Source organism: Neisseria sp. WLZKY-1 (assembly GCF_046546535.1).
Classification (GTDB): Bacteria; Pseudomonadota; Gammaproteobacteria; order Burkholderiales; family Neisseriaceae; genus Neisseria.
Window position 1 is genome coordinate 1 of sequence record NZ_JBKGTW010000004.1, and the last position, 54854, is coordinate 54854.

Below are 54854 nucleotides of genomic sequence, written 5' to 3' on the forward strand. Positions count from 1 at the left end.
GACGAAATCAGAACAGCAAAGCGAACAACAACCCGCACCGCAGTGCGCGTAATCACCGAGTTTGGTTACCCTGCCCGACGGGGTGGGGGAACACAGTTGCTACGACCATTGTTTTCAGGCTGCTGTTTGAGACCGTCTGAAAACGGTGTTGCTTCTACTGCCGTCATTCCCGCGCAGGCGGGAATCTTATTTCCGCTCCAACAATGGCGGCTTGAACCTGCATTCGTTCAATTCCACCGAGATTCCCGCCTGCGCGGGAATGACGGCAGTGGTGGGGCGGCTGTTTGCAGGATTTCAGACGGCCTTTTTGCTTTTCAGACGGCCTGTTTATTTTCAGGCTGCCTTGTCCTTCTAACGTATCAGACCGGCGAACAAATCCAGCCACTCGGGATTCTGTTCTTCTATCAGTCTGATTTCCCATTCTCGCCGCCATTTTTTCAGGGCTTTTTCTTTGGCGATGGCAGCGGGCATATGCTCGAACAGTTCGTACCACACCAGATCGTGCACATTGTAACGGGCGGTAAAGCTGTCGAAATCAAGGCTGTTTTTATGTTGCCATACCCGCTCGGGCAGATTCATGGTAACGCCGATATACAGCACGCCGTTTCTGCCGCTGGCCATAATATACACGGCAGGCTGTCCGGCTAAGGGATGGCGGTGCATATCGCTTCCTATTTTGGGTTTTGCAGAAGCCTGCAAACCCGCTTTCAGACGGCCTTTCGTTTTTCAGGCTGCTTTCAAGGCCGTCTGAAAACGGCTGTTTCTTTCTGTTTCGTCATTCCCGCGCAGGCGGGAATCTTTTTTCGGCTTCAATGATTGGCAGTTGAAACACGGGGTTGCTGCATCTGCGCCAAGATTCCCGCCTGCGCGGGAATGACGGCAGTGGGTGGGCGTCTGCTTGCAGGGTTTCACGCGGTGTTCTGTTTTTCAGACGGCCTTTTTGCTTTCAGGCTGCCCCGCAACCCAAAGGCCGTCTGAAATATCAATTACCCGAACCAAAGCCCCCAGAAAAACGCCACGATCAGCACCAGTACGCCGGTTACCATGAAGGCGGCGTAGGTGTAGATGAAGCCGGTTTGCATTTTGCGTACTTGGGCGGAGACGGCGCCGACGAGTTTGGCGCTGCCGTTGACGAGGCCGTTGTCGATGATGGCGGTGTCGATGGCTTTCCAGAAGAAGGTGCCCAATGCGCGGCTGCCTTTGGCGAAGACGTTGTAGTAAATCGTATCGAGGTAGTATTTGTTTTCAAACAATACGTACACGGGGCGGAAGGCGGCGGCGATTTTGGCGGGCAGACCCGGGGCTTTGATGTACAAGACCCAGGCGCTTACCACGCCTGCAACCGCGAGATACAGCACGGGCGAGTGCAGGCTGTGCGACACCATCGCCAGTGCGCCGTGGAATTCTTCTTTCATCAGGTGCATAGTGGGGTGGGCTTCGTGGTTGACGAAAATCACGCCTTTGAAGAAGTCGCCGTAGAGCATGGGTTCGATGGCGATGTAGCCGATAATCACGGACGGAATCGCCAGCAATACCAGCGGCAGGGTGACGACCCACGGGCTTTCGTGCGGGTTATCGTGTTTGCCCAGGCCGTGATGGTGGCCGTCTGAATGATGATCGTCGTGGTGCTCGGGCAGCTCGCGCCATTTTTCTTTACCGTGAAAGACCATAAAGTATTGGCGGAAGGCGTAAAAGGCGGTTACGAACACGCTGGCGAGTACGGCAAAGTAGGCAAAGCCGCTGCCGGGCAGGTTGCTGAGTTTGGCCGCTTCGATAATGGAATCTTTGGAGTAGAAACCGGAAAAGAAGGGCGTGCCGATAAGCGCCAGATTGCCCAGCAGCATGGTGAGCCAGGTGACGGGCATGTATTTTTTCAGGTTGCCCATGTGGCGCATGTCTTGGTCGTGATGCATGCCGATAATCGCGCTACCGGCGGCAAGGAACAGCAGGGCTTTAAAGAAGGCGTGGGTCATCACATGGAACATGGCCACGGAGTAGGCCGACGCGCCGAGCGCCACGGTCATATAGCCGAGCTGCGACAGGGTGGAATAGGCCACCACGCGTTTGATGTCGTTTTGAATCGTGCCGAGAAAGCCCATAAACAGCGCGGTAATCGCGCCGATGACCATGATTACGCTCAAGGCGGTGCTGCTCAATTCGTAAATCGGCGACATACGCGACACCATAAACAGGCCGGCAGTAACCATGGTGGCCGCGTGAATCAGCGCGGAAATCGGTGTCGGGCCTTCCATCGAGTCGGGCAGCCACACGTGCAGCGGGAATTGGGCGGATTTACCCATTGCGCCGACAAACAGCAGCAGGCAGGTTACGGTAACCAGCGACCATTGCACGCCCGGAACCAGCTCGATGGTGGCGTTTTGCACCTGCGGCAGATAGGCGAACACGTCGGCATAGCGCAGGCTGCCGCCGAAATAGGCCAGCACCAGCGCGATGCCCAGCACAAAGCCGAAGTCGCCGACGCGGTTGACCAGAAACGCTTTCAAATTGGCAAAGGTGGCCGACGGTTTTTTGAAATAAAAACCGATCAACAGATACGACACCAAGCCCACCGCTTCCCAGCCGAAGAAAAGCTGGATGAAGTTGTTGGACATAATCAGCATCAGCATGCTGAAAGTAAACAATGAGATATAGCTGAAAAAGCGTTGGTAGCCTACTGCTTCGTCGTGCATATAGCCGATGGTGTAGATATGCACCATCAGCGACACGCCGGTAACCACCGCCATCATCATCGCCGTCATCGAATCGACCAGAAAGCCGACCGAGAAATCAATGCCGCCCATTGTCAGCCAGGTATAGACGTTTTCGTCAAACTTGGCGCGCGAGCCGTCGATAAAGCCCCACAACACCCAGCCGGACAACACGGCCGACACCGCCACGCCGAGTATCGTTACCGAATGCGCCCCTGCGCGGCCGATTTTATTGCCGAACAGCCCCGCCAGCAGCGAGCCCGCCAGCGGCAGAAGGGCGATGGTGAGGTATAAAGTCATATCAGTCATGTTGTGAACCTTAGGGGTTGAACTTTTAATCTTTTGGCTAACGGGGCTGGTGGGCTGTCTGGTTTCAGACGGCCTTTCACATTTTCAGGTAGCCTTTTGGCGTTTCAGGCTGCCTTGGTATTTGTCCGCGTGCGTGGCAGAGCTACACACCCTACATTGTTTGGGTTTTCAGGCTGCTTTACAGGCCGTCTGAAACCGTCGGACTTCTGCCATCTGCTCCCTCCCCCGTCTTGCGGGGGAGGGTTGGGGTGGGGGTGTGCGTTTCTGCGGAAACGCTTTTTCGCCGACGTAGTAGCAAAGGTTTCTGCTGCCCTACCGCCCCCACCCTAGCCCTCCCCCGCGAGCGGGAGAGGGAATTAGTTTGCTGTCGGGCTATCGGTTTCAGGCTGCTTTTCAGACGGCCTTTTCGTAGGTCGGATTCTCGAATCCGACGTTTCCCGCAAGGGAAAATGGTGTTTTAGCTCCGCAACTCCGCTACGCTACGCAAGCTGCCTATTCTGCCGCGCCAACCCACGCCAGAAATTCTTGTTCGGTCATTTTCGGGGTGTCGTCGGACAGGTGGTAATACGGTGCTTGGCAGTCGGTAAATATTTGCAGTTTCAAAGCAAAGTCGGCGTTGTCGGCAAACAGTCCGGCATTAACATACCACGCTTCATCCATGCCGCTTTCGGGCAGCAGGTGGAAATACAGATCGTTGCCGCATTCTTTGCAGAAAGTACGCTCGCCCCAGTCGGAAGAACGGTAGCGGCCGATGTTTTCTTCACCGCTGATTTGCGGTGCGCCTTCGGCGGTCAGGGTAAACGATGCGCCGCCGGTGCGTTGGCGGCATTTGCTGCAATGGCAGGCGTGAACTTCGTGATTATGCCTGACTTCGAGCGTTACGCTGCCGCACTGGCATTGGGCTTTCATGGCTTTTCCTTATTTTGTGTGCACGGTTTTCAGGCTGCCTTTAAGGCCGTCTGAAAACAAGGTTTCTTTCACTTTCGTCATTCCCGCGCAGGCGGGAATCTTTTTGGCATTACAGCGGCTGCAGGTTTCAATCAGGTTTCCCGTTGCCCCGCCAAGATTCCCGCCTGCGCGGGAATGACGCCGGTGGGCGGCTGCGGGCTTTCAGGCTGCCTGTTTTAAAACGCCATCATCTTACGCAAGGTATTGCCGTTGCGCGTGGTCAGGCTCAGGCCGAGCTGTTTTTCCAAAAACGCATTGCCCAGCTTGCTGCGGGAAGCGTCCTGCGGGATGTAGAGATACGCGGCGCACGGGCGGATATGCAGTTTTTCACTGCCGAAGTCCTGCGCCTCCAAACCGGCGGTATCGGCCAGCGGTGTGTTGCACAGCGTAAAAAATACGCGCTTGGGGTCGTATGCCTCATCGGCAAACGGATTGCCGTCCAATATTTCACGCAACTGGGCAGGCGTTTTGACAATAACGGCCAAATCTACATTCAGATGCGTATGCAGCAAATCATGTATCCGCACGGCGGCTTCGTCCGCAGCCAATCCGCTTTCCAGTGCAATATTGCCGCTCTGTATCCATGTCCGCACATTGTCGAAACCGTTACCGCCCAATACGGCACGGACATCTGCCATTTTGACGGCGTTTTTCCCGCTCGGCATCACACCGCGCAGAAATGCGATCAGGGTTTGTCTGCTCATGGTTTGGTCTTTCAAACGGGTTTTCAGGCTGCTTTAAGGCCTTGCAGCTTGAGTCTCATCCCAATATGGTTTTCGGTTTGGCAGATTGTTGGGTTTACAACCCAACCTACCTGCTGACACCACCCTACCCTTTCAAACTGTCCAAATCGCTGATGTTGATGCTCTGGCGGTTGCGGAACACCAAAACCATAATCGCCAAACCAATCGCGGATTCGGCGGCGGCTACGGTTAAGACGAAAAAGACGAAAATCTGGCCGGCGGTGTCGCCCAGGTATTGCGAAAAGGCGATGAAGTTGAAGTTGACGGCCAAGAGCATCAATTCGATGGACATCAGCAAAACGAGTACGTTTTTGCGGTTCATAAAGATGCCCATGGCGCTGATGCCGAACAGCAGGGCGGCGAGTACCAGATAGTGTGTCAGCGTAATCATGCTTTGTTCTCCGAATCGGCGGTATCGTCGGTTTCTCCGCTTGCGGGGGCGGACGGGGTCTGCACCACGGCGGCCATTTTCACCATGCGCAGGCGGCCTTGTTTGGCATCGACTTTGACCTGGTCGGCGGGGTCGATGCGTTTGGGGTTGGCAGATTTGCGGTGTACTAGGGCGATGGCGGCGACCATGCCGAGCACCAAGAGCACGGCGGCGAGCTCAAAGGGCAGCAGGTAGGTAGTGTAAATCTGGCTGCCGAGATCGCGCACATTGCTGTAATCGGCGGGGATGTCGTTCATCGGGCCGAAGGCGGCAAGATTGGTTTTGGGCGACACCAGTATCAGAATCAGGGCGACGGCCATCAGCACGCCGACGGTGAGCGCGGCGGGGGCGTTGCGCCAGAAGCCTTTGCGCATTTCTTCGATGTCGATGTTGAGCATCATCACCACAAACAGGAACAACACCATCACCGCGCCGACATACACCACCACCAGCGTGATGCCGAGAAACTCGGCCTGCATCAGCATCCACATCATCGCGCTCATGCAGAAGGTGAGCACCAGATACAGCGCGGCATGCACGGGGTTTTTGGCGGTGACGGTTTTCAGCGCGCCGAACAGGATGATGGCGGCCAACAGGTAAAACAGAATAAGTTGAAAGTTCATATTTTTGTACTTTCCGTTTCGGGATATTTCAATCGGTTTTGCTTTGCGTTCCGGCTTGGCCGGACGCGGTTTATTGCTTGCGCCAATAGTTTAAGAATTCATCTGCCAGGCCTTCGGGGTTGGCGCGTTCCGTCCACGACAAGGGGGCATCGTAATACTCCAATTCGTGTACCAATTATTTATAGATTAACTATATTACCCTACGCTAAATTTCTCTTTGGCATATTTTTCTCTTTGGCATATTTTTTAATCTTATTTACTTCACTAAAATACCATTTAGCTTCATAAACTTTATTATCCTTATATAACTCCTTTGCCAATTCAAAAAAGCCCTCACCTGGTATTTTATGATCTTTTGATACAACTAATGCACTTAACATAAATCCATGTGCAAAATATGTTTTTTCACTAATCTGTCCCAAAAGATGGCTCATTGCTGCACCATGTGCATCTATTTGTATTGTTTTAATTGCCGATGCTAACGTGCTATAAAAAATATATTCTCCCGATCCTAATATCGCTGCTTGTTTAATTAAATACTGCTCTGCTTCTAATTTAGCATTTTCCCAGTCATTCAAATCATAGCCAAAATATTCTTCCATAAAATTCAACCTTCAACTTTTTAGCTTGTTATACAGGCTACTTCTAGCGATTTCAGGATACTTAAAATTTTACTAACACGGGTGCTCCCGTTCTTTAACGGTACGGCGCATCCGCCGCTTTGCGTTTGGCGATTTCTTCTTCGTATTTGTCGCCAATGGCCAAGAGCATGGGTTTGGTGAAGTGCAGGTCGCCCTTTTTCTCGCCGTGGTATTCGAAGATGTGGGTTTCGACGATGGCGTCGGTGGGGCAGGCTTCTTCGCAGAAGCCGCAGAAGATGCACTTGGTCAGGTCGATGTCGTAGCGGGTGGTGCGGCGGGTGCCGTCTTCGCGCTCTTCGGATTCGATGTTGATCGCCATCGCGGGGCAGACGGCTTCACACAGTTTGCAGGCGATGCAGCGCTCTTCGCCGTTGGGGTAGCGGCGTTGGGCGTGCAGGCCGCGAAAGCGCACGGACTGCGGGGTTTTTTCTTCGGGGAAGTAGATGGTTTCCTTGCGGGCGAAGAAGTTTTTCAGGGTCAGCCCCATGCCTTTGACCAGCTCGCCGAGCAGGAAGGTTTTGACTAGGTTTGCCATTGGGTTCGTATCCTCCGTTTTAGGGGATTTTGGTGTTTGGTTTTGGTTTTAAACTTTGCCGAAACTTGCGTTGTGCGTTTTCAGGCTGCCTTGCCGTGTCAGGCGGTACGCTTGACGATAAAGGCGTTTTCGGCTTTTTCAAAGCCAATTTTCGGGTAGTAGTCCATCGCGGCGGGGGCGGAAAGCAGAATCAGGGCGACTTTTTCGCCGATTTGCGCCTGTGTGCGGCGGACAAGTTCGCGGCCGATGCCCTGATGCTGGCAGGCGGTATCGACGGCAAGATCAGACAGATAGCAAGCGTAGGCGAAGTCGGTAAGAGAGCGGGCAACGCCGACAAGGTTCGCACCGTCCCATGCCGTCCACAGGATGTCGGCCTGATCGAGCATGGTTTGCAGGCGCGGCAGGTCGGTAGTGGGACGGCGGATGCCGGAACGCTCGAGTACGCCCGCAAACTGTTCGGCGGTAATGGTTTTGCTGTTGCTGTATTCGATCATTTGCTTGTCCTTTTTTTCAGGCTACCTTATTCAGGCTGCTTTTGCTTTTCAGACGGCCTATTTCCACAAGCTCAGCGGCGAGACCATCCACAGCGCCAGCACGACGATAAACACGAAGCTGATCGGGATCAGCACTTTCCAGCCCAGGCGCATGATTTGGTCGTAGCGGTAGCGCGGGAAGGTGGCGCGTATCCACAGATAGCCGTATAGCACCATCGCCATTTTGACAAACATCCAGAAGGCCGACGGCGTGCCGACAGCGCCCCAGCTTTGCGGGAAGGGCGAGAGCCAGCCGCCGAGAAACATCAGCGATGTCAGCGCGGCAATCAGGATCATGAAAATGTATTCGGCCAAAAAGAACAGGGCAAAGGCGAAACCGGAGTATTCGACGTGGAAACCGGCGACGATTTCGCTCTCGCCCTCGGCCACGTCAAAGGGCGCGCGGTTGGTTTCGGCAACGGCGGAAATCAGATAAATGATAAACACCGGAAACAGCGGCAGCCAGTTCCACGAGAATACCGAACCGCCGGCGATGCCCTGCGCTTGGGCGGCAACGATTTCGGAAAAATTCAGGCTGCCTGAAACCATCACCACGCACAGCAAGGCCGCGCCCATGGCGATTTCGTAGGAAATGGTTTGCGCGGAAGAGCGCATGGCGCCGAGAAATGAGTATTTGGAATTGGACGCCCAGCCGGCGATGATCACGCCGTACACCGACAGCGAAGTAATCATCAAAATATAGAGCAGGCCGACGTTGATATTGGTCAGCAGCCATTTTTCGGAAAAGGGAATCACCGCCCAGGCGGCAAACGACGGCGCCAGCGACATAATCGGGCCGATGTAGAACAGCGCCTTGTTCGACAGCTTGGGGCGGGTTACTTCTTTAAACAGCAGCTTGAACACGTCGGCAAACGGCTGGATCAGACCCCACGGGCCGGTTACGTTGGGGCCGACGCGCAGCTGCATAAAGCCGATAACTTTGCGCTCGAAGTAAGTCAGGTAGGCAACGGTGAGAATCAGCGGAATCAGGATGATGACGATTTTGACGACAATCGACACAATCAGGCCGATGTCGCTGCCGATGGGGCCGAGCCAGCCTGAAAACAGGGTTTGGAACCATTCTTGCATTGCTTAAGCCCTTTCCAGTTCGATGGCGTTCATCATGCCGCCCAATTCGGCGTTGGCGCTGTGCAGCGGCAGGTGGACGATGTTTTCCGGCAGCGTTTTATCGGCCGAGACGCTGACGGTAACACTGTGCTCGCCGTGTTTGGCGCGCACGCTGTCGCCGTCGATCAGGCCGAGCGCGGCCAGCGTCAGCGGGTGGACGCGGGCGGCGGGCACTTGGGCGTGGCCGGTTTGCTGCAGCGATTCGGCGCGGCGTACGATGGCGTCGGTGTGGTAGATGCCGGTGCCGCCGACGCGGGTCAGCCCGCTGCCGGCCGGCGCGGCTTCGCCCTGCCAGCTGCTGCGGTTGTCGAGTTTGCCGGCCAGCGCGTCTTTGTCGATTGCTTCTTGCAGCACTTCTTCGCTGCTGTCGAACTCAAAGCCGTCCACTTCAAAAATATTGCCCAGCACGCGCAGGATTTTCCACAGCGGGCGGCTGTCGCCGTAGCCTTTGGATACGCCGTGGAAGGACTGCAAGCGGCCTTCCATATTGATCAGGCTGCCGGAAGTTTCGGTAAAGGGCGCGATCGGCAGCAGTAGGTCGCACACGTCTAGCAGAGTGTCGCTGACATAGGGGGTGAACGCCATCACGGTTTGCGCTTCGCGCAGCGCGGCCACGGCACGGCCGCCGTTGGCCACGTCGATTTCGGGTTCGACGTTCAACAGCAGCACGGCTTTTTTCGGCTGGGCGATCATTTCGGCAATGGTCTGTCCGTTATTGACTGCCAGCACATCGGCGCCGACGCTGTTGGCCGCCTGCGGCAGGATGCCGAGTTTGGCACCGGCGGCATCGGCCAGCTCCTGCGCGGCGGCATAGATGGCGGCGTAATCGGGATGGTTCTGCGCTTCGGCGCCCAGCACGATGGCGGCCTGCTCGGCGGCTTTCAGGCTGCCGCCGATACCGTTTTCCAAGTCCTGCGCCAGGGTTTTCAGGCAGCCTGCCCATTGGTTCGGATGCAGGATTTGCTGCGCGGCAAGCGGCATATGCAGCGCTTCTTTGCTGCTGGCGAGCACGCTGATCTGGCTGCCGTTGTTGGCGGCGCGGCGCAGGCGGGCGGTCAGGAGCGGCTGCTCTTTGCGCAGGTTGGCGCCGAGCACCAGAATGGCGCCGGCATTGCCCAAGTCTTCAATGCTCTGGCCGAGCCATTGCGCGCCTTTCAGGCTGCCTGCCAAACGGGCATCCTGCGCCTGCAGGCGGGTGTCGAAATGTTTGATGCCGAGACCCTGCGCCAGTTTTTTCGCCAGATACAGCTCTTCGACGGTATTCATCGGGTTGGCCCAGATGCCGATTTGATCCTGCTGTCCGTCTTTGCCGACGCAGTCCAGCGAAGTGCGCACGTATTCGAGCGCGGTTTTCCAATCAACATCGATCCACTCGCCGCCCTGCTTGATTTTCGGGTTTTTCAGGCGGCTGTCGTGGTACAGGCCTTCGTAGGCGAAGCGGTCGCGGTCGGACAGCCAGCATTCGTTGATGGCTTCGTTTTCCAGCGGCAGCACGCGGCGCACGGTGTGTTCTTTCACCTGCACAATCAGGTTGCTGCCCAAAGAGTCGTGGGCGGAAACGGATTTGCGCCGGCTCAATTCCCAAGTGCGGGCGTTGAAGCGGAAGGGCTTGCTGGTCAGCGCGCCGACGGGGCACAGGTCGATAACGTTGCCCGACAATTCGGTTTCCACCACTTTGCCGACAAAGGGCATGATTTCGGAGAACTCGCCGCGGTAGGCCATGGCAATTTCCTGCTCGCCGGCGATTTCTTCGGTAAAGCGCACGCAGCGGGTGCAGTGGATGCAGCGGCTCATTTCGGCGGCGGAAATCAGCGGGCCCATGTCTTTGCCGACAACGGCGCGTTTGGCTTCGGTGTAGCGGCTGGTGGTTTTGCCGTAGCCCATCGCCAAGTCCTGCAGCTGGCACTCGCCGCCCTTGTCGCATACCGGACAATCGAGCGGGTGGTTGATCAGCAGAAACTCCATCACCCCTTCCTGCGCCTGACGCGCTTTTTCGGAATGGGTGCGCACCACCATGCCGTCGGTTACCGGCGTGGCGCAAGCGGGCAGCGGCTTGGGCGCTTTTTCCACTTCCACCAGGCACATGCGGCAGTTGGCGGCAATGGAAAGTTTCTTGTGGTAGCAGAAGTGCGGGATGTAGGTGCCGAGCTTCTGCGCGGCTTCGATTACCGTCGCGCCCTGCTCTACCGACACTTGTTTGCCGTCGATTTCGATTTGTAACATGGTGGTTTCCTAGTTACGGGGTTTTATTTGAATGGGTAATGGTTTGGGGCGGCCTGAAAACGCGGTTTGCGGCGTTCAGACGGCCTTGGGGTGTTTTTTCACTTCGCTGAAACTTGCGTTGCCGGTTTTCAGGCTGCCTTACAGCCGCTTGGAGCGGCTTATCGGATACGAGTATCCGAACTACGGGTTTCGGGTGGCTTTTTTACGTTTCAGGCTGCCTTGGCGGCCGTCTGAAAACAGTGTTGCTTCTGTCTCCCTCCCCTGCCCTGCGGGGGAGGGGCGGGGTGGGAGTGGCGTTTCTGCGGAAACGCTTTTTTTGTTTGCGGGCGTGGCGGAAATTGCTGTTGCCCTACTACCCCCACCCTAGCCCTCCCCCGCAAGCTGGAGAGGGGATTCGGTTGCTGTCGGTTGTTCGGTTTCAGACGGCCTTTTTACTTTCAGGCTGCCTTTAACACCACTTATGCTCTTTCATCGGCCGGCCGTGTTCGATGTAGTGGACGAACTCGTCGCGGAAGTGTTTGGTGAAGCTGCGCACGGGGAAGACGGCGGCGTCGGCCAGGGCGCAGATGGTGCGTCCGGCCATATTGTTGCCGACGGAATCGAGCAGATCCAAATCTTCCATGCGCCCCTGGCCGTTGGCGATGCGGTGGACGATGCGGTACAGCCAGCCGGTGCCTTCGCGGCAGGGGGTGCATTGGCCGCAAGATTCTTCGTGGTAGAAATAGCTCAGGCGCTCGAGCGCTTTGACCATGCACACGTCTTCGTCCATGACGATAATCGCGCCCGAACCGAGCATCGAGCCGGCTTTGGCGATGGAATCGTAGTCCATGTTCAATTCCATCATGATGTCGGCGGGCAGCACCGGTGCGGACGAACCGCCGGGGATAACGGCTTTGAGTTTTTTGCCGTTTTTCATACCGCCGGCCATTTCAAGGATTTTGGCGAACGGGGTGCCCAGCGGCACTTCGTAGTTGCCCGGGCGTTCGATGTGGCCGGAGATGGAAAACAGCTTGGTGCCGCCGGCGTTTTCGATGCCTTTGTCGGCAAAGGTCTGGCCGCCGTCGCGGATGATAAAGGGGACGGATGAAAAGGTTTCGGTGTTGTTGATGGTGGTGGGCTTGCCGTATAGGCCGAAGGATGCGGGGAACGGCGGCTTGAAGCGCGGTTGGCCTTTTTTGCCTTCCAGCGATTCGAGCAAGGCGGTTTCTTCGCCGCAGATATAGGCGCCGTAGCCGTGGGCGGCATAGAGTTCAAAGGAGAACTCGCTGCCGAGAATGTTCTGGCCGAGATAGCCGGCCGCGCGCGCCTGCGCCAGCGCGGCTTCAAAGCGCTGGTAGCCTTCGAAGATTTCGCCGTGGATATAGTTGTAACCGGCGGGCGCGCCCATGGCGTAGCCGGCGATAATCATGCCTTCGATCAGGGCGTGGGGATTAAAGAAGATGATGTCGCGGTCTTTGAAAGTGCCGGGTTCGCCTTCGTCGGTGTTGCAGACGACGTATTTGGTGCCGGGGAAGGAGCGGGGCATAAAGCTCCATTTGAGACCGGTGGGAAAGCCTGCGCCGCCACGGCCGCGCAGGCCGGAGGCTTTGACTTCGGCGATCACGTCGTCTTGGCTCAGGTTTTCGGACAGGATTTTTTTCAGCGCCTGGTAGCCGCCGCGTTTGAGGTAGGCTTCCAGCGTCCAGCATTCGGGATCGCGGGTGTCCACGTTGTCGAAAATCACGCCTGTTTGGTAAATAGCCATGGTGCTTGCTCGGTTTGTTTGGTTTGTTTGGTTTGTTCGGTTCGGGCGGCCTTTCAGACGGCCTGTTTGGTTTTCAGGCTGCTTTTAAGGCCGTCTGAAAACAGGTTTTCCTACTTCAATCATTCCCGCGTAGGCGGGAATCTTGTTTGGGTTTCGACGGCGGGCAGGCTTGGCAGTTATTGTTGCGCTACCAAGATTCCCGTCTGCGCGGGGGGAGCGTAACGGACTTGCGTAAGCTGATAACGTCCGTCAGGTGGTTTAGGGTTTCAGGCTGCTTTGCCGGCGCGCGGTGCGCACCCTACGGGTTTTCAGGCTGCTTTACTGCCGCCTTGGGGCGGTTGTCGGATACAAGTATCCGACCTACGGGTTTCAGACAGCCTTTGGGACTTTCAGGCTGCTTGTTCAGGCTGCCTATTGCAGCTCGGCGAGTTTCTCTTCGATGGCTTCTTCGGTCATAAAGCTGCACATTTTGTGGTTGTTGAGCAGCATCACGGGGGCATCGCCGCATGCACCCATGCATTCGCCTTCGACTAAGGTGAATTTGCCGTCGGGCGTGGTTTCACCATAGCCGATGCCGAGTTTTTTCTTCAGATATTCGCCGGCATCGACGCCGCCGCGCAGGGCGCAAGGGAGGTTGGTGCAGACGGTGAGTTTGTATTTGCCCACCGGTTTGATGTCGTACATATTGTAGAAAGTAGCGACTTCGTAGGCCTGCGCGGGGCTGATGCCGACGTATTCGGCGACAAACTCGATGGTTTCGGGGGCGAGCCAGCCTTTTTCGGTTTGGGCGATGCGCAGCGCGCCCATAATGGCGGATCGGCGGCGGTCGGCGGGGTATTTGGCCAGCTCGGTGTCGATTTGTTTCAGGGATTCTGCGGATAACATTATCTGTCCACCTCTCCGAATACGATGTCCTGGGTGCCGATGATGGCGACGACGTCGGCCAGCATATGGCCTTTGGCCATTTCGTCCATACCTTGCAGGTGGGCGAAGCCGGGGGCGCGGATTTTCAGGCGGTAAGGTTTGTTGGCGCCGTCGGAAATCAGGTAGATGCCGAATTCGCCTTTGGGATGTTCGACGGCGGTATAGGTTTCGCCCTCGGGTACGTGCATGCCTTCGGTGAAGAGTTTGAAGTGGTGGATCAAATCTTCCATGCCGAGTTTCATTTCGGTGCGCTTGGGCGGGGCGACTTTGTGGTCGTCGGTAATCACCGGGCCGGGATTGACGCGCAGCCAGTCGGCGCATTGTTTGATGATGCGGGTGGACTGGCGCATTTCGTTGATGCGGCACAGGTAGCGGTCGTAGCAGTCGCCGTTGACGCCGACGGGAATGTCGAAGTCCATTTGGTCGTAGACTTCGTAGGGCTGGGTTTTGCGCACGTCCCATTCGACGCCGGAGCCGCGCAGCATCACGCCGGTAAAGCCTTTTTGCATGGCGCGCTCGGGCGAGACGACGCCGATGCCGACGGTACGCTGCTTCCAGATGCGGTTGTCGGTAAGCAAGGTTTCCAAGTCGTCGATGCGCGACGGGAAGCGCTCGCAGAAGGCGTCGATAAAGTCGAGCATGCTGCCTTCGCGCCAGGCGTTGAGTTCTTTCAATACTTTGGCGCTGCGGTATTTGCTCGGTTCGTATTTGGGCATAAAGTCGGGCAGGTCGCGGTAAACGCCGCCGGGGCGGAAGTAGGCGGCGTGCATGCGCGCGCCGGAGACGGCTTCGTACAAGTCCATCAGGTCTTCGCGGTCGCGGAAGGCGTAGAGAATGGCGGTCATGGCGCCGATATCGAGCGCGTGCGAGCCGACACCCATCAGGTGGTTCAGGATGCGCGTTACCTCGGCAAACATGGTGCGGATGTATTTGGCGCGGATGGGGATGTCGATGCCGAGCAGTTTTTCCACCGCCAGGCAGTAGGCCTGCTCGTTGACCATCATGGAAACGTAGTCCAGGCGGTCCATATAGGGCAGTGTTTGCAGGAAGGTGCGGGTTTCGGCGAGTTTTTCGGTGCCGCGGTGCAGCAGGCCGATATGGGGGTCGGCGCGGACGATGGTTTCGCCGTCCAATTCCAAAATCATGCGCAATACGCCGTGGGCGGCGGGGTGCTGCGGGCCGAAGTTGATGGTGTAGTTTCTGAGTTTAGTGGCCACCGTAGTTCTCCTCGCGGACAACGCGCGGGGTAATCTCGCGCGGCTCGATGGTAACCGGCTGGTAGATCACGCGTTTTTCTTTTTCGTCGTAACGCATTTCCACATAGCCGGAAATGGGGAAATCCTTGCGGAAAGGATGGCCGACAAAGCCGTAGTCGGTCAGGATGCGGCGCAGGTCGGGGTGATCGTTGAAGATGATGCCGTAGAGATCGAAGGCTTCGCGCTCGTACCAGTCAGCACTGTTGTAAATCGGGGTAACGGTTTGGACAACCGGAAAATCGTCGTTGTCCGCCCACACGCGCACGCGGATGCGCTGGTTGTTTTTAACCGACAGCAGCTGGCTGACCACTGCAAAGCGCTTGCCCTGCCATGCTTCGTTTTTATAGGTGCTGTAATCGACGCCGCACAAATCCACCAAGAGCTCGAAATGCAGCTCTTCGTGGTCGCGCAGGGTAGTCATAATGTCGATGTAGTGCTCGGGGCGGCATTCAACAGTTACTTCGCCGAAAGCCAGCAGCACGGCGCTGGCCTTGTCGCCCAACAGCCGCTGCACGGCGGCGTGCAAATCGTTTACATGCATGGCGTGCTCCTAGTTGCGGGCGATGGTATAGGTGCGCTTGATTTTGCCCTGAAGCTGAATCAGGCCGTAAAGCAGCGCTTCGGCGGTGGGCGGGCAGCCGGGAACGTACACGTCCACCGGCACGATGCGGTCGCAGCCGCGCACCACGGAATAGGAATAATGGTAGTAGCCGCCGCCGTTGGCGCAGGAGCCCATAGACAGCACCCAGCGCGGCTCGGCCATCTGGTCGTACACGCGGCGCAGCGCCGGCGCCATTTTGTTGCACAGCGTGCCGGCAACAATCATCAGGTCAGACTGGCGCGGCGAGGGCCTAAAGATAATGCCGAAGCGGTCAAGGTCGTAGCGCGCCATACCGGCGTGCATCATCTCCACCGCGCAGCAGGCCAAGCCGAAAGTCACCGGCCACAGCGAGCCGGTGCGCATGTAGTTGAGCACGGTATCCGCGCTGGTGGTGATGAAACCTTTATTCAAAACGCCTTCTATTCCCATTCCAGCGCACCTTTTTTCCATTCGTAAACAAAGCCTATGCCCAAAACGGCGATAAACACCAGCATCGGCCAGAATCCGACCATGCCCAAGTCTTTAAACACCACCGCCCACGGGATCATAAAAGCCACTTCCAAATCAAAGAGAATGAAGAGTATCGCCACCAAATAGTAGCGCACGTCGAACTTCATCCTTGCGTTTTCAAAAGCCTCGAAGCCGCACTCAAACGGCGCGTCTTTCTCGGCGTAATGGCGCTTGGGCCCCAGCAGCGTGCCCAAAGCCAGAAACAGAATGCCGGCGGCCAGGCCGATCAGCATAAAAACCAAGACGGGCAGGTAATTTGCCAACATAGCGTCACACTCGAATCATTAACAGATAACGTAATCAAACGGCTGCCATTTTAGCCAAATCAGACGGCAATTTAAAGAGCGCGATTTCAAAATCGCACAAAAAAATCCAATAATTTCAATAACTAAATGATAATAGTTACTATTAAATTATGTTAAGAAGATTTTGTCTCTCCTCTCCAACCAACTGCCGCACAGCCACATTTTTTTTCCGTTTTATCAGAACACCTCACAGCTTTGCCCGACACAAACAAAGGCCGTCTGAAAAATTTTCAGACGGCCTCCAAGCAAACGCCACGTACATTAATGAAGGTTGATATTGCTCTTCACATTAGTTGAGTTATGTTCGTCGTCATGCGAATCTTGCGGAACATTCGGCTCGTAACGGCCATCATCCGACATATTGTCCAAATCGTGACCCGGCTCGGAAGCAGTGTCACCCACGCTGATGCTGGTAGTGTTTTCCAAAATAATGGCCGACGCAAGGTGCTTACTGGTGCGGTATACCATCGCCAAACCTACTTCTTCGGCAGGAATGGAGAGGTATTTCACCACGCTGCGACTGCCATCCTTACCCTTTTGCAAATCGGTCTTGATTTGGCGGCTGCGTTTGTAAAGACTCAACACCGTACCTTTATCCAAGCCGTCGTCTTCACCCTTGTTCAGCGTAATGGTTTGGAACTGGGCGGCTTCGCTGATACCGTCAAAAATCGAAACCACGCGGGCATCGATATGTTGGCTAGGCGCATGAGGCATCATATTGAAACTGTCGCCACTCTCGTCCATTTTCAGCAGGAAATCGCCTTTGCGGATTTCGGATACGGCCTCTTCAACTACCATCGGCTGCGCAGTCTGCGTCGGCAGTTTTACCAACGGATGAACGCGTGTGTAGTACTCGTTGTCCGGCAACACCTCGGCATCCGCCTTGCTGCGGCCGTCCAACGCGCTGTTCGTACCGGCCAACGTGCTGACTACGCCGCTGAACACCACTTCCTGACCCAAATATTTCTTGGTTTCGGGATCGGTAATGTCTTTGCGCGCACGGTAAACCAAATAGCGGCCGGGCTCGGTAATCTCATAGGCGTACACACGGTCGCCTTTCGAATACAGCATACGGCCGTCAGGACCTTCAACCAAGCGCGGCGCATGCTGCGTCTGCATCTGGTCGATAATCTGCGGATGCTGCATAAACATGCGGTAGAAATTCACATTGATGGCTTGGATGCCGTAACCGGAGCTGACCTCGCGCACACGCGGCGACAGCTTGATGGTCGGAATACCGTCCGAACCGGCGCGGTGCTCTACCGAAAGGCGAGGACGGCCGTTAACGTAGCGTAAAACCAACACTTGACCCGGATAAATGCGGTCGGGATTGCGGATTTTGCTGCGGTTCGCACCCCAAAGGCGGTTCCACTGCCAAGGACGGTACAGATATTTGCCCGAAATTCCCCACAAAGTATCGCCCTGTTTCACAACATAGCGGGTCGGCGCATCGGGGCGAACCTTCAGCGCGGCAGACATTGCCGGGGCGGAAATAGCCAAACCGGCGGCACAAAGCAGGGTTATAATACGTTTTTGCATGACACTCCCCTTGAAATTCATTCACGCAGTCATCATTAAAAAATACAAGTAGCAACACAAAACAAAATTGCCTTGCCGATTTATCGCATGATTTTACCACTCTTTACGGCAAACCACATAGCGTTAAAATTATTCTGCATAAACACCCGCAAAACCCATCGAGAACGAAATGGCTTTACTGAACATCCTCCAATATCCCGACGAGCGGCTACACACGGTAGCCAAACCCGTTGAAAAGATTGACGAACGCATTCAAACGCTGATTGCCGATATGTTTGAAACCATGTACGAGGCGCGCGGCATCGGGTTGGCGGCCACGCAGGTTGACGTGCACGAGCGTGTGGTGGTGATGGATTTGAGCGAAGACCGCAGCGAGCCGCGCGTGTTCATCAACCCCGTGATTGTGGAAAAAGACGGCCAAACCACTTACGAAGAAGGCTGCCTCTCCGTACCCGGCATTTACGACACGGTAACCCGCGCCGAGCGTGTAAAGGTAGAAGCACTTGACGAAAAAGGCGAAAAATTCACTCTCGAAGCCGATGGCCTATTGGCCATCTGCGTACAGCACGAACTCGACCACCTGATGGGCATCGTGTTTGTCGAACACCTCTCGCAGCTCAAACAAGGCCGCATCAAAACCAAGCTGAAAAAACGCCAAAAACACAATATGTAAACGCACACAGGCCATCTGAAACCGCACCGCCGCTTTTCAGACGGCCTGAACTTCTTTCAAGCCGCCACCATTGTCCGCCCTGCCCGCGCGAAAGCGGCTTCACGCCGAAATCCGACACAAAGGCCGTCTGAAACGGCCGCTGCAGACTTTGCAAAAATTCTTATCCGCCCAACCCATTCAGACGGCCTCTATACCACGGACAAGGCCGTCTGAAAATTTCCACAAGGCCACACCCATGAAAATCATCTTCGCAGGCACGCCCGATTTTGCCGCCGCCGCCCTCAAAGCCATCGCCGATGCGGGTTTCGACATCCCGCTTGTGCTCACCCAGCCCGACCGCCCCAAAGGGCGCGGGATGCAGCTTCAGGCTTCGCCCGTGAAACAGGCCGCACTGGAACTCGGTTTGCGCGTCGAACAGCCCGAAAAACTGCGCGGCAACGCCGATGCGCTCGCCCTGTTGCAAAGCGTCGGCGCAGACGTGATGGTCGTCGCCGCCTACGGCCTGATACTGCCGCAGGAAGTATTGGACGCGCCGCGCCACGGCTGCCTCAACATCCACGCTTCGCTGCTACCGCGCTGGCGCGGCGCTGCGCCCATCCAACGCGCCATCGAAGCGGGCGACGCCGAAACCGGCGTGTGCATCATGCAGATGGACACGGGCTTGGACACCGGCGCAGTCGTCAGCGAACACCGCTACGCCATCCGCAACACCGACACCGCCAACGAAGTGCACGACGCACTAATGGCCATCGGCGCGACCGCCATTGTCGCCGATTTGCAACAACTTGAGCGCGAAGGCCGTCTGAACGCCGCCGCCCAGTCCGAAAACGGCGTTACCTACGCACAAAAATTAAGCAAAGAAGAAGCACGTATCAACTGGCGCGAACCGGCCGCCGCCATCGAGCGCAAAATCCGCGCCTTCAACCCCGTCCCCGCCGCATGGACGCAATATCAAGGCAAGCCGCTGAAAATCTGGCGCGTCGAAACAGTCAACCAACAAGGCCGCGCGGGCGAAGTGTTGTCCTGCACTTCAGACGGCCTCGTCATCGCCTGCGGCGAAGGCGCGTTAAGCATCAAAGAATTGCAACCCGCAGGCAGCAAGCGCATGGACATTGCCGCCTTCGCCGCCGGCCGCCATATCGAAACGGGCACGGTATTGGAATAACGGTTCAACACGAACCAACATCGGCAAAGGCCGTCTGAAACGCCGTTTCCCGTTTCAGACGGCCTTTTGCTTCCCCGAACAAATTGCGTAATTACAAATCTGCACTTACAATGTCGTCAGTACAAAACGTAATGACAGGAGCGCATCATGGACAGCACCCTGACCATCCGCATCGACAACGACATCAAACAAAAAGCTGCTGCCAACGCCAAAGCCTTGGGTTTGGACTTGTCGGCCATTACCCGAATGCTGCTGACCCAGCTTGCCGCCAAAGCCGAGCTGCCCGAAGGCTTGGCGCGGCCGAATGCCGAAACGCTGGCCGCCGTCGCTGATTTGGAGCGCAACGGCGGCACGCGCTATGAAACCGTCGAAGATTTGATGCGCGATTTGGGGTGGTAATGTACACGCTGGAAATTTCCAACAAATTCAAGCAAGACAGCAAACGCTACCAACACGACAAGGCCGCGCAACAGGCCGTCAAAACCGTTTTGGATTTGCTCGTATCGGGCGAACCTCTGCCCGCCAAATACAAAGAGCACCCGCTTATCGGCCATTACGTCGGCTATCTCGAATGCCACGGCAAACCCGATTTGCTGCTGGTTTACAGCCGCGACGAAGCACGCAAAACCATTTTGCTCTATCGTTTGGGTTCGCACGCCGAATTGTTTGGCTGAATATCGTGTTCAGACGGCCTTGGGCAATTTGCCGTTAACACACATCTTTAACCGTTTTGCACATAACACAATGAAAAAACTTATTTTTATCATCGCCATATCGGCAGGAATTTGGCACTTTTACAGCCACGAAATCCAAGCTCTTTGGCAAAAAAACAAACCTGCCACGCTTTCCGCCATCGAAAACAAAGCCAAACCCAAGCTGAAGAAAAGCAATACGTCTGCCCAAAAATTCCGCTGCGACGGTCGTATGCACTGCTCGCAAATGACTTCTTGCGAAGAGGCCGAATTTTTCCTGCACAACTGCCCCAACACCAAAATGGACGGCAATCACGACGGTGTACCGTGCGAACGCCAATGGTGCGGCAGGTAGGTTGGGTTAAAAACCCAACAAACAGATGATTTAAGAATTGTGTCGGGTCTCGACCCGACCTACACCTGCTTCGCCACATTTGACCGCAAAGCAGCGAAACTGCCGGAACAACAAGGCGGGTAACCTCAAAAAGGCCGTCTGAAAACAAAAAATCATCATGAAATTGACCCATACCTTTACCCTCGACCAAAAAACCTTCCGCGTTTACGTGCCCGAAAACGCCGCGTCCGACACGCCGCTGGTGCTGACTTTTTTACAGCCGCACGAGGCCGACGCGCTCGCGGCGCTGTTTTCAGACGGCCTGATGCTGCTTGCGCTCGACGAGGCGGATTGGGAACGCTCGTTCACGCCCTGGCCTGCGCCGCGCGTGTTTAAAAAGGCGGCCGATTTTAGCGGCGGCGCGGCGGATTATCTGGTTTGGCTGACAGACGCGCTGTCCGACATCGAAGGCCGTCTGAACCTGCGCCCCCAATGGCGCGGCATCGCGGGCTACTCGCTGGCCGGTTTGTTTGCCGCCTGGTGCGCCTATCGGGAAAGCCCGTTTGGGCGGACTGCCTGCGTTTCCGGCTCGCTGTGGTTTGACGGCTGGACGGATTTTGCCGCCGTCAACGCTATGCCCAAGCCGCCGCAACGCGCGTATTTCTCCATCGGCGACACGGAAAAAAACAGCAAAAACCCGCGCATGGCGGCAGTAGAAGACCATATGCGTTTCACCGAAAACCTGTGGCGCGGGCGCGGCATTCAGACGGCCTTTGCGCTCAACAGCGGCAGCCATTTCCACCAAGTCCCCGAACGCCTCGCCGATGCTGTGTCGTATCTGGCAGAGGCCGTCTGAAACCCCGTCTGCCGTATAATCGCCGCTTTTTCGTCCCCTTCGTCTTTTCAGACGGCCTCACACTGCAAAAGGCCGTCTGAAACCCTTGCAAACAGGAATCCCGTTATGAGCATGGCTCTCGCCCAGAAACTTGCCGCCGAAACCGCCGCTGCCGTGGCCGCAGGTCAAAACCTGCAAGATGTGTTGGCGCGTATTCGTGCCGCGCATCCCGATTTGAGCGCGCAGGAAAACGGCGCGCTGCAAGACATTGCTTACGGCAGCCAGCGTTATCTCGGCAGCCTCAAATTTATGCTCGGCAAGCTGTTGAACAAGCCGATTGACAATCAAGAGCTTGAAAGCCTGCTGATTACCGCGCTCTACCAGCTTCATTACACGCGCAACGCGCCGCACGCGGTGGTGAACGAGGCGGTGGAAGCCGTCGGCCGCATCGGGCGCGGGCAGTACCGCTCGTTTGCCAACGCCGTGTTGCGCCGTTTTTTGCACGAGCGCGACAAGCTCGCCTCGTGGTGCAAGGCCGACGATGTGGCGAAATACAATCTGCCGCGCTGGTGGCTGGCCTATCTGCAAAACCATTATCCGAAGCATTGGCACAATATCGCCGCCGCGCTGCAAAGCCATCCACCGATGACGCTGCGCGTCAACCGCCGCCACGGCAATGCCGAAAGTTATCTGGCCAAGCTCGCCGCAGCGGGCATTGAGGCGCGTGCGCTTGACGATTACGCGGTAACGCTGGCCGAGGCCGTGCCGGTCGGCAGCCTACCCGGTTTTTCAGACGGCCTGGTGTCGGTGCAGGACTTCGGCGCACAGCAGGCAGCGTATCTGTTGCAGCCGCAAAACGACGAACGCATCTTGGATGCCTGCGCCGCGCCGGGCGGCAAAACGGGGCATATTTTGGAGATGGCCGATTGCGGGATGACCGCGCTCGACATCGACGCAGGCCGTCTGAAACGCGTGGCCGACAATTTGAGCCGCTTGGGCTTTCAGACGGCCTCGCTGGCCGCCGCTGACGCGCGGGATTTGGCTTCGTGGTATGATGGCAGGCAGTTTGACGCGGTGTTGGCCGACGTACCCTGCACGGCTTCGGGTGTGGTGCGCCGCAATCCCGACATCAAATGGCTGCGTCGCCCCACCGACGCGGCCAAAACCGCCCGCCAGCAGGAGGGTTTGCTCGATGCACTGTGGACAACGGTCAAACCCGGCGGGCGCATGCTCTTTGCCACCTGCTCGCTCTTCACCGAAGAAAACAGCCTGCAACTGCAACGCTTCCTCGCCCGCCACGCCGACGCCTCCTGCTCCGATCCGCAGACCCTGTTGCCCACTCCTTCCCAAGATGGCTTTTTTTACGCACTTATCCGCAAACGCCCGTAAACACGCCCGCACGGCCGCCGCCCTGCTCTGCGGCGCCGTGCTGCTTTTGCGGCCGTCTGAAGCCGCTGCCGAAAGCATCGCTCCCACGCGCAGCGCGGCCGTGCTCACCGAAAGCGGCCAGCTCGACATCAGCAGCCGCTTCCATACCGAACTGCCCGACCAGCTCAAACAGGCTTTGCAACAGGGCGTGCCGCTCTATTTCACCCTCAGCTACCGCCTCTCCGCACCGACCATGGCCGCCTACAAATTCAAGCTCGGCCAGCTCGTCGGCAGCGACAACGACGTCGCCTACAAACTCTCCTTCCACCCGCTCACCAACCGCTACCGCGTCACCGTCGGCACCTTTTCCACCGAATACGCCGGCCTCGACACCGCCCTGCGCGGCATCGGCGCCATCGCCAACTGGCGCGTGCTGCCCAAAGGCACGCTCGACGACACCGACGCGCACGAAGTGAAGGCCGAAATCCGTCTGACGCTGAGCACCGCCCAACTGCCCAAGCCCTTCCAAATCAACTCGCTCACCGCCAAAAACTGGCAGCTCGATTCCGGCTGGAAAACCCTGTCGGTCAGCAAAGGCTGAACCATGCACCGCCGCTATCTGATTTTCTTCCTGCTGGCCGCCGCACTGGTGTACGGCCTTACCGTCGCCACCAACAGCGGCAGTCCGCTCTCCGAATACTTCTGGCACCTGATTGTCGCAGGCGGCCTGATGGTCGCCGTGCTGCTGGCCATGCTGCTGCGTTACGGCTGGCTGCTGCTGCGCCACAACCAATACAATATGCTCGGCTCGCGGCTGGCGCGGCGGCTGGCGCTGATGTTCTGCCTAGTAGCCGTGCTGCCCGCACTCTTTCTCTTCGGCGTGTCGGCGCAGTTCATCTCATACAGCATCCATTCCTGGTTCGGCAACGACACCGCGCAGGCGCTCGAAAGCAGCCTGACCCTCAGCAAATCCGCCCTCGACGCCGCCCTCGACGACAGCGTGCGCCGCGCCGCAGGCCTGCAAATCGAAGTGATCAGCGCCGTATCGATGGGCGCCGATGCGGCGCAGACCGTCAGACAAAGCCGCGAAGCCGCCGCATTCGGCCAAACCGGCCTCTACCGCCTTGCAGACAACAGCACACAAATCATCTCCAACCCCGCCGCCCTGCCGCCGCCGCAGCCCGACGGCGACACCGCCGCCCGTTTGAAACAAACCGGCTCCGCCCGCAGCGTCGTCAGCATCAACGGCAGGCTCTACGCCGAAGGCTGGCTGCCGTTGCCGCCGCAAAACGGCCGCGAGCAGGCGCTCTTTTTCAGACGGCCTATCCCCGACAACGTCGCACGCGACGCCGAACTCATCGAAACCGCGCGCGGCAAATACGCCCAGCTCACCTACGCCCAGCAGGGTCTGCAAACCTTCTTCCTCATCACCCTGCTCGCCGCCGCCCTACTCTCCGTGATGCTGGCGCTGGTGATCGCCCTCTACTTCTCGCGCCGCTTCATCGAGCCCATCCTGTCGCTCTCCGAAGGCGCCAAAGCCGTGGCCGAAGGCGATTTTTCCCAACGCCGCCCCGTCTACCGCAACGACGAACTCGGCCAGCTCACCCGCCTGTTCAACCACATGACCGGGCAGCTCGCCATCGCCAGCGACGCCGAAAAGCTCAACCGCCTCAAACAGGAAGCCGCGCGCCACTATCTCGAAACCGTATTGGAAAGCCTGACGGCGGGCGTCGTCACCCTCGACCACGAAGGCCGTCTGAACACCTTCAACCGCAGCGCGCAAAACATTCTCGGCCTGCCGTTGCCGCCGCTTTCCGGCCGCCGCTGGCGCGATTGGCCGCAAGACGAAACGTCCTGCGCCCAACTGGCAGGACTGTTCCAAACCGTCCTCGACACCGGCGCGCAGGACAAGCCCGTTCAGACGGCCTATACCGGCGGCGGCGAACCGCGCATCCTCCTGTGCAAAGCCGTCCCCCTCCCCGAAGACACCGGCGGCGGCACGGTGCTGGTGTTCGACGACATCACCCTGCTTGTGCGCGCGCAAAAAGAAGCCGCCTGGGGCGAAGTCGCCAAACGCCTCGCCCACGAAATCCGCAACCCCCTTACCCCCATCCAGCTCTCCGCCGAGCGGCTGGCGTGGAAGCTCCAGGACAAACTGGGTGAACAGGATGCGCAAATCCTCATCCGCTCCACCGACACCATCGTCAAACAAGTGGCCGCCATGAAGGAAATGGTGGAAGACTTCCGCAACTACGCCCGCTCGCCCGCGCTCAAACCCGAGCCGCAGGATCTCAACCGCCTCATTGAAGAAGTTTTGCTGCTCTACGAAGCGGGCGCGTGTACATTTGAAGCCGATTTGAGTAATATACCCGCCACCATACAGGCCGACACCACGGCGATGCGCCAAGTGCTGCACAATATCTTCAAAAACGCCGCCGAAGCCGCCGAAGAAGCGCCGCAGCCGCTTGTCCGCATCCACACCACCGTATCCGAAGGCAGCGTCGGCCTGACCGTTGCCAACAACGGCAAAAGTTTCACCGGCGACATGCTCATCAACGCCTTCGAGCCTTATGTCACCGACAAACCCGGCGGCACCGGCCTCGGTCTGCCCGTTGTCAAAAAAATCATCGAAGAACACGGCGGCCGCATCAGCCTGTCCAACCCGCCCGAAGGCGGCGCCTGCGTCAGAATCACCTTACCCGTACCGGTAGAAAGCGACCATGAGAAGTAACGACATCCTTATCGTAGACGACGAAATCGGCATCCGCGACCTGCTGTCCGACATTCTGCAAGACGAAGGCTACACCGTCGCCCTCGCCGAAAACGCCGAAGAAGCGCGGCAGCTGCGCAACCAGACCCGTCCCGCCATGGTGCTGCTCGACATCTGGATGCCCGATTGCGACGGCATCACCCTGCTCAAAGAATGGGCGAAAAACGGCCAGCTCACCATGCCCGTCGTCATGATGAGCGGCCACGCCAGCATCGACACCGCCGTGGAAGCCACCAAAATCGGCGCGATGGACTTCCTCGAAAAACCCATCGCCCTGAAAAAGCTGCTCGGCACAGTCGAGCGCGCCCTCAAATACGGCGAAATGCAGGCCGCCGCCGGCCTCTCGCTCGACAAACTCGGCAACAGCCCCGCCGTGCAGGAAATGAACCGCCGCATCGAAGCCGCCGTGCGCCAGAGCGGCGCCGTCCTGCTCACCGGCGAAACCGGCTCCCCCTTTGAAACCGTCGCCCGCTACTTCCACAAAAACGGCACCGCCTGGGTCGAACCGAAAACCGAATGCATCGTCGACACCCCGATGGAGCTGCTGCAAAAAGCCGCCGGCGGCGTCCTCTACCTTAACGACATCGCCCAATACAGCAAAACCATTCATCAGGGCATCGTTTTTCTGCTCGACAAAGCCGAGCGCCTCGGCGTGCGCGTGATCTGCCCGAGCACCCGCCGCCCCGAAGAAATGCTCGACAACCCCAACTACGACACCCGCTTGGCCGCCCTGCTCTCCGGCCTCACCATCGCCATCCCGCCCCTGCGCAGCCAGCCCGAAGACATCGCCTTCCTCGTCAACAAAATCGCCACCGAGCTGTCCGAAACGCAAAAAATCCCCGTCGCCAAATTCAGCGCCGCCGCCCTCGCCGCCTTGCAGCAATACGGCTGGCCGGGCAACTTCGACCAGCTCCACACCGTCGTCAAAAACCTGATACTGGCCGGCGAAGACGGCGAAATCGGCGAAAATGCCGTTGCCGCCCTGCTCGGCCGCCCGCAGCAGGACAGCGCGCCCGCCGCCGAAATCATGGGCGGACTCGACTTCAACATGCCGCTGCGCGAACTGCGCGAAGAACTCGAACGCCGCTATTTCGAATACCACATCTCGCAGGAAGGCCAGAACATGAGCCGCGTCGCACAGAAAGTCGGCCTCGAACGTACCCACCTCTACCGCAAACTGAAACAGCTCGGCATCCAGTTTTCCCGCCGCTAGGGGCTGTTGACATTCAGCTTGCGAGACGGTTTTTTGAGTAAAAAATGCCCGAATGCAAGGAAAAAAGCACAGCAAGGTTGGACACCTTGCGAGCATTTTTGACGCGGCAGGCGGGTATTTTTTGCCAAAAACACCGCCGCAAGGCTGATTGTCAACAGACCCTAGGGCAAAGCCGACAGCAGCGAAAGCGAAACCGCAGACTGCCCCCGCCGCGCAGACAACCAGGCCGTCTGAAAACCCGAAAAGGTTTTCAGACGGCCTTTGTATCGTGCGTAGCGTGTACCGCCCCGCGACGCGCGCGTTCTATATGATACCTGCCGTCTGAAAACTGCCAACGGCTTTTCAGACGGCCTTTTGGTTTCATCAGCGGCAAAGTCGACCGCACGGAGCAAAACACAGGGCAAAGACTGTTCCCGTCTGCACCCTTCGAAATATGAATGCGGGAATGACGCTTCTGAAAGCCTGTTCGAACCATTCAGACGGCCTCCCGCCTGCCGCCGTGCCAAACGGCAAAGGCCGTCTGAAACCCGCAAAAGGTTTTTTCAGACGGCCTTTTTGCCGATTTGCTTACGGCTTGCGTACAAACGTACCGGCAAACATCACCGGAATCTGCCCGTCTATCGACGCCAAACCCATCACTTCCACCAGCTTCGCCACGCCGCCGGCCATGTCCATCTGCTGCACGTCCAGCACCACAGGCTGCGCGGTGGACACCTCCACCGTATCGTCCGCCGTCCGCTTCAGGCGCAAATCGGCGGTGATGTCGAGCCTCTGCCCGTGCACCTCCAGCACCAGCGGCTGTTTCAGATCCGTTTCCCCTTCCGTTTTCAAAGCATCTATTGCCGCCGCATCCAAACGGCCCAAAACCGTTGCCTGCGGGAATTTCGCCGTTTCAAACACCCAGTCGCGCAAACGCTGGTCGCGGATGTCGATATTGGTTTTCACGCTGGCCAAATCCACGGTCATAGCAAACGCGCCGTCCGCATCGAGCTTGGCCGAAGACGCGGAAAACGCCGATTCTTCCTCAACCGTTTTCTGCTGCGTGTTGGTTTTTTTTGCTGACAAAACGCACCAGCGCGCCGTCCGCCGTCCACGCGCCCGCCGCCTGCGGCACGGCAGAGGCCGTCTGAACGGCCGATGCCGCCGCAGATTGGGCTGTGTTATCCTGATTCGGCGCACAGGCCGCCGCAGCCAAAACACACAATAAAGGGAGCAGTTTCTGTTTCATGTTTATTCCTTTGTCGGTTATCGAAGGGAAACGTTCCGCACATCGGGAACGGCATACGCATTGGACGCCCTTGCCGCAAAATTCCTACAGATATTAACAGAAAATAAAACAACACCCTGTTTATACGGATATTTTTATCGATCCGTTTACGCAAAAGGCCGTCTGAAAGCGCAGCCCCGACACGCCGCGCGGCACGGCGTAAATCTCAGTTAACCCTGCTGCCGCCCCACGGGGCTTGGGCTAAGATGGCGCCACCCTCGCACGGAAGATTTTCTTAACCATACAGGAAAACCATTATGAAACTACGTTATCTGGCCGTTCCCGCTTCGCTGACCCTGCTGCTGTCCGCCTGCGTCGTCCCCTTTGACGCCGACTATGACGACGACTACCGCCCGCAGCGGCCGCGCCGCCACGAAAGCCGCCAATACGAAGAATACGTTCCGCGCCCCGAACAAGACCGCGATTTCGACCGCGAAGAGCGCCGCAACCGCTACGACAGAGCGCGCGGCGACGGCGGTGCTTACGTCGGCAACCAACGCGCAGCCCATTACAGTTGCGAAAACGGCTCGACCGTCAACCTCCGCCGCGAAGGCGACGCGCTGTATCTGACGCTCGACAACAAACAGGCGCGCCTCCACCGTACTTCCTCCGCCTCGGGCGAACGTTACGTGGGCAACAGCGGCCTGTTCGGCAGCGGCGCCGAATGGCACGAAAAAAGCGGCGACGCCTATTTCAGCTTCAAAGACCCCTACGGCAACCGTGTGGACACCACCTGCCAACCCCGTTAAACGGCTCTGCACAAAAGAGGCCGTCTGAAACCCCGAAACAGGGTTTTCAGACGGCCTCATACATTGGCAACGCGGCAGACAACCCGTGCAATCCGTTTCTGAATCACACGGCAAAGCAGACATCGGCGCGGCGGAAGGACACCATGTACAAAAACCGTATCCGCCTGCCCCTTCGGAACACAAATGCGAACATACCGTTTCCGAAAGCGCCGCCGCACTTTCAGACGGCCTTCCCGTTCCCACAACACCCCCTGACAGGTCAGGCAAAACAAAAAAGGCCGTCTGAAAACCCTGTTTCGGGGTTTTCAGACGGCCTTTTTGCTTGACCGCGGGATTAGTTTTTATCCAAATCCACCAGTTTGTTTTTGGCAATCCACGGCATCATCGAACGCAGTTGCGCGCCGACTTTTTCAATTTGGTGGTCGGCATTCAGACGGCGGCGGGCGGTCATGCTGGCGTAGTTGGCCGCGCCTTCCTGGATGAACATTTTGGCGTATTCGCCGCTTTGGATGCGGTAGAGCGCTTTTTTCATCGCTTCTTTGGTGTCCGGGGTAATCACTTCGGGGCCGGTTACGTATTCGCCGTATTCGGCATTGTTGGAAATCGAGTAGTTCATATTGGCGATGCCGCCTTCGTACATCAGATCGACGATGAGTTTCAACTCGTGCAGGCACTCGAAATAAGCCATTTCGGGAGCGTAACCGGCTTCCACCAGAGTTTCAAAACCGGCTTTCACCAGCTCGACCGCGCCGCCGCACAATACGGCCTGTTCGCCGAACAGGTCGGTTTCGGTTTCTTCGCGGAAGTTGGTTTCAATCACGCCGCCTTTGGTGCCGCCGTTGGCTGCGGCGTAGGACAGGGCGATGTCGCGGGCTTTGCTGGATTTGTCCTGGTAAACGGCAATCAGCGAAGGCACGCCGCCGCCTTTGAGGAATTCGCTGCGTACGGTGTGGCCGGGGCCTTTGGGGGCGATCATGACGACGTCCAGATCGGCGCGCGGCACGATTTGGTTGTAATGCACGTTAAAGCCGTGGGCAAAGGCCAAAGTGGCGCCCTGTTTCAGATTGGGTTCGATTTCGTTTTTGTACACGACAGGCTGGTTTTCGTCGGGCAGCAGAATCATGACGACGTCGGCTTTTTTGGTGGCCTCGGCAACGGACAGCACTTCAAAACCGGCGGCTTCGGCTTTTTTCCACGAGCCGCCCTGGCGCAGGCCGATAAGCACGTTGACGCCGGAATCTTTCAGGTTGGCGGCGTGGGCGTGGCCTTGCGAGCCGTAGCCGATGATGGCGACGGTTTTACCTTTGATCAGGGAGAGGTCGGCGTCTTTGTCGTAATAAACTTGCATTTGGGTTTCCTTATTTCGGGATGGGTTGGAGATTCAGTTGCCGTTGTCGGACACGTCGTGCAGCAGGACGATGTCGACGGCGGCGGTTTTGCCGTCTATGGCTTTGAGGAAGTTTTGGAAATGGGCGCTGGCGTTGTGGCTGTCGACGGCGGCCTGGTCGCGCCAGTTTTCAAAGAAGACGAAGCGGTTTTCGTCGGCAATGTCCTGGTGGAGGTCGTAGCGCAGGTTGCCCGCTTCGGCGCGGCTGGCGGCGACGAGTTCGGAAAACACAGCGGCGAGTTCGGCGCGGTGTTCGGGTTTGACGGCGATGGTGGCGGCGATTTTGATGTTGGCCATGTCACACTCCTTATATAGATGTGGAAACAGGTTTTCAGACGGCCTCAAAGGGCTTTGCAGCCGTCTGAACGCTCAGATTTTCAAAATGCGCTCGCCGCGCCCGATACCCGCCGCTCCGGTGCGCACGGTTTCGAGGATCAGGGGCCGGCCGACGGCTTCGAGGAAGGAGTCGAGTTTGTCGGTGGTGCCGGTGACTTCGACGGTGTAGCTTTTGTCGCTGACGTCGACGATGTGGCCGCGGTAGATTTCGGTCAGGCGCAGGATTTCGTCGCGGTCTTTGCCAACGGCGCGCACTTTCACCAGCATCAGGCCGCGTTCGACATATCGGCTGTCGTTCAAATCGATAACGCGCACCACCTCAATCAGTTTGTTGAGCTGCTTGGTGATTTGCTCGATGACGGTGTCGTCGCCCTGGGTGGCGATGGTCATGCGCGACAGGGTCGGATCTTCGGTGGCGGCGACGGACAGGGAGTCGATGTTGTAGCCGCGCGCGGAAAACAGGCCGACCACGCGGCTCATCGCACCCGATTCGTTTTCCATCAGAACGGATAAGATGTGTCTCATGGCACGCTCCTTGTGTCGTAGTTGCGGTCGTGTACGTCGTTGACGTCGCTGTCGGCCTTGCGCTCGCGCATATGCGGCGGCAGCACCATTTCGTCCAATCCTTTGCCGTTGCCGACCATGGGGAAGACGTTTTGTTTTTTATCGGTGATGAAATCCATGAATACGAAGCGGTCTTTCATCGCCAGCGCTTCGCGCAGCGCGCCTTCGACGTCGGCGGGCTTGTCGATGCGCATGCCGACGTGGCCGTAGGCTTCGGCCAGTTTGACGAAGTCGGGCAGGGAGTCGAAATAGGTTTCCGATTCGCGGTCGCCGTAATAAAGCTCCTGCCACTGGCGCACCATGCCCAGATAGCCGTTGTTCAGGCAGATGGTTTTGATGGGCAGGCGGTATTGGAAACAGGTGGAGAGTTCCTGAATGTTCATTTGGATGGAACCCTCGCCGGTGATGCAGCACACGTCTTTCGAGGGGTCGGCGAGATACGCGCCCATGGCATAGGGCAGGCCGACGCCCATCGTGCCCTGTCCGCCCGAATTGAGCCACTGCCGCGGCCGTCTGAAAGGATAGAACTGGGCGGCGAACATTTGGTGCTGGCCGACGTCGGAGGTGATGATGGCGTCGTTATCAGTGATTTGCGCCAGCGTTTTGATTACTGTCTGCGGCAGGATAACGTCGCTCTCGGGCAGGCGCAGGCAGTCGCGGGCGCGCCATGCTTCGATGGTCTGCCACCATTTTTCCAGCGTGGCTTCGTTGAACGCGACCTGCTGGTTCTGCCAGATGTCGGCCAAATCGCGCAGCACGTTTTTCACGTCGCCGACTATCGGCACATCGGCACGCACGCGTTTGGAAATGCTGGACGGGTCGATATCGATATGGATGATTTTTTTCGGCTTTTCCATAAACTTGGCCGGCACGGACACCACGCGGTCGTCGAAACGCGCGCCGACGGCCAACACCACGTCGGCGTTTTGCATCGCCAGATTGGCTTCGTAAGTGCCGTGCATGCCGAGCATGCCGAGATATTGTTTGTTGTCGGAAGGATATCCGCCCAAGCCCATCAGCGTGGCGGTGCACGGTGCGCCGGTCAGCGCGACAAAGCGGGCGAGTTCTTCGGACGCGTTGCCGAGAATAACGCCGCCGCCGAAATAAACCAGCGGGCGTTTGGCCGCCGCCAGCACCTGCACCGCTTTTTTCATCTGGCCGGTGTGGCCGTTCAATACGGGCTGGTAGGAGCGGATGTAAACGTCTTCCTGCGGATAGCTGAATTTCGCCATCGCCTGCGTCACGTCTTTGGCAATGTCGATTACCACCGGGCCGGGACGGCCGGTGCGGGCGATTTGAAAGGCTTTTTTGACGGTGGGCACCAGATCGTCGATGTGCTTCACAAGGAAATTATGCTTCACGCACGGACGCGACACACCGATCATGTCGATTTCCTGGAACGCGTCCGAACCGATGGCGGGCGAGCCGACCTGGCCGGAAATCACTACCAGCGGAATCGAATCGGAATAGGCCGTGGCGATGCCCGTGAGCGCGTTGGTCGCACCCGGGCCGGACGTCACCAGAGCCACGCCCACCTTGCCGCTGACGCGGGCATAGGCGTCTGCCGCGTGAACCGCAGCCTGCTCGTGGCGTACCAGAATGTGTTTGAATTTGTTTAATTGGAACAGCGCGTCGTAGATTTCCAGCACCGCGCCGCCGGGATAGCCGAAAACGTATTCCACGTTTTCCGCCTTCAGACTCTGCACAAGGATTTGTGCACCGGATAATTGCATGATGGCCTCTTTTATTCTGCCTGCAAACCAATAATAAACCCGGGCTTCGCTGCACAACGGTAATGTCGGTTTTCCGAACGGCGGTTTGGGGTACGCGAACGGATGAGCCGGCGACAACCGGAGGATTTCAAAATCGGCTTGGAGCGCAAAGTGTTTAAAAAAGTAAAGAGTGCATAAGATAACGCAAACTCCGTTAACAGGCAAGCACAGATTCCTCCTCGGCGCAAAACGCGGAAAAGGCCGTCTGAAAACACCCTGCGGGGGATTTTCAGACGGCCTCGGATATGGCGCACCCGACTGGGATCGAACCAGCGACCTTCGGCTTCGGAAACCGACACTCTTCCAACTGAGCTACGGGTACGGAAAGGCGCGCATTATCCCACAAACACGCCGTTTCGCAAACCTTACCGCTCTAAGTCGGTCGAGACGCGCCCCGCAGCACACCGCCGCGCAATCTCCACAACTTTTGAGATAAACCAAATTTTAAAGATTGGAAAGCAGGGTTGAATTCAGTATAATCCGCAAATTATTGTTAATTGATATTAACAATCGGGTTTCGCGACCCGGCACAAACCCCTCATCACTACACAAAAAAACGGCGAGGCTTAAATAACATGAACCACCTTACCAACCGAAACGCCCGCGGTTCCGCCCTCACAACCCTGATAGGCGGCATCGTCATTCTGCTGGCCACCCTCTACTTCCTCGTGCAGCTTGCCTCCGGCGGCTACAAACCCGGCACGGTAGAGCAAACCACCGCCGCAGCCACCCAGACACGCATCCAGCCACAAGGCAGCGTATTGGAAGGCGACGGCATTCCCGTCGGCGAGCGCAAAGGCGACTCCATCTTCAACAAAGTCTGCATCCAGTGCCACGGTGCCGACAGCAGCACGCCGAACGCCCCGAAAATCACCCACAACGGCGACTGGGCGCCGCGTCTGGCACAAGGTTTCGAAACCCTCTTCAACCACGCCCTGAACGGCTTCAACGCCATGCCGGCCAAGGGCGGCCAGTCCGATCTGACCGATCTCGAACTCAAACGCGCCATCGTCTACATGGCCAACCAATCCGGCGGCAGCCTGCCCGATCCCGACGCGGCACCCGCAGTCAGCGCCGCTTCCGACGCTGCAGCTTCGACCGCCTCCGCCCCCGCAGGCGAAGCAAAAGACGCAGCCAAAGACGGCGCAGCCCCCGCAGCGGATGCCGCAGGTGGTGCGGACGTGATGGCCGAAGGCAAAAAAGTGTTCGACGGCCTGTGCTTCGGCTGCCACGCCGCCACCTCCGCCATCCCCGACACCCCGCGCATCACCCACAAAGACGAATGGGCGCCGCGCATCAAAAAAGGCAAAGACACTCTGTTCAAACACGCCATCGAAGGCTTCACCGACAAAGGCATGATGCCCGCCAAAGGCGGCAACACCGCCCTCTCCGACGACGAAGTCAAAGCGGCCGTAACCTACATGGTGAACGAGTCCGGCGGCAAATTCTAAGCACTACGCAAAGGGTATGTTTCGGCATACCCTTTTTGTCACAGAGGCCGTCTGAAAAACATTCAGACGGCCTCTTGCCGTTTTTCCGCCGTGCCACAACCGCCCCGTTTCAGGAAACAAGCGATGCCCGCTTCATTCAAAACCCCACACCCCGCCAACAGCAAAAGTTGGGATCAACCCCTGCCCAACGAAGCCTTTATTGCCGTCCGCAGAGGCTGTCTGAACATCCATTACAGCGGCGGAACGGTGTGCGCCCTATCTGCCTGCCAACGCAAAAGCAGCCGCAAGCACCAAGTCCGCCCGCGACAAAAACCCTACCCAATCGCCTTTTCAGAAACGTCATTCCCGCGCAGGCGGGGACGGCCTCAAACTTTCTTATCGACAAACCGCCTCCCGGAAACGCCCGTAGCAAACAAGCAGACGGGTGTAGCGCAAACCACGCACGCATTCCCAGCCGTCCAACCGATCGAGCATCCTTCCCCAAAACCCGAACCGCGTGCGTGGCTTGCGCCACACCGAAACGGCAAAGGCCGTCTGAAAGCGCAGCTTCGGCGCAGCCAAAGCCCGCAATAAGATTTCAGACGGCCTCTGCCCTCATCCAGGCGCCAATCGCGCTACAATGCGCGCCCGATTGTCCCAAACCGCCGTTTTCAGACGGCCTCTCTTTATGACCACCCAGCGCTACATCGGTATCATGTCCGGCACCAGTATGGACGGCGCGGACGCCGTCCTCATCCGCACCGGCGCCGCCAAATTCCTCGCCACCGAAGCCCACGCCTTCCTACCCTACTCAGGTCGTCTGAAAAACGACCTGCTCGCCCTGCAAAACAGCGGCGCAGACGAAATCCACCGCAGCCGCCTGCTCGCGCAGGAACTCTCCCGCCTCTACGCCCGCGTCGTGCAAAACCTGCTCGACCAAGCCAAACTCACCCCCGCCGACATCACCGCCCTCGGCTGCCACGGCCAAACCGTGCGCCACGCCCCCGGACACGGATACAGCGTCCAACTCGCCGACCTGCCGCTTTTGGCCGAACTCACCGGCATCACCGCCGTCGGCGACTTCCGCAGCCGCGACATCGCCGCAGGCGGCCAGGGTGCCCCCCTCGTGCCTGCCTTCCACCAGGCCGTGTTTGCCGCGCCCGACGAAACCCGCGTCGTGCTCAACATCGGCGGCATTGCCAACATCAGCGTCCTGCCGCCCGACGCCCCCGCCTTCGGCTTCGACACCGGCCCGGGCAACATGCTCGCCGACGCTTGGACGCAGCACATCTGGCAAACGCCCTACGACGCCGACGGCAAACACGCCGCGCAAGGCCGCGTCCTGCCCAAACTGCTCGGCCGCCTGCTCGACCATCCCTATTTCGCGCAAACCCCGCCCAAAAGCACCGGCCGCGAACTTTTCGCCCTGCCCTACCTGCTCGAACGGCTGGACGGCGGCGAAAACCCGCACGACGTATCGCGCACCCTCGCTGCCTTCACCGCCCAAACCGCCGCCGCCGACATCCGCCGCGCCGCGCCGCAAAGCCGCCGTCTTTACGTTTGCGGCGGCGGTGTGCGCAACCCCGTCATTATGGCCGAACTGGCCGAACGTCTGCCGCACACCGCAATCCAGTCTACCGCCGCCCTCGGCCTCGACCCCCAGCAGGTCGAAGCCGCCGCCTTCGCCTGGCTTGCCGCCTGCTGGATACACCGCATCCCGAGCAGCCCGCCGCAGGCCACCGGCGCACGCCAAGCCTGCATCCTCGGCTGCGGCTGCTATCCGTAAACATTTGAGGCCGTCTGAAAGCGCAGCTTCGGCGCAGCCAAAACCGTTTGGGCCGCGCCACAGCCGCGCTTTCAGACGGCCTCAACCGCGCCCACGGCGAAAATGCTCTATAATTCCGCGTTTTTATGCCGCCTGCACTTTTCAGACGGCTTCATTCCTTCATCCCCCGCCCCTATGAGCAGCAAACCCGAAAAATCCAAAAATCCGCGCAAAACCACCGGCACGCAGCGCCGTTCCGCAGTCAGGAAGGCCGACGGCAGAGCCGCCGCCAAAGCAGGCACGGCGTCCAACCAAAGCATCCGCCGCCGCGCCGAGCATCTGGCCAATCTGATTCACGACACGCTGTGGCTCGCCGCCCTGACGGTCACGGTGTATGCCGCCGTGGCACTGGGCAGCTTTGCCATGAACGATCCCGCGTGGTCGCGCAGCGTGGTTTCAGACGGCGTGCACAATCTGGGTGGCCTGTTCGGCGCGTATTTCGCCGACGTGTCCTATTACCTGTTCGGCCTGTCGGCCTGGTGGCTGATTGCCGCCGCGCTGGTGGCGCTGTGGAAAAACTTCCGCCCGATGCGCCTGCCCGACGCCAAGCCGTACAGCGTGAAGCTGGCGGCGGCGGGGCTGGCGGTGCTGCTGCTGTTCAGCCCCGTTTTGGAATACGCGCTGTGGCAGCAGGCGCTGGGCGATTCGCTGCCCGTCGGTGCGGGCGGGCTGGCGGGATTTGTGCTCGGCGGTTTCGCCGCCCGCCTCTTGGGCAGCGGCGGCAGTTTCCTGCTGACGCTGGTGCTGGTGCTGCTGGCGTTTTCTTTTGTCGCGCAGGTATCCTGGCTCGATATGCTCGAAGGCATAGGCGGGCGCATCGAATGGCTGTGGGAAAAAATCGCGCGCCGCAATTCGCCCTATGTCAAAGACCTGCCCGACGCGAAAACCACGCGCCGCATGGTAAAAGAGGCGGAAAACATCACCGCCGAGCCGCTGGCGCGCCTGTCTGCCGCCAGCAGCAACCGCAAATCCGCGCCACTGGAAGTGACGCCGCCCGCGCCCGTTCAGACGGCCTTGTTCGACAATAAGGGCGAACCGGCCGAACCGCCCACTAACGGCGAATACGTCAAACCCGCGCTCGGCCTGCTCTCCGCGCCCAAAGGCGAAGTCCACCCCATCGATCCCGACCGTTTGCAGCAGACCGCCGAGCGCATCGAGAGCAAGCTGGCAGAGTTCGGCATCGACGTGCAAGTGGTGTCGGCCACATCGGGGCCGGTGATCACGCGCTACGAAATCGAACCGGCGCAGGGCGTGAAGGGCAGCCAGATTGTCAATCTCGCCAAAGATTTGGCGCGTTCGATGTCTTTGCAGGCGGTACGCATCGTCGAAACCATCGCCGGTAAAAACACGATGGGCATCGAGCTGCCGAACGACCGGCGGCAGGAAGTGACGCTGCGCGAAATCCTGTCCGCGCCGGTGTTTGCCGACGCCAAATCCAAGCTCACCGTGGCGCTGGGCAAGGACATCGCGGGCGTGCCTGTGGTGGGCGATTTGGCGAAAATGCCGCACCTTTTGGTGGCGGGCATGACCGGTTCGGGCAAATCGGTGGGCGTGAACGGCATGATTATGTCCATGCTCTACAAGGCCAAGCCCGACGAAGTGCGCTTCATCATGATCGACCCGAAAATGCTCGAACTTTCGGTTTACGACGGCATCCCGCACCTGCTGTGTCCCGTCGTTACCGATATGCGCGAGGCGGGGCAGGCGCTGAACTGGTGCGTGGCCGAAATGGAAAAACGCTACCGCCTGCTCTCACACTTGGGCGTGCGCAACCTTGACGGCTACAACGCCAAAATCGAAGAAGCCGCCGCAGCGGAGAAAAAAATCCCCAACCCGTTCAGCCTCAACCCCGACGACCCCGAACCGCTGGAAAAACTGCCGCTGATTGTCGTCGTGATAGACGAATTGGCCGACCTGATGATGACCGAACGCAAAGCCGTGGAGCAGCAGATTGCCCGTTTGGCGCAGAAAGCCCGCGCCGCCGGCATCCACCTCATCATCGCCACCCAACGCCCAAGCGTCGACGTGATTACCGGCCTGATTAAAGCCAATATCCCCACCCGCATGGCCTTTACCGTGCAGAGCAAAATCGACAGCCGCACCATCCTCGACCAAATGGGCGCGGAAGACCTGCTCAAATACGGCGACCTTTTGTTTTTGCAGCCGGGCAACGCCGAGCCGACCCGATTACAGGGCGCGTTTGTGTCCGACCACGAAGTGCACGAAGTCGTGTCGCACATCAAACGCCAGGCGCCCGCCAGCTATGTCGACGGCCTCCTGTCGGGCGAAGCGGCGATGGAAACCGTCAACGCCGTCAACCCCAACGCGGGCGCGGACGATTTGTTCGACCGCGCCGTGTCCTTCGTGATCGAAACGCGCAAAACCTCCATTTCTTCCCTGCAACGCCATCTAAAAATCGGCTACAACCGCGCCGCCAATATGATGGACGCACTGGAAGAAGCGGGCGTCGTTTCCGCTGCCGACGTCGGCGGCGCGCGCAAAGTGCTGGCGAGGAAAGACGATTTGTAAACCCGTTTTAACTTCGTTGAAGCTTCGCTTTCAGACGGCCTGTTACCGCTTTGAGGCCGTCTGAAAGCCCGGTTAAAGAAACCCCGATATGAAAAACCTCAAAGCATACCGTCCGTACCTCGCCACCCTCGTCTGCGCCGCCCTGACCGCCTTTTTCTTCACGCAGAAAATGTTCGGCTTCATGCTCTTTGTCTTCCTGCCGCCGCTGCTGATAGTCCGCGCCGCCGCATGGTGGAAGGCGCGCAAAAACCCTCAGGCCAAACAGCTGGAAAACTTCCGCATCTTCGTCTGGTCGGCCGCAGCCGCCTTCATGGTCGCAGCCAACGTCTACTACGTCCGCGCCGCCCGCAGCGACATGACCGCCATCGCCCAAGCCGTCGAACGCTACCGCGCCGCCAACGGCCGCCTGCCCGACACCCTCGCCGATGCCGACATCTATGTCAAAAACAGCTTCGAAGTCCTTTACAACTATTGGGAAGACACCAAAAAACACAGCCTCTTCTACAAAGACCCGCTGCTACCCTTCGAGTATTACCAATACGATTTCGACAACCGCCGCTGGCTGCACGACAACGGCGAACCCGTTACCGACTGAAAGGAAACCCGCATGAAAATCCCCGCCGCGCTTGCCGCCCTCCTCTTCGCCGCCACAGCTGCCGCCGCGCCCGATCCCGCCGCCCGCGCCCGCTTCGTCAACTTCACCGACCTCGCCCAACTGGCCGGCACCCTGCACAAAGAAGCCGAGCAATGCGGCCTGTCGAAAAAAGACGACCCCTTCTTCGCCCCCGGCGGCAAGCTGCACACCGCCCTGCTGCGCGGCCTCAAAAGCAGCGCCGACGCCGCCGCCCTGAACCTCGACCGGCAGAAAATCGCCGAAACCGCCGCAGCCGCCTACGCCAAAGGCCGCGCCACCTCCGAAAAACTGTTCACCGCCCAAGGCTGCACGCCCGAAGCCAAAGAAAAAATCGCGCAAACCAAACAATGGCTGCTGCAAACCGCCGCGCAGCAATAAACAGACGCGCCAAGCCGCCGCACCCGAAAAGGCCGTCTGAAAGCGAAACTGCAACGAAGTAAAACCGAAAACCGCCTCCGCCCGCCATGAACAAAACCGCCGCCCTCCTCCTCATCCTGCTTGCCGCCTGCGGCAGAGCGCCCGATAACGAACCGCCGCCCGCCGAAGTCCGCGCGCAGGAGGCCGCCACCCCGTTCAAAGAACAAAGCAAAGACTACACCGCCCCCGCCGACGCACCCGAAAACGACGCCTCCGCGCCCGACATGAGCGCCGTCACCTCCGAAGCCGCGCCGAAAAGGCCGTCTGAAAACCCCGTCAGCACACCGCCCGAAGGAAACCCATGAAACGCTACCAGGCAGAACCCGCCCCCGCCAAACCGCACACCAGCAAAACCGGCATCCTCCTCATCAACCTCGGCACCCCCGCCGCCCCCACCGCCGAAGCCGTGCGCCCCTACCTGCACCAATTCCTCTCCGACACCCGCGTCATCGAACTGCCGCCGCTCCTCTGGCAACCCATCCTGCGCGGCCTTATCCTCCCCTTCCGTGCCAAAAAAAGCGCCGCCCACTACAAAAAAATCTGGCTCAAAGAAGGCTCGCCGCTGATGGTCTACAGCCAACGCCAAACCAAAGCCCTGGCCGAACGCCTGCCCGAAGCCGTCGTCCGCTGCTCCATGACCTACGGCCTGCCCGACACCGCCTACACCATCGCCGAACTCAAAGCCCAAGGCGTCGACAAAATCCTCGCCCTTCCCCTCTTCCCGCAATACGCCGCATCTAGCAGCGGCGCCGCCCTCGACGCCGTCTCCCGCGCCATGCTGCGCACCCGCAGCCAACCCTCCCTGCGCACCCTGCGCAGCTTTTACAACGACCCCGGCTACATCGAAGCCCTGCGCCGCCAAGTCTCCGCCTACTGGCAGGAACACGGCAAAGGCAAACACCTGCTGATGAGCTTCCACAGCATCCCGCAGGCGCACGCCGACGCGGGCGACCCCTATCCCGACGAATGCCGCGAAACCGCCCGCCTGCTCGCCACCGCCCTCGGCCTCTCCGACAACGAATACACCGCCTCCTTCCAAAGCCGCTTCGGCGGCGGCAAATGGCTCGAACCGGCCACCGAAGACATGTTCCGCAAGCTGCCCAAACAAGGCGTCGAATCCCTCGACGTCATCTGCCCCGCCTTCGTCAGCGACTGCATCGAAACCATGGAAGAAATCGCCGTCGAAGGCCGCGAAACCTTCCACGAAGCGGGCGGCCGCCAATTCCGCTACATCCCCTGCCTCAACGACAACCCCGACTGGATAGACGCACTCGCCGCCATCGTCCGCCGCGAAGCCGCAGGCTGGCTGTAAAACCGAAAAGGCCGTCTGAAACCCTGCTTTCAGACGGCCGCCAACCCCAACCGAGAAAGGAAACCCCATGCCCATCCGCCGACTCACCGACACGCTCTACATCGCCCCGCAGCTCACCGAAGCCGACGCGCAGGAAGCCGCGCGGCTCGGCATCAAAAGCGTCATCTGCAACCGTCCCGACGGCGAAGAAGACGGCCAGCCCTCCTACGCACAAGTGCAGCGCTGGCTCATCGACGCCGGCATAGGCGAAATTGCGCACCAACCCATCAACGCCGCGCCCGCCATCTCCGCCGCCGACATCAACAACTTCCAAGTCCTGCTCACTTCGTCGGAAGCCCCCGTCCTCGCCTACTGCCGCACCGGCACGCGCAGTTCGCTGCTGTGGGCGTACCACGCCGTGCAAAACGGCACGAGTGTCGACGATGCCGTCCGTGCCGCCGCCGCTGCGGGCGTCGATTTGTCCGCCTTTGCCGAACGCCTGAACCGCGCGGCGCAAAACGGCCTGTAAACCGCCGCCGCAACAAAAAGGCCGTCTGAAAACCTTGAATAAGGGTTTTCAGACGGCCTTTTGTATACCAGCTTTCAGGCGGAAAGATTGGCGCAAAGCGCACCGTCGGATTCGGGTTTACCCGTTTTTCAGACGGCCTCCCGCGCCCCCGCGCCGCGCGAGAGTAGCGCCGCTACTTTCGTCAAACCGTCGGCGTCGGTTTCGTCGAAAGCGGCCAAGGTTTCCGCATCGGCGTCCAGCACGCCCCACACCCTGCCCGCTTCATCCGCCAACGGCACGACGATTTCCGATTTCGAGCGCGAGGAACAGGCGATGTGGTCGGGGTGCGCGTCCACATCGGGCACCAGCATCACTTCGTTTTTCTGCCACGCCTGCCCGCACACGCCCCGCCCGTAGGGAATGCGCGTGCAGGCCAAAGGCCCTTGGAACGGGCCGAGCACCAGCTCGCGGCCGCGAACCAGATAAAAGCCGACCCACAGCCAGCCGAAAGCCTCTTTCAACACCGCCGCTGTGTTGGCGAGATTGGCGGTTTGGTCGCTCTCGTCCGCCAGCAGCGCGGCCAGCTGCGGCAGAAGTTCGTCGTAGCGTCCGGCCTTGCTTTCGGCCTGCGCGGAAAAATGGTGCATATCGTCGTCTCCTCTCTGATACGCCCGAAAGGCTGTCTGCCCTCGGGCTGTCGGACAAAGCGGCGGATGATACGCGGCAAACGGAGGCGCGTCACGGCCGCAGGCAGAAAGGCCGTCTGAAAACGCTGACGCGGCAGCGCCGAAACACCCGCACCTGGGGCTGTTGACAATCAGCTTGCGAAGCGGTTTTTTGAGGAAAAATCTGCGGATGCAAGGAAAAAAGCGCAGCAAGGTTGGACACCTTGCGAGCATTTTTGACGCGGCAGGCGCGGATTTTTACCAAAAACACCGCCGCAAGGCTGAGTGTCAACAGCCCCTATGCCGTCAGTGTAGGTTTATGCCGTATAATGCCGCCCTGCCGCGCCGCAGGCCGTCTGAAAAGGCGGCCTGCGGCGGACATTTGCCCCTTTCGCAACCAATATTTAGAATGCCGCATTTTCTGCACCGAGCCGCCTCATGCCCCAGCCCTTTATCGAAATGAAAAACGTCGTCTTCGCCTACGGCAGCCGCGTCATCCTGCGCGATGTCAGCTTCGCCGTGCCGCGCGGCGCGTTTGCGGCGGTGATGGGCGGCTCGGGCAGCGGCAAAACCACCCTGATGCGCCTGATTACCGGCCAGATACAGCCGCAGTCCGGCCAAGTGCTCATCGAAGGCCGCGATCTCGCCGCCTTTTCCGATGCCGAACTCTACGAACACCGCCGCCGCATGGGCGTATTGTTCCAACACGGCGCGCTGTTTACCGACCTTTCCGTGTTCGACAACATCGCCTTCCCGATGCGCGAACTCACCCGCCTGCCCGAAGCCGTTATCCGCGATTTGGTATTGCTGAAACTCAACGCCGTCGGCCTGCGCGGCGTGGAAAACCTGATGCCCTCCGAGCTTTCCGGCGGCATGGCGCGCCGCGTCGCCCTCGCCCGCACCATCGCCCTCGACCCCGAAATCATGCTTTACGACGAACCGTTTACCGGCCTCGACCCGATTTCGCTCGGCGTCATCGCCCACCTCATCAGCCGCGTCAACAAAGCCCTGCGCTCCACCAGCGTGATGGTGACGCACGACATTGAAAAATCGCTGCAAATCGTCGACCAGGTGATTTTTCTCGCGCACGGCGAAATCATGTTCTCCGGCACGCCGCAAGAAATGCGCGAACTCGATTCGCCGTGGGTGCGCCAATTTATCGGCGGCGAAGCCGACGGCCCCGTCGCCTTCCGCTACCCCGCGCCAACGACGCTGAAAGACGATTTGCTCGGATAGCTTTCAGACGGCCTAAGCGACTGAAAGGCCGTCTGAAAGCCGCCGCACGGAACAAGCCGCATGACGAAAAACCGCCTCTGCCTCGCCGCCCTTGCCGCACTCGATGCGGCCGCGCTCTGTTACGCGCTTTGGCAATACGCGGAAGCGGGCGCATTTCTTTACAGCTTTTTGGCGGAGCGCACGGCGGACGCGGCGGCGGGATTTTCCTTGGACGATGCCGCGCTGAGCCTGCTGTTTCTCGCCGCGCCGCTGTCCTCGCTGCTGCTTTACTGCCTGCTGCCGCTTTCCGCATACGGTTTGGCACGCGGCAGACGCTGGGTTCGTTGGGTTGTACTGCTGCAATTGCCGCTGCGGCTTTTGGATTTTTCGCCCAGCCTGCCCGTTTGGGAAACCGCCGCCGCGCAAAGCATCGCCGACCTGCTGCCGCCAATGTGGCAGACCCGCACCCTCATCACCCTGCTGCTAGCGGTCGAGCTGGGCAAAGCCCTGTGGGTGTGGTTACTCACCCGCAAAACACGTTTTCAGACGGCCTCAAAATCCTAAAATAGGCCGTCTGAAACCCTTTTTTGAAACCCGCGAAACTATGGACTTCATTCAAACCGTCGGCGCGAAAACGCTGGCCTTTATCCGCTCCCTCGGCAGCGTCTGCCTGTTTTTCATGCAGATTCTGGCGCGCTCCGGCACGGCGTTCGCGCGGCCGCGCCTGTCGGTGCGGCAGGTGTATTTTTCCGGCGTGATGTCGGTGCTGATTATCGCCGTGTCCGGCCTGTTTGTCGGCATGGTGCTCGGTTTGCAGGGCTACACCCAGCTTGCCAAGTTCAAATCCGCCGATATTTTGGGCTATATGGTGGCCGCCTCGCTGTTGCGCGAACTCGGCCCCGTGCTCGCCGCCATTCTGTTTGCCAGCAGCGCGGGTGGCGCGATGACCAGCGAAATCGGCCTGATGAAAACCACCGAGCAGCTCGAAGCGATGAACGTGATGGCGGTGAACCCCGTCGCCCGCGTCGTCGCGCCGCGCTTTTGGGCGGGCGTGTTTTCCATGCCGCTTCTGGCATCGATTTTCAACGTGGCCGGCATTTACGGCGCCTATCTCGTCGGCGTGCAGTGGCTCGGCCTCGACAGCGGCATTTTCTGGTCGCAGATGCAGAACAATATTTCCTTCGGCTACGACGTGCTCAACGGCCTGATCAAATCCGCCTGCTTCGGCGTGGCCGTGTCGCTGATTGCCGTGCACCAGGGCTTCCACGCCTCGCCCACCTCCGAAGGCATCCTGCGCGCCAGCACGCGCACCGTAGTGTCCTCCGCCCTCACCGTGCTGGCCGTCGACTTCATCCTCACCGCCTTTATGTTCACCGGATAACGATATGAAACGCAATATTATGGAATTTTGGGTCGGCCTCTTTGTGTTGGCCGGCATCGCCGCCCTCGGCTTTCTCTCCTTCCGCGCCGCAGGCGGCAGCAGCCTGGGCGGCGGCGGCTCGGCGGGCTACACCGTCTACGCCGAGTTTACCGACATCGGCGGCCTCAAAGCCCGCGCCCCGGTCAAAGCCTCGGGCGTGCTGGTCGGCCGCGTCGAAAGCATCGCCCTCGACCCGCAGAGCTACCGCGCCAAAGTCGCCATCCGCCTCGACGACCAATACAAATTCAGCAGCGACGTGTCCGCGCAAATCCTCACCTCCGGCCTCTTGGGCGAACAGTACATCGGCCTGATGCAGGGCGGCGACCCGGAAAACCTCGCCGCAGGCGACACCATCACGCTGACCAATTCCGCCCTGGTGCTGGAAAACCTGATCGGCAAATTCATGACCAATTTCGCCGAAGGCAATTCGAGGCCGTCTGAAAAACAGGACGCGCCGCAACCGTAATCGGATTCCGACAACGCTTAACAAGAGAGAACCAATATGAAAACAACGCTTTACACAGCATCCATCATCGCCGCCGCCGTCGGCAGCGCCCACGCCACACCGCAGCAGGCCGTCGCCCAAGTGCGTGAAAACGCCGCGCAGGTGCTCACCATCCTGAAAAAAGCCAACGGCAGCAACGATGCCGCCGTGCGCAAAGAAGCGGAAAACTACGCCCTGCCCTATTTCGACTTCCAACGCATGACCGCGCAGGCCGTCGGCCAGCCTTGGACACAGGCCACGCCCGCACAGAAACAGGCGCTGGCCAAAGAGTTCCAAACCCTGCTCATCCGCACCTATTCCGGCACGATGCTCAAATTCAAAAACTCCACCGTCGACGTGAAAAACAACCCCGTCGTCAACAAAGGCGGCAAAGAAATCGTCATCCGCACCGAAATCAGCCAAAGCGGCAGCAAACCCGTCAACATGGATTTCACCACCTACCAAAGCGGCGGCAAATACCGCGTCTACAACGTTGCCGTCGAAGGCGCCAGCCTCGTTACCGTCTACCGCAACCAGTTTGGCGAAACCATCAAAAACAAAGGTTTCGACGGCCTGATTCAAGACCTGAAAACCAAAAACGGCGGCAAATAAGCCATGGACAGCGAAATCCGCGGCGGCGTGCTCTGCCTGTCGGGCGACATCACCGTCAAAACCGTAGACGAAGCCGCCCTGCGCCGCCTGCGCCGCCTGCTCGGGCAAAAACCCGCCAAGGCCGACCTCTCCGCCGTCGGCCGCGCCGATTCCGCCTGCCTCTGCCTGCTGCTGGAAATCCTGCGCGGCAGCGGCGGGCAGCTGCGCGGCATCCCCGCAGCCGTGCGCGATCTTGCCGATCTGTACGAAGTCCGAGAATGGATGAACCTATGAAACGCCACGCCCTCCCCGCCGCCCTCGCCCTCCTGATGGCCGCCGCCCCCGTTTTTGCCGACGGACAAAACGAAAACACTGAAACGCCCGCCCCCGCCGCGCAAACCGCGCAGACAAACGTTGGCACGCCCGCCGTGCGCGACCGCTACGAGCGCTACAACCGCTTCATGTTCAAAGTCAACGACAAAGCCGACCGCTACGTCCTCGCCCCCGTCGCCCGCGGCTACCGCAAAGTCACCCCCGCCCCCGTGCGCGGCGGCGTGCGCAACTTCTTCAACAACCTGCGCGACGTCGTCAGCTTCGGCAGCAACGTCCTACGGCTCGACGCCAAACGTGCCAGCGAAGACTTCATGCGCGTCGCCGTCAACACCACCTTCGGCCTCGGCGGCCTCATCAACATCGCCGACGCGGGCGGCATCCCCGACAACAAAAATACCCTCGGCGACACCTTCGCTTCATGGGGCTGGAAAAACAGCCACTACTTCGTCTACCCGATCACCGGCCCCTCCACCCTGCGCGACAGCGTCGGCAACACCGCCCTGATGGCCTACCCCGTGAAAAACGCCATATTCCACACCACCGCCGGCCGCGTCTCCTCCACCGCCTTGCAGGCCGTCAACACCCGCGAAGAATACCTTGACCTCACCGACAGCATCGGCGATGCCGCCCTTGATCCCTACATCATGGTGCGCGACGGCTATATGCAGATGCGCGACAAACAAATCGGCAACACCGCCGCCGCAAACAACGCCGAAGACATCGACATCGACGAACTCGTCGCCCCCGACACCGCCCCACCTGCAAGCGGCGCAACCGCCCCAACGGCATCCGACCCCGCCGAACTGTCCGCCAGCCAACCCTATGCGGACGAAGACATGGCAGAACAGCAAGAGCCTTAGGGTCTGTTGACAATCAGCCTTGCGGCGGTGTTTTGGACAAACATACCCGCCTGCCGCGTCAAAAATGCCCGCAAGTGTCCAATCTTGCTGTGCTTTTTCCTTGCATTCGGGCATTTTTCACTCAAAAAACCGTCCCGCAAGCCGAATGTCAACAGACCCTGGCCCGCAAAAGCCAAAAGGCCGTCTGAAAAGCAAAGAGGCCGTCTGAAAACGTTCAGACGGCCTCCTGCTTTTCCGCTCCCTTATTGCAAGGCTTTTCAGACGGCCTTTTTGCCGCGCCGCCGCATCCTCTTCCGAGGCCGTCTGAAAAACCCAAAACAGAGTTTTCAGACGGCCTCTTTGCTTTTCCGCTGCCTGACACGAGGCTTTTCAGACGGCCTGTTTTTCCGCACTGCCGCGCCTCACCGGAGGCCGTCTGAAACACGGGGGAATCTGCTAAAATGCGCCGCCTGCCGCCGCCTGCGGCAACCCATCAACAGGAAAGGATAACAAAATGAATACAGAAACTTATCGCCAAGCCCTCGCCGCCGTCGCCATCCCCGGCACGGCACGCACGCTGGGCGCGGAAAAAGCCGTGAAAGGCGTGCGCAGCGAAAAAGACGGCCTGCACGTCGAACTCGTTTTCGGCTTCCCCTACGGCCACATCAAACAGCAGCTTGCCGAATCGGTTCAAACGGCCTTGGCCGATGCGGGCTGCGGCGACACCATCCATCTGCACCTGTCCGCCGACATCGCCACCCACAAAGTCCAGCCCGGCATCGCCACCATCAAGGGCGTGAAAAACATCATCGCCGTCGCTTCCGGCAAAGGCGGCGTCGGCAAATCCACCACCACCGCCAACCTCGCCATGGCCATGGCGCGCATGGGCGCGCGCGTCGGCGTGCTCGATGCCGACCTCTACGGCCCCAGCCAGCCGACCATGCTCGGCGTAGCCGAGCGCAAGCCCGACCAGCAAAACAAAAAGCTGATTCCCGTCGAAGCCGAAAGCGGCATCCAAGTCATGTCCATCGGCTTTCTCGTCGACACCGACCAAGCCGTCGTCTGGCGCGGGCCGATGGTCAGCCAGGCTTTGCAGCAATTATTGTTTCAAAGCGAATGGGACGATGTGGATTACCTGTTTGTCGATTTGCCGCCGGGTACGGGCGATATTCAGCTTACCCTGTCGCAGAAAATCCCCGTCACCGGCTCGGTGGTCGTTACCACGCCGCAGGACATCGCCCTCATCGATGCGCGCAAGGCGGTGAATATGTTTGAAAAAGTGAATATTCCGATTTTCGGCGTGCTGGAAAACATGTCGGTGCACATCTGCTCCCACTGCGGCCACGCCGAAGCCGTTTTCGGCAGCGAAGGCGGCAAAGAGCTGGCAGGCCGTCTGAACGTGCCCCTGCTCGGCCAACTCCCCCTGCAAATGGCCGTGCGCGAAGCGATGGACAACGGATCGGCCGCGCAGCTTTTCGACGCGCATCCGGCCGTGGCGCAAATCTACACCGACGCCGCCTTCCAAATCGCCCTGGCCGTGGCCGACAAAGGCCGAGATTACAGCAAGGCGTTTCCGAAGATTGTGGTGGAATAAAACTGCGCCGCCCGAACGGCGGGCGGCAAAAGGCCGTCTGAAAACCGACAAACGCTTTTCAGACAGCCTTTTGCGGCGGAAAAATCTATGCATTTAGTGTAAAATGCCAATCGATATTTTTACCCGGCAAAACCATTTATCCTATTTATAATTTCAAGAAAACGAATCATGAAAAAATCACTTCCTGTCGATAAAGCGGTTATCCGCGCCAAAATCAAAGCCGCATCGCTCCACTTTCTTCTCTCCCTATTGATTTTCTCCCTGGCATTATGCTGGATTCTTCAGATTCTTTATCCCTCCTTCCATTTCAGATTAAACGGCGGCATCCACGCCTTGCAGCTTTTGGTTTCCGTGGATTTGGTGCTGGGGCCTTTGCTGACGCTTTTGGTTTACCACCCCCTGAAAGGCAAGCGGGAAAAAACCGGTGATTTTGCCGTTATCGGCCTCGTCCAACTGGCGGCTTTGGCTTACGGTTTGAACGCCCTGTATCAGGAGCATCCCAAAATGCTGGCTTTTTACGATTACGGGCGCACCGAAGTGATTACCCGCCGCGCCTGGGAAGCCAATCCCACGCCGCTTGACGGTTTCACTTCATTGGGTGGCGTGCCGGTTGGGGTATACCGCACCGACACCGGGCAATATGTTCCGCTCGATTTGGCAGCACTGGCCAAGGGCGACCGATCCGTCAGGGAAACCATGCTGTTTGAAGAAAAATCGTATTTGAGCCATTTGGAACAACAGCATGGCAGGCTTTATGTTTTGGCGGCGGCAGGGAAATACAAAAGCGAATATCTGGCTTTGGACGATAAAATGAACATTGTGTCGGAATTCGGCGAAAAAGACGTTTACTGACACCAAGCAGCCATGAAAAAAGGAGCGGGACAAACCGCTCCTTTTTTACTTCCCTGCCTTACGGCGCAACCAGCTCGCAAGCGCCTGTTTTGGTGGTGCAGACGATTTTCTTCAACAAGGTCGCCGTGCCGCGTACCTGCGGCATAAATTCCAGCCTTTCCGTGCGGTCCCAAGTCGCACCCTGGGTCAGCTTGCCGGGCGGCGTAAACGACGCGCAGGCATGAACCTGATAGGTATTGATCATCAGGCCGTCCGTGCCGATTTCCGTCACGCCCGCATTAACAAAGCCTTTGGCCTCGTCCAAGCAGGCATTATTGGCCGATTTCTGCATATAGTCTTGGTAGGCAGGCAGGGCGATGGCCGCCAAAATACCGATAATGGCCACAACGATCATCAGCTCGATTAAAGTGAAGCCCCGAAGAGCGTGTTTGTTCTTATCCATAAAAAATCTTTAAACCTTTAAATTGCAAAGCCAACCGCTTCTCTCATATTCCCTTAGCAAAGCATATGCCGACATCGGCTTCATATTGAAAAACATATATATTTTTAAATAGCTATGCTAGATAAGCAACCATATCAGACTGCTTATCTAGCATAACCCAAATGAAATCAACATCCTTCACGCCAATACCGTGAAATCTATTGACATCGCAAAATAAATTAACCAAATAAGAAGCGACCGCTACAGTGGCGGCCGCTCCTAAACACAAACTATTAACCGTTAGTGCCAACAGCTTGGAGTTTGCAAGTAGCAGTTACAGGATCACACTCAGTACCTTGAACTTTACCAGCAGTACCACGGATTTTTGCTTTGAATTTCAAAGGGTCAGTTCCCAAAGTAGCACCAACAGCAGGGGCAGTACCAGAGAAAGAATCACAAGCTGCGGGAGCAAACACAGTTACCAATCCACCATCGGTAGCAACTTCGGCAACAGCACCGTTAACCCAAGCTTTAGCTTCGCCCAAGCAAGCGTTGTTAGCAGATTTCTGCATGTAGTCTTGGTAAGCCGGCAGGGCGATAGCGGCCAAGATACCGATAATGGCGACAACGATCATCAACTCGATCAGGGTGAAACCTTTTTGCAATGCTTTCATGTTTTAACTCCAGTTAGTGTTTGGCAAAATTGCCGTTTATCAAAATCCGACTTTGCCGCCCCATGCGGCGCAGTCTTGTTTACTTCATTCCCATAATGCGTTTGGCGCATATCTTTTGAAACTCGTTCCTTAGCGGGCTGCCCTTTCGGCTATTGCCTGCTGCGGATGAAATGTATCAAGCATGGTGCGTGCCAACGTCCTGCTTTTTGCGGATTACAGATTTATTTATTTGTTTTTATTAGTTTTAAATTCCCACCTATTTATCATGCGACGGAAAACGGGCATGACAAAAGGGTGTATTTTTGCGGCACTTCTGCCTTTTTAGGGTATCGGCATAAAGCCGCAGTTTGGCAGATGACGGATTTTGTCAGCCGACAGGCGGTTTTTTGCCAAACCCGAATCCCAAAACCGCGTACGCCGCTGCACGATACCCTACCGCCATAGCGGAAAGAGGCCGTCTGAAACGTTTTCAGACGGCCTCTTCTCTCTTTATATATATGTGTCAGCCCGCATCCGCGCGCACGCCGAGGGCTTCGCCCATGCGCACGGGTGCTCCTGCGGCAAGACTGCCGTTCAGGCGGATGCTGTTTTGCGGGAACAGGTTGATAACGGTCGAGCCGAGGCGGAAGGCGCCCATTTCCTGCCCTTTTGCCAGCCGCACCGCGCCTTCGCCTTCGGCGGGATAGAGCCATTGCAAAACGCTTTTGCTGCGCGGCGGGTTGATGATGCCTGCCCAGACGGTGCTGATGCTGGCGGTGACGGTTGCGCCGACGAGTATCTGCACCATTGTGCCGAACTCGGTGTCGAACACGCAGATCAGGCGCTCGTTGCGGGCGAAGAGGTTGGGAATGTGCTGCGCGAGAAAGGGGTTGACGGAATAGAGTTCGCCCGGAACGTAAACCATGCGGCGCAGGGCGGCGGCGCAGGGCATGTGGACGCGGTGGTAGTCGCGCGGGGAGAGGTAGGTGGTGAGGAAGAGGCCGTCTGAAAATTCTGCGGCCAGCGCTTCGTCGCCCGCCAGCAGTTCGAGGGCGGTGAAATCGTGGCCTTTGGCCTGTATCAGCCGCCCCGCTTCGATGACGCCCGCTTCGCTGACGCGGCCGTCGGCGGGCAAAACAAGGGTTTGCGGCTCGGCGTTTATCGGCCGCGCGCCGTCTTTGAGGGGGCGGATGAAAAATTCGTTGAAGCTGGCGTAGTCGGCCGCGCGGCTTTTTTGCGCTTCGGCCATGTTGATTTGGTAGCAGGCGACGAAGGTTTTGATCACGGCGTGGGTGAGCACGCCCCAGCGGCGTTCGGCCAGCCAGCCTGCGGTGCGGGTGATTGCAAGCTGCGGCAGCAGATAATGGAAGGCGGTTTTGAGGCGCTGCCGGTAGGTCGGGGCGGGATAGGGGCGCAGTTCGGACATAGCGGTTTCCTGTTTGTCTGTTATCGGTTGCGGTGGCGGCGGAGTATAGCAAGAAAGGCCGTCTGAAAGGGATGCGCTTGATTCAGGCCAAATTTTCCCGTGCTGCCGCCACAGGGCGGCGTTTTTTTGTTATCCTTGCCGCCGTTTTGCAAAGCGGAATTTCAGATGAAACTTTCACCCGCATCTTCCGCACCGCCCAACCCAGGAGAACCAAGATGAACAGCCATTCCGACATTATCGTCGTCGGCGCAGGCCCTGCCGGCCTGAGCTTCGCCCGCACTTTGGCCGACAGCGGCCTCAACATCACCATCGTCGAAAAAGCGCCGCTCGAGAGCATCGAAAACCCCGCCTACGACGGCCGCGAAATCGCCCTCACCCATCTATCGAAAGAAATCATGGAGCGGCTGGGCATGTGGCAGCGCGTGCCGGAAAACGAGATTTACCAACTCAAAGACGCCAAAGTGTGGAACGGCACGTCGTCCTACCAACTCTATTTCCCGCAGCCCAAACAGGCGCGCGGCGGCGCAACCGACCGCCTGGGCAACCTGATTTCCAACCACAACATCCGCCGCGCCGCCTACGAGGCCGTGAAAGAGCAGGACAACGTCACCCTGCTGACGGGCGTCGGCGTCAAAGAAGCGCGCACCACCGACACCCAGGCCTATGTCACCCTCGACAACGGCGAAACCCTCACCGCCCGCCTGCTGGTGGCCGCCGACAGCCGTTTCTCGCAAACCCGCCGCCAAATCGGCATTTCTGCCGATATGCACGACTTCGGCCGCACCGTTATCGTCTGCCGTTTCAAACACGAAATCTCCAACGGCCACACCGCCGTCGAATTTTTCCAATACGGCCGCACCCTCGCCCTTCTGCCGCTGGAAGAGCATCTCACCAACTGCGTGATTACCATCGACAGCGACAAAGCGGGCAGCCTGCTGGCGCTGAGCGACGCAGAACTCGCCGCCGATTTGGAAAAACAGCTCAACTTCAAACTGGGCAAAATGGAAAAAACCGGCACACTGCACACCTATCCGCTGGTGGGCGTGCACGCGAGCCGCTTCTACGCCCCGCGCGCCGCCCTTATCGGCGATGCCGCCGTCGGTATGCACCCCGTCACCGCCCACGGCTTCAACCTCGGCCTCGAAAGCGCCGACATTTTGGGCAGACTCGTTTTGCAGGCGGCACAAAACGGCCAGGACATCGGCGCGGCCTCGCTTTTGGAGCGCTACAACGCCAAACACCAGCTCAACACCCGCCCGCTCTACCACGGCACCAACGCAATGGTGAAACTCTTCACCAACGAAGCCGCCCCCGCCAAACTGCTGCGCGGCCTCGTTCTGCGCATCAGCAACAACCTGCCGCCGGTGAAAAAACTGATTACCCACCAGCTGACGGGCTAAGTTTCCCCGTATGGCAACAGGCCGTCTGAAAACCCGCATAAAGGTTTTCAGACGGCCTTTTTGATTTTTTGATACAGACAGAGGCCGTCTGAAAATGCCTGCGGCGCTTTTCAGACGGCCTTTTCTCCCCATGCCGCCAGCTCGGCCATATTGTGCGCGGCGCAGTCGGCGAAGGGCAGGGAACGGGCGTGTTCGCCGTACCAGACGGTACGCATGCCGAGTTTTTTCGCGGCGGCGAGGTTGGCGGCGGAGTCGTCGACCATGATGCAGTTTTCGGGCACGGCGTTCAGGGCGGCGCAGGCGGCGAGATAGGCGGCGGGGTCGGGTTTGCAGGCGTAGCCGCAGTCGTCCGTGCCCAGCAGGGCGGCAAAAAAGCCGTTCAGGCCGAGGGCAGACACGAGTTCGCGCACATAAAACGACGGGGCGTTGGAGAGCACGGCCTTGCGCCCTTTCAGACGGCCTAAGGCATGCGCCGCGCCCGTTTCGCCGCAGAGTTTGGGCAGGATGCAGTCCATCGGGTGCGAAAAACGCAAAAAGGCGGCGATGTCGGCTTGGGGGCGGTACAGGCGCAGGCCGGAAAGTGTTGCGCCGTGTTCGTGCCACCACTGCCGCCGTAGGCGGTCGGCCTCGGTTTCATTAAGGCACATTTCGGCGGCGAGCCATTCGGTCATGCGGCGGTTGATAAGATAAAAAATGCCCGCGTCGGCGCGGTGCAGGGTGTTGTCGAGATCGAACAGCCAAATCTGCTCTGTGTCTTTATTCATGGCGGTTTTGCGGGTATCATTCGCGCCCGATTATAACCAAACGGAGAATGTTGCATGAAACAGGTTTTGCAGGCGGCAGCGGCCGCTTTTTTGTTCGCGTCGGCGCAGGTGCAGGCGCAAACCGAAGTACGGCTGGCGGTGCACAAATCGTTCAGCCTGCCCAAAGACGCTTTTGCCGCCTTCGAGCGTGCCAATGATGCAAAGGTGTCCGTAATCAAAGCGGGCAGCGGCAACGAGATGGTGAACAAACTGGTGCTCAGCCGCGCCCGCCCGATTGCCGATGCGGTGTACGGCCTCGACAGCACCACGGTGCTCAAAGCCCGCGAAAGCGGCATACTCGCGCCGCACCAGCCCGCTTCCGCCGCCGTGAACGCAAGCCTGCCGCACGCGCTGGCGGTGGACTCGGGTTACATCACGCTCAATTACGACAAATCCTGGTTTGCCGAACACAAGCTGCCGCTGCCGCAGACTTTGGACGACTTGGCCAAGCCGCAGTATAAAAACCTGCTGGCCGTGCCCAATCCGGGTATGTCCAGCGCCGGACTGGGTTTCCTGCTCGCCAACATCCAGGGTTTGGGCGAAAAGCAGGCGTTTGACTGGTGGGCGAAAATGCGCGCCAACGGCGTGAAAATCACCAAAGATTGGAGCGAGGCTTATTACACCGAATTCACGCAAAACGGCGGCGCGCGTCCCATCGTCGTCAGCTACGCGTCCAGCCCCGCCGCCGAAGTGCACTAC

At 58.7% G+C, this 54854-nt stretch carries 58 protein-coding genes, 1 tRNA gene and 1 pseudogene (1 of these 60 running past the window's edge); 30 read left to right on the plus strand and 30 right to left on the minus strand.

What is annotated here, in order from left to right; all coding sequences use genetic code 11:
* Positions 1–351: 351 nt before the first annotated feature.
* From ACLD9W_RS02055 to ACLD9W_RS02140, 18 genes are all read right to left on the minus strand, one after another.
* A complete protein-coding gene (locus ACLD9W_RS02055; RefSeq protein ID WP_410840472.1) occupies positions 352–663 on the minus strand; it encodes a GIY-YIG nuclease family protein in 312 nt (103 codons plus the stop codon).
* A 323-nt stretch (positions 664–986) separates the two neighbouring features.
* The gene (nuoL, locus tag ACLD9W_RS02060; protein WP_410840473.1) at positions 987–3017 is read right to left on the minus strand and encodes an NADH-quinone oxidoreductase subunit L; all 2031 of its coding nucleotides are present in this window, start codon (positions 3015–3017) and stop codon (positions 987–989) included.
* Between the two features lie 492 nt (positions 3018–3509).
* Entirely contained in the window at positions 3510–3926 is a 417-nt protein-coding gene (locus ACLD9W_RS02065) for a GFA family protein (RefSeq protein ID WP_003776140.1), read from the minus strand.
* A gap of 215 nt (positions 3927–4141) precedes the next feature.
* Positions 4142–4669: a DUF1697 domain-containing protein gene (locus ACLD9W_RS02070; RefSeq protein WP_003776134.1), complete on the minus strand. Its 528-nt coding sequence runs from the start codon at positions 4667–4669 to the stop codon at positions 4142–4144.
* Between the two features lie 124 nt (positions 4670–4793).
* On the minus strand, positions 4794–5099 hold the full coding sequence (gene nuoK / locus ACLD9W_RS02075; RefSeq protein ID WP_009427122.1) for an NADH-quinone oxidoreductase subunit NuoK: 306 nt from the start codon (positions 5097–5099) through the stop codon (positions 4794–4796).
* Positions 5096–5761 (minus strand): NADH-quinone oxidoreductase subunit J, encoded by a 666-nt coding sequence (locus ACLD9W_RS02080; protein ID WP_410840474.1) that lies wholly within the window; start codon positions 5759–5761, stop codon positions 5096–5098. Before ACLD9W_RS02080 ends, nuoK begins: the two co-directional genes overlap by 4 nt.
* Positions 5762–5961: 200 nt before the next feature.
* Positions 5962–6363: a hypothetical protein gene (locus tag ACLD9W_RS02085; protein ID WP_410840475.1), complete on the minus strand. Its 402-nt coding sequence runs from the start codon at positions 6361–6363 to the stop codon at positions 5962–5964.
* Between the two features lie 94 nt (positions 6364–6457).
* On the minus strand, positions 6458–6937 hold the full coding sequence (nuoI, locus tag ACLD9W_RS02090) for an NADH-quinone oxidoreductase subunit NuoI (RefSeq protein ID WP_009427116.1): 480 nt from the start codon (positions 6935–6937) through the stop codon (positions 6458–6460).
* Positions 6938–7035: 98 nt separating this feature from the next.
* Entirely contained in the window at positions 7036–7431 is a 396-nt protein-coding gene (locus ACLD9W_RS02095; RefSeq protein WP_036496584.1) for a GNAT family N-acetyltransferase, read from the minus strand.
* 57 nt (positions 7432–7488) lie between these two features.
* Positions 7489–8559 carry an NADH-quinone oxidoreductase subunit NuoH gene (gene nuoH / locus ACLD9W_RS02100; RefSeq protein WP_274070801.1) on the minus strand — a complete coding sequence of 357 codons (1071 nt, stop codon included), beginning with the start codon at positions 8557–8559 and terminating at the stop codon, positions 7489–7491.
* 3 nt (positions 8560–8562) lie between these two features.
* Complete coding sequence (gene nuoG, locus ACLD9W_RS02105; protein WP_410840476.1) at positions 8563–10821, minus strand: NADH-quinone oxidoreductase subunit NuoG; 2259 nt, start codon at positions 10819–10821, stop codon at positions 8563–8565.
* 448 nt (positions 10822–11269) lie between these two features.
* A complete protein-coding gene (gene nuoF / locus ACLD9W_RS02110) occupies positions 11270–12565 on the minus strand; it encodes an NADH-quinone oxidoreductase subunit NuoF (RefSeq protein ID WP_410840477.1) in 1296 nt (431 codons plus the stop codon).
* A 411-nt stretch (positions 12566–12976) separates the two neighbouring features.
* Positions 12977–13450, minus strand: a complete 474-nt coding sequence (nuoE, locus tag ACLD9W_RS02115; RefSeq protein ID WP_238747564.1) for an NADH-quinone oxidoreductase subunit NuoE — start codon at positions 13448–13450, stop codon at positions 12977–12979.
* On the minus strand, positions 13450–14706 hold the full coding sequence (gene nuoD, locus ACLD9W_RS02120) for an NADH dehydrogenase (quinone) subunit D (RefSeq protein WP_009427106.1): 1257 nt from the start codon (positions 14704–14706) through the stop codon (positions 13450–13452). The genes nuoE and nuoD overlap by 1 nt, the downstream gene beginning before the upstream one ends.
* Positions 14696–15286, minus strand: coding sequence for an NADH-quinone oxidoreductase subunit C (locus tag ACLD9W_RS02125; RefSeq protein ID WP_410840478.1), 591 nt, complete (start codon positions 15284–15286; stop codon positions 14696–14698). Before ACLD9W_RS02125 ends, nuoD begins: the two co-directional genes overlap by 11 nt.
* A 9-nt stretch (positions 15287–15295) precedes the next feature.
* Positions 15296–15775 carry a NuoB/complex I 20 kDa subunit family protein gene (locus ACLD9W_RS02130; protein ID WP_009427104.1) on the minus strand — a complete coding sequence of 160 codons (480 nt, stop codon included), beginning with the start codon at positions 15773–15775 and terminating at the stop codon, positions 15296–15298.
* Positions 15766–16122 carry an NADH-quinone oxidoreductase subunit A gene (locus tag ACLD9W_RS02135; RefSeq protein WP_009427103.1) on the minus strand — a complete coding sequence of 119 codons (357 nt, stop codon included), beginning with the start codon at positions 16120–16122 and terminating at the stop codon, positions 15766–15768. The genes ACLD9W_RS02130 and ACLD9W_RS02135 overlap by 10 nt, the downstream gene beginning before the upstream one ends.
* 300 nt (positions 16123–16422) lie before the next feature.
* Complete coding sequence (locus ACLD9W_RS02140; protein WP_410840479.1) at positions 16423–17700, minus strand: LysM peptidoglycan-binding domain-containing protein; 1278 nt, start codon at positions 17698–17700, stop codon at positions 16423–16425.
* A 169-nt stretch (positions 17701–17869) separates the two neighbouring features.
* Here ACLD9W_RS02140 and def point away from each other — a divergent pair, with 169 nt between their 5' ends.
* The 10 genes from def to ACLD9W_RS02190 all read left to right on the plus strand — a co-directional run bounded on the left by def (position 17870) and on the right by ACLD9W_RS02190 (position 26750).
* Positions 17870–18373, plus strand: a complete 504-nt coding sequence (def, locus tag ACLD9W_RS02145) for a peptide deformylase (protein ID WP_410840480.1) — start codon at positions 17870–17872, stop codon at positions 18371–18373.
* Positions 18374–18608: 235 nt separating this feature from the next.
* On the plus strand, positions 18609–19538 hold the full coding sequence (gene fmt, locus ACLD9W_RS02150; RefSeq protein WP_410840481.1) for a methionyl-tRNA formyltransferase: 930 nt from the start codon (positions 18609–18611) through the stop codon (positions 19536–19538).
* Between the two features lie 147 nt (positions 19539–19685).
* Complete coding sequence (locus ACLD9W_RS02155; RefSeq protein WP_410840482.1) at positions 19686–19937, plus strand: type II toxin-antitoxin system RelB/DinJ family antitoxin; 252 nt, start codon at positions 19686–19688, stop codon at positions 19935–19937.
* Positions 19937–20212, plus strand: coding sequence for a type II toxin-antitoxin system YafQ family toxin (locus ACLD9W_RS02160; protein WP_410840483.1), 276 nt, complete (start codon positions 19937–19939; stop codon positions 20210–20212). Before ACLD9W_RS02155 ends, ACLD9W_RS02160 begins: the two co-directional genes overlap by 1 nt.
* A 70-nt stretch (positions 20213–20282) precedes the next feature.
* On the plus strand, positions 20283–20585 hold the full coding sequence (locus ACLD9W_RS02165) for an excalibur calcium-binding domain-containing protein (RefSeq protein WP_410840484.1): 303 nt from the start codon (positions 20283–20285) through the stop codon (positions 20583–20585).
* A 157-nt stretch (positions 20586–20742) separates the two neighbouring features.
* The gene (locus ACLD9W_RS02170) at positions 20743–21420 is read left to right on the plus strand and encodes an alpha/beta hydrolase-fold protein (protein ID WP_410840485.1); all 678 of its coding nucleotides are present in this window, start codon (positions 20743–20745) and stop codon (positions 21418–21420) included.
* 105 nt (positions 21421–21525) lie between these two features.
* Positions 21526–22788, plus strand: coding sequence for a 16S rRNA (cytosine(967)-C(5))-methyltransferase RsmB (rsmB, locus tag ACLD9W_RS02175; RefSeq protein ID WP_410840486.1), 1263 nt, complete (start codon positions 21526–21528; stop codon positions 22786–22788).
* A complete protein-coding gene (locus ACLD9W_RS02180) occupies positions 22751–23368 on the plus strand; it encodes a DUF4390 domain-containing protein (RefSeq protein ID WP_410840487.1) in 618 nt (205 codons plus the stop codon). The genes rsmB and ACLD9W_RS02180 overlap by 38 nt, the downstream gene beginning before the upstream one ends.
* A gap of 3 nt (positions 23369–23371) precedes the next feature.
* Complete coding sequence (locus ACLD9W_RS02185) at positions 23372–25498, plus strand: ATP-binding protein (RefSeq protein ID WP_410840488.1); 2127 nt, start codon at positions 23372–23374, stop codon at positions 25496–25498.
* Positions 25488–26750, plus strand: a complete 1263-nt coding sequence (locus tag ACLD9W_RS02190; RefSeq protein WP_410840489.1) for a sigma-54-dependent transcriptional regulator — start codon at positions 25488–25490, stop codon at positions 26748–26750. The genes ACLD9W_RS02185 and ACLD9W_RS02190 overlap by 11 nt, the downstream gene beginning before the upstream one ends.
* 567 nt (positions 26751–27317) lie before the next feature.
* Here ACLD9W_RS02190 and ACLD9W_RS02195 read toward each other — a convergent pair.
* Both ACLD9W_RS02195 and ACLD9W_RS02200 read right to left on the minus strand, forming a co-directional pair.
* Complete coding sequence (locus ACLD9W_RS02195; RefSeq protein WP_410840490.1) at positions 27318–27815, minus strand: YceI family protein; 498 nt, start codon at positions 27813–27815, stop codon at positions 27318–27320.
* A complete protein-coding gene (locus ACLD9W_RS02200; RefSeq protein WP_410840491.1) occupies positions 27775–27978 on the minus strand; it encodes a hypothetical protein in 204 nt (67 codons plus the stop codon). The genes ACLD9W_RS02195 and ACLD9W_RS02200 overlap by 41 nt, the downstream gene beginning before the upstream one ends.
* 296 nt (positions 27979–28274) lie before the next feature.
* Here ACLD9W_RS02200 and ACLD9W_RS02205 point away from each other — a divergent pair, with 296 nt between their 5' ends.
* Positions 28275–28766, plus strand: coding sequence for an MliC family protein (locus ACLD9W_RS02205; protein ID WP_410840492.1), 492 nt, complete (start codon positions 28275–28277; stop codon positions 28764–28766).
* Positions 28767–29100: 334 nt separating this feature from the next.
* Here the strand turns inward: ACLD9W_RS02205 and ilvC are convergent, their stop codons facing one another.
* The 5 genes from ilvC to ACLD9W_RS02230 form a co-directional block, all read right to left on the minus strand.
* Positions 29101–30114, minus strand: a complete 1014-nt coding sequence (ilvC, locus tag ACLD9W_RS02210) for a ketol-acid reductoisomerase (RefSeq protein ID WP_410840493.1) — start codon at positions 30112–30114, stop codon at positions 29101–29103.
* A gap of 33 nt (positions 30115–30147) precedes the next feature.
* Positions 30148–30450, minus strand: coding sequence for a putative quinol monooxygenase (locus ACLD9W_RS02215; protein WP_410840494.1), 303 nt, complete (start codon positions 30448–30450; stop codon positions 30148–30150).
* 72 nt (positions 30451–30522) lie between these two features.
* A complete protein-coding gene (gene ilvN / locus ACLD9W_RS02220; RefSeq protein ID WP_410840495.1) occupies positions 30523–31014 on the minus strand; it encodes an acetolactate synthase small subunit in 492 nt (163 codons plus the stop codon).
* The gene (ilvB, locus tag ACLD9W_RS02225) at positions 31011–32786 is read right to left on the minus strand and encodes a biosynthetic-type acetolactate synthase large subunit (RefSeq protein WP_410840496.1); all 1776 of its coding nucleotides are present in this window, start codon (positions 32784–32786) and stop codon (positions 31011–31013) included. The genes ilvN and ilvB overlap by 4 nt, the downstream gene beginning before the upstream one ends.
* 285 nt (positions 32787–33071) lie before the next feature.
* Positions 33072–33147 (minus strand) — tRNA-Arg (locus ACLD9W_RS02230).
* A gap of 253 nt (positions 33148–33400) precedes the next feature.
* On the opposite strand from ACLD9W_RS02230, the gene ACLD9W_RS02235 reads away from it, so the two are divergent.
* The 8 genes from ACLD9W_RS02235 (at position 33401) to ACLD9W_RS02270 (ending at position 41480) form a co-directional block, all read left to right on the plus strand.
* Entirely contained in the window at positions 33401–34276 is an 876-nt protein-coding gene (locus ACLD9W_RS02235) for a c-type cytochrome (RefSeq protein WP_410840497.1), read from the plus strand.
* Positions 34277–34943: 667 nt separating this feature from the next.
* On the plus strand, positions 34944–36041 hold the full coding sequence (locus ACLD9W_RS02240; protein ID WP_410840563.1) for an anhydro-N-acetylmuramic acid kinase: 1098 nt from the start codon (positions 34944–34946) through the stop codon (positions 36039–36041).
* 174 nt (positions 36042–36215) lie between these two features.
* Positions 36216–38609, plus strand: coding sequence for a DNA translocase FtsK (locus ACLD9W_RS02245; RefSeq protein WP_410840564.1), 2394 nt, complete (start codon positions 36216–36218; stop codon positions 38607–38609).
* Between the two features lie 88 nt (positions 38610–38697).
* Entirely contained in the window at positions 38698–39204 is a 507-nt protein-coding gene (locus tag ACLD9W_RS02250; protein WP_410840498.1) for a hypothetical protein, read from the plus strand.
* Between the two features lie 12 nt (positions 39205–39216).
* The gene (locus ACLD9W_RS02255) at positions 39217–39621 is read left to right on the plus strand and encodes a hypothetical protein (RefSeq protein WP_410840499.1); all 405 of its coding nucleotides are present in this window, start codon (positions 39217–39219) and stop codon (positions 39619–39621) included.
* A gap of 86 nt (positions 39622–39707) precedes the next feature.
* On the plus strand, positions 39708–39965 hold the full coding sequence (locus tag ACLD9W_RS02260; protein WP_410840500.1) for a hypothetical protein: 258 nt from the start codon (positions 39708–39710) through the stop codon (positions 39963–39965).
* The gene (gene hemH, locus ACLD9W_RS02265; RefSeq protein WP_410840501.1) at positions 39962–40972 is read left to right on the plus strand and encodes a ferrochelatase; all 1011 of its coding nucleotides are present in this window, start codon (positions 39962–39964) and stop codon (positions 40970–40972) included. Before ACLD9W_RS02260 ends, hemH begins: the two co-directional genes overlap by 4 nt.
* A 67-nt stretch (positions 40973–41039) precedes the next feature.
* Positions 41040–41480 (plus strand): TIGR01244 family sulfur transferase, encoded by a 441-nt coding sequence (locus ACLD9W_RS02270; protein WP_410840502.1) that lies wholly within the window; start codon positions 41040–41042, stop codon positions 41478–41480.
* Positions 41481–41608: 128 nt separating this feature from the next.
* Here ACLD9W_RS02270 and ACLD9W_RS02275 read toward each other — a convergent pair whose 3' ends face one another.
* Positions 41609–42106, minus strand: a complete 498-nt coding sequence (locus ACLD9W_RS02275) for a GAF domain-containing protein (RefSeq protein WP_395429284.1) — start codon at positions 42104–42106, stop codon at positions 41609–41611.
* 456 nt (positions 42107–42562) lie between these two features.
* Here ACLD9W_RS02275 and ACLD9W_RS02280 point away from each other — a divergent pair, with 456 nt between their 5' ends.
* The 9 genes from ACLD9W_RS02280 (at position 42563) to ACLD9W_RS02320 (ending at position 49452) form a co-directional block, all read left to right on the plus strand.
* Positions 42563–43360: an ABC transporter ATP-binding protein gene (locus ACLD9W_RS02280; RefSeq protein WP_410840503.1), complete on the plus strand. Its 798-nt coding sequence runs from the start codon at positions 42563–42565 to the stop codon at positions 43358–43360.
* A gap of 60 nt (positions 43361–43420) precedes the next feature.
* Positions 43421–43903 carry a hypothetical protein gene (locus ACLD9W_RS02285; protein WP_410840504.1) on the plus strand — a complete coding sequence of 161 codons (483 nt, stop codon included), beginning with the start codon at positions 43421–43423 and terminating at the stop codon, positions 43901–43903.
* A 40-nt stretch (positions 43904–43943) separates the two neighbouring features.
* Positions 43944–44720 (plus strand): lipid asymmetry maintenance ABC transporter permease subunit MlaE, encoded by a 777-nt coding sequence (gene mlaE / locus ACLD9W_RS02290; protein ID WP_009427065.1) that lies wholly within the window; start codon positions 43944–43946, stop codon positions 44718–44720.
* Positions 44721–44724: 4 nt separating this feature from the next.
* The gene (gene mlaD, locus ACLD9W_RS02295; RefSeq protein ID WP_410840505.1) at positions 44725–45225 is read left to right on the plus strand and encodes an outer membrane lipid asymmetry maintenance protein MlaD; all 501 of its coding nucleotides are present in this window, start codon (positions 44725–44727) and stop codon (positions 45223–45225) included.
* A 36-nt stretch (positions 45226–45261) separates the two neighbouring features.
* Positions 45262–45855, plus strand: a complete 594-nt coding sequence (locus tag ACLD9W_RS02300; RefSeq protein ID WP_410840506.1) for a phospholipid-binding protein MlaC — start codon at positions 45262–45264, stop codon at positions 45853–45855.
* 3 nt (positions 45856–45858) lie between these two features.
* Positions 45859–46128 carry a lipid asymmetry maintenance protein MlaB gene (locus ACLD9W_RS02305; RefSeq protein ID WP_410840507.1) on the plus strand — a complete coding sequence of 90 codons (270 nt, stop codon included), beginning with the start codon at positions 45859–45861 and terminating at the stop codon, positions 46126–46128.
* On the plus strand, positions 46125–47027 hold the full coding sequence (locus ACLD9W_RS02310; RefSeq protein WP_410840565.1) for an MlaA family lipoprotein: 903 nt from the start codon (positions 46125–46127) through the stop codon (positions 47025–47027). Before ACLD9W_RS02305 ends, ACLD9W_RS02310 begins: the two co-directional genes overlap by 4 nt.
* 493 nt (positions 47028–47520) lie before the next feature.
* Positions 47521–48600, plus strand: coding sequence for an iron-sulfur cluster carrier protein ApbC (gene apbC / locus ACLD9W_RS02315; protein WP_410840508.1), 1080 nt, complete (start codon positions 47521–47523; stop codon positions 48598–48600).
* A gap of 168 nt (positions 48601–48768) precedes the next feature.
* Positions 48769–49452: a hypothetical protein gene (locus ACLD9W_RS02320; protein WP_410840509.1), complete on the plus strand. Its 684-nt coding sequence runs from the start codon at positions 48769–48771 to the stop codon at positions 49450–49452.
* Positions 49453–49510: 58 nt separating this feature from the next.
* On the opposite strand, the gene ACLD9W_RS02325 is transcribed toward ACLD9W_RS02320, so the two are convergent.
* The 3 genes and pseudogenes from ACLD9W_RS02325 to asd form a co-directional block, all read right to left on the minus strand.
* Positions 49511–49894, minus strand: coding sequence for a prepilin-type N-terminal cleavage/methylation domain-containing protein (locus ACLD9W_RS02325; protein ID WP_410840510.1), 384 nt, complete (start codon positions 49892–49894; stop codon positions 49511–49513).
* A 538-nt stretch (positions 49895–50432) separates the two neighbouring features.
* Positions 50433–50547, minus strand: a pseudogene (locus ACLD9W_RS02330) (prepilin-type N-terminal cleavage/methylation domain-containing protein); the annotation flags it as partial.
* 502 nt (positions 50548–51049) lie between these two features.
* Positions 51050–51952, minus strand: coding sequence for an archaetidylserine decarboxylase (asd, locus tag ACLD9W_RS02335; protein WP_410840511.1), 903 nt, complete (start codon positions 51950–51952; stop codon positions 51050–51052).
* Between the two features lie 215 nt (positions 51953–52167).
* Here asd and ubiM point away from each other — a divergent pair, with 215 nt between their 5' ends.
* Positions 52168–53352: a 5-demethoxyubiquinol-8 5-hydroxylase UbiM gene (gene ubiM, locus ACLD9W_RS02340; protein WP_410840512.1), complete on the plus strand. Its 1185-nt coding sequence runs from the start codon at positions 52168–52170 to the stop codon at positions 53350–53352.
* Between the two features lie 110 nt (positions 53353–53462).
* Here ubiM and ACLD9W_RS02345 read toward each other — a convergent pair whose 3' ends face one another.
* Positions 53463–54116, minus strand: coding sequence for a pyrimidine 5'-nucleotidase (locus ACLD9W_RS02345; protein ID WP_410840513.1), 654 nt, complete (start codon positions 54114–54116; stop codon positions 53463–53465).
* Positions 54117–54170: 54 nt separating this feature from the next.
* Between ACLD9W_RS02345 and ACLD9W_RS02350 the strand changes: the two genes are divergently transcribed.
* Positions 54171–54854, plus strand: the 5' portion of a protein-coding gene (locus ACLD9W_RS02350; RefSeq protein ID WP_410840514.1) for a thiamine ABC transporter substrate binding subunit. It continues 324 nt past the right edge of the window; 684 of the gene's 1008 nt are visible here — the first part of the coding sequence; the start codon lies at positions 54171–54173; the stop codon falls past the right edge of the window.

What these genes read in the sequence shown, in the direction of transcription:
- ACLD9W_RS02085 (WP_410840475.1), bottom strand. Translation starts at nt 6,363, where the DNA reads ATGGAAGAATATTTTGGCTATGATTTGAATGACTGGGAAAATGCTAAA.
- ACLD9W_RS02065 (WP_003776140.1), bottom strand. Translation starts at nt 3,926, where the DNA reads ATGAAAGCCCAATGCCAGTGCGGCAGCGTAACGCTCGAAGTCAGGCAT.
- ilvC (WP_410840493.1), bottom strand. Translation starts at nt 30,114, where the DNA reads ATGCAAGTTTATTACGACAAAGACGCCGACCTCTCCCTGATCAAAGGT.
- ACLD9W_RS02165 (WP_410840484.1), top strand. Translation starts at nt 20,283, where the DNA reads ATGAAAAAACTTATTTTTATCATCGCCATATCGGCAGGAATTTGGCAC.
- ACLD9W_RS02260 (WP_410840500.1), top strand. Translation starts at nt 39,708, where the DNA reads ATGAACAAAACCGCCGCCCTCCTCCTCATCCTGCTTGCCGCCTGCGGC.
- ACLD9W_RS02200 (WP_410840491.1), bottom strand. Translation starts at nt 27,978, where the DNA reads ATGAAACAGAAACTGCTCCCTTTATTGTGTGTTTTGGCTGCGGCGGCC.
- nuoF (WP_410840477.1), bottom strand. Translation starts at nt 12,565, where the DNA reads ATGGCTATTTACCAAACAGGCGTGATTTTCGACAACGTGGACACCCGC.
- ACLD9W_RS02325 (WP_410840510.1), bottom strand. Translation starts at nt 49,894, where the DNA reads ATGGATAAGAACAAACACGCTCTTCGGGGCTTCACTTTAATCGAGCTG.
- ACLD9W_RS02055 (WP_410840472.1), bottom strand. Translation starts at nt 663, where the DNA reads ATGCACCGCCATCCCTTAGCCGGACAGCCTGCCGTGTATATTATGGCC.
- ACLD9W_RS02080 (WP_410840474.1), bottom strand. Translation starts at nt 5,761, where the DNA reads ATGAACTTTCAACTTATTCTGTTTTACCTGTTGGCCGCCATCATCCTG.
- ACLD9W_RS02205 (WP_410840492.1), top strand. Translation starts at nt 28,275, where the DNA reads ATGAAACTACGTTATCTGGCCGTTCCCGCTTCGCTGACCCTGCTGCTG.
- ACLD9W_RS02235 (WP_410840497.1), top strand. Translation starts at nt 33,401, where the DNA reads ATGAACCACCTTACCAACCGAAACGCCCGCGGTTCCGCCCTCACAACC.
- ACLD9W_RS02160 (WP_410840483.1), top strand. Translation starts at nt 19,937, where the DNA reads ATGTACACGCTGGAAATTTCCAACAAATTCAAGCAAGACAGCAAACGC.
- nuoI (WP_009427116.1), bottom strand. Translation starts at nt 6,937, where the DNA reads ATGGCAAACCTAGTCAAAACCTTCCTGCTCGGCGAGCTGGTCAAAGGC.
- ubiM (WP_410840512.1), top strand. Translation starts at nt 52,168, where the DNA reads ATGAACAGCCATTCCGACATTATCGTCGTCGGCGCAGGCCCTGCCGGC.
- ACLD9W_RS02180 (WP_410840487.1), top strand. Translation starts at nt 22,751, where the DNA reads ATGGCTTTTTTTACGCACTTATCCGCAAACGCCCGTAAACACGCCCGC.
- ACLD9W_RS02280 (WP_410840503.1), top strand. Translation starts at nt 42,563, where the DNA reads ATGCCCCAGCCCTTTATCGAAATGAAAAACGTCGTCTTCGCCTACGGC.
- mlaD (WP_410840505.1), top strand. Translation starts at nt 44,725, where the DNA reads ATGAAACGCAATATTATGGAATTTTGGGTCGGCCTCTTTGTGTTGGCC.
- nuoE (WP_238747564.1), bottom strand. Translation starts at nt 13,450, where the DNA reads ATGTTATCCGCAGAATCCCTGAAACAAATCGACACCGAGCTGGCCAAA.
- ACLD9W_RS02130 (WP_009427104.1), bottom strand. Translation starts at nt 15,775, where the DNA reads ATGGGAATAGAAGGCGTTTTGAATAAAGGTTTCATCACCACCAGCGCG.
- ACLD9W_RS02310 (WP_410840565.1), top strand. Translation starts at nt 46,125, where the DNA reads ATGAAACGCCACGCCCTCCCCGCCGCCCTCGCCCTCCTGATGGCCGCC.
- ACLD9W_RS02095 (WP_036496584.1), bottom strand. Translation starts at nt 7,431, where the DNA reads ATGATCGAATACAGCAACAGCAAAACCATTACCGCCGAACAGTTTGCG.
- ACLD9W_RS02125 (WP_410840478.1), bottom strand. Translation starts at nt 15,286, where the DNA reads ATGCATGTAAACGATTTGCACGCCGCCGTGCAGCGGCTGTTGGGCGAC.
- ACLD9W_RS02345 (WP_410840513.1), bottom strand. Translation starts at nt 54,116, where the DNA reads ATGAATAAAGACACAGAGCAGATTTGGCTGTTCGATCTCGACAACACC.
- ACLD9W_RS02140 (WP_410840479.1), bottom strand. Translation starts at nt 17,700, where the DNA reads ATGCAAAAACGTATTATAACCCTGCTTTGTGCCGCCGGTTTGGCTATT.
- ACLD9W_RS02070 (WP_003776134.1), bottom strand. Translation starts at nt 4,669, where the DNA reads ATGAGCAGACAAACCCTGATCGCATTTCTGCGCGGTGTGATGCCGAGC.
- ACLD9W_RS02185 (WP_410840488.1), top strand. Translation starts at nt 23,372, where the DNA reads ATGCACCGCCGCTATCTGATTTTCTTCCTGCTGGCCGCCGCACTGGTG.
- ilvB (WP_410840496.1), bottom strand. Translation starts at nt 32,786, where the DNA reads ATGCAATTATCCGGTGCACAAATCCTTGTGCAGAGTCTGAAGGCGGAA.
- hemH (WP_410840501.1), top strand. Translation starts at nt 39,962, where the DNA reads ATGAAACGCTACCAGGCAGAACCCGCCCCCGCCAAACCGCACACCAGC.
- ACLD9W_RS02155 (WP_410840482.1), top strand. Translation starts at nt 19,686, where the DNA reads ATGGACAGCACCCTGACCATCCGCATCGACAACGACATCAAACAAAAA.
- fmt (WP_410840481.1), top strand. Translation starts at nt 18,609, where the DNA reads ATGAAAATCATCTTCGCAGGCACGCCCGATTTTGCCGCCGCCGCCCTC.
- ACLD9W_RS02250 (WP_410840498.1), top strand. Translation starts at nt 38,698, where the DNA reads ATGAAAAACCTCAAAGCATACCGTCCGTACCTCGCCACCCTCGTCTGC.
- nuoH (WP_274070801.1), bottom strand. Translation starts at nt 8,559, where the DNA reads ATGCAAGAATGGTTCCAAACCCTGTTTTCAGGCTGGCTCGGCCCCATC.
- ACLD9W_RS02270 (WP_410840502.1), top strand. Translation starts at nt 41,040, where the DNA reads ATGCCCATCCGCCGACTCACCGACACGCTCTACATCGCCCCGCAGCTC.
- nuoG (WP_410840476.1), bottom strand. Translation starts at nt 10,821, where the DNA reads ATGTTACAAATCGAAATCGACGGCAAACAAGTGTCGGTAGAGCAGGGC.
- ACLD9W_RS02285 (WP_410840504.1), top strand. Translation starts at nt 43,421, where the DNA reads ATGACGAAAAACCGCCTCTGCCTCGCCGCCCTTGCCGCACTCGATGCG.
- ACLD9W_RS02135 (WP_009427103.1), bottom strand. Translation starts at nt 16,122, where the DNA reads ATGTTGGCAAATTACCTGCCCGTCTTGGTTTTTATGCTGATCGGCCTG.
- apbC (WP_410840508.1), top strand. Translation starts at nt 47,521, where the DNA reads ATGAATACAGAAACTTATCGCCAAGCCCTCGCCGCCGTCGCCATCCCC.
- asd (WP_410840511.1), bottom strand. Translation starts at nt 51,952, where the DNA reads ATGTCCGAACTGCGCCCCTATCCCGCCCCGACCTACCGGCAGCGCCTC.
- nuoL (WP_410840473.1), bottom strand. Translation starts at nt 3,017, where the DNA reads ATGACTGATATGACTTTATACCTCACCATCGCCCTTCTGCCGCTGGCG.
- ACLD9W_RS02190 (WP_410840489.1), top strand. Translation starts at nt 25,488, where the DNA reads ATGAGAAGTAACGACATCCTTATCGTAGACGACGAAATCGGCATCCGC.
- ACLD9W_RS02275 (WP_395429284.1), bottom strand. Translation starts at nt 42,106, where the DNA reads ATGCACCATTTTTCCGCGCAGGCCGAAAGCAAGGCCGGACGCTACGAC.
- ACLD9W_RS02300 (WP_410840506.1), top strand. Translation starts at nt 45,262, where the DNA reads ATGAAAACAACGCTTTACACAGCATCCATCATCGCCGCCGCCGTCGGC.
- mlaE (WP_009427065.1), top strand. Translation starts at nt 43,944, where the DNA reads ATGGACTTCATTCAAACCGTCGGCGCGAAAACGCTGGCCTTTATCCGC.
- ACLD9W_RS02240 (WP_410840563.1), top strand. Translation starts at nt 34,944, where the DNA reads ATGACCACCCAGCGCTACATCGGTATCATGTCCGGCACCAGTATGGAC.
- ACLD9W_RS02215 (WP_410840494.1), bottom strand. Translation starts at nt 30,450, where the DNA reads ATGGCCAACATCAAAATCGCCGCCACCATCGCCGTCAAACCCGAACAC.
- ACLD9W_RS02305 (WP_410840507.1), top strand. Translation starts at nt 45,859, where the DNA reads ATGGACAGCGAAATCCGCGGCGGCGTGCTCTGCCTGTCGGGCGACATC.
- rsmB (WP_410840486.1), top strand. Translation starts at nt 21,526, where the DNA reads ATGAGCATGGCTCTCGCCCAGAAACTTGCCGCCGAAACCGCCGCTGCC.
- ACLD9W_RS02320 (WP_410840509.1), top strand. Translation starts at nt 48,769, where the DNA reads ATGAAAAAATCACTTCCTGTCGATAAAGCGGTTATCCGCGCCAAAATC.
- nuoK (WP_009427122.1), bottom strand. Translation starts at nt 5,099, where the DNA reads ATGATTACGCTGACACACTATCTGGTACTCGCCGCCCTGCTGTTCGGC.
- ACLD9W_RS02245 (WP_410840564.1), top strand. Translation starts at nt 36,216, where the DNA reads ATGAGCAGCAAACCCGAAAAATCCAAAAATCCGCGCAAAACCACCGGC.
- def (WP_410840480.1), top strand. Translation starts at nt 17,870, where the DNA reads ATGGCTTTACTGAACATCCTCCAATATCCCGACGAGCGGCTACACACG.
- ACLD9W_RS02255 (WP_410840499.1), top strand. Translation starts at nt 39,217, where the DNA reads ATGAAAATCCCCGCCGCGCTTGCCGCCCTCCTCTTCGCCGCCACAGCT.
- ACLD9W_RS02170 (WP_410840485.1), top strand. Translation starts at nt 20,743, where the DNA reads ATGAAATTGACCCATACCTTTACCCTCGACCAAAAAACCTTCCGCGTT.
- ilvN (WP_410840495.1), bottom strand. Translation starts at nt 31,014, where the DNA reads ATGAGACACATCTTATCCGTTCTGATGGAAAACGAATCGGGTGCGATG.